At 29.8% G+C, this 57,671-nt stretch carries 52 protein-coding genes, 1 tRNA gene and 1 pseudogene (2 of these 54 cut by a window edge); 36 read left to right on the top strand and 18 right to left on the bottom strand.

What is annotated here, in order from left to right; translation table 11 throughout:
- Together H0I29_RS02550 and H0I29_RS02555 are read right to left on the bottom strand one after the other, a co-directional pair.
- Window positions 1-287: the beginning of a universal stress protein gene (locus H0I29_RS02550; protein WP_218754308.1), read on the bottom strand. 547 nt of this gene lie to the left of the window's left edge; the window shows 287 of its 834 coding nt (coding positions 1-287); the start codon lies at window positions 285-287; the stop codon falls past the left edge of the window.
- 81 nt (window positions 288-368) lie between these two features.
- A complete protein-coding gene (locus tag H0I29_RS02555) occupies window positions 369-1,373 on the bottom strand; it encodes a glycoside hydrolase (protein WP_218754309.1) in 1,005 nt (334 codons plus the stop codon).
- Between the two features lie 408 nt (window positions 1,374-1,781).
- Here H0I29_RS02555 and H0I29_RS02560 point away from each other — a divergent pair, with 408 nt between their 5' ends.
- Together H0I29_RS02560 and H0I29_RS02565 are read left to right on the top strand one after the other, a co-directional pair.
- A complete protein-coding gene (locus H0I29_RS02560) occupies window positions 1,782-3,131 on the top strand; it encodes an NAD(P)/FAD-dependent oxidoreductase (protein ID WP_218731268.1) in 1,350 nt (449 codons plus the stop codon).
- A 52-nt stretch (window positions 3,132-3,183) separates the two neighbouring features.
- Window positions 3,184-4,806 (top strand): 4Fe-4S dicluster domain-containing protein, encoded by a 1,623-nt coding sequence (locus H0I29_RS02565; RefSeq protein ID WP_218754310.1) that lies wholly within the window; start codon window positions 3,184-3,186, stop codon window positions 4,804-4,806.
- 645 nt (window positions 4,807-5,451) lie between these two features.
- On the opposite strand, the gene H0I29_RS02570 is transcribed toward H0I29_RS02565, so the two are convergent.
- Together H0I29_RS02570 and H0I29_RS02575 are read right to left on the bottom strand one after the other, a co-directional pair.
- Window positions 5,452-6,453: a fasciclin domain-containing protein gene (locus tag H0I29_RS02570; protein WP_218731270.1), complete on the bottom strand. Its 1,002-nt coding sequence runs from the start codon at window positions 6,451-6,453 to the stop codon at window positions 5,452-5,454.
- A 26-nt stretch (window positions 6,454-6,479) separates the two neighbouring features.
- The gene (locus tag H0I29_RS02575) at window positions 6,480-7,373 is read right to left on the bottom strand and encodes a hypothetical protein (protein ID WP_254712685.1); all 894 of its coding nucleotides are present in this window, start codon (window positions 7,371-7,373) and stop codon (window positions 6,480-6,482) included.
- Between the two features lie 231 nt (window positions 7,374-7,604).
- On the opposite strand from H0I29_RS02575, the gene H0I29_RS02580 reads away from it, so the two are divergent.
- From H0I29_RS02580 to H0I29_RS02605, 6 genes are all read left to right on the top strand, one after another.
- Window positions 7,605-8,072 carry a toxin-antitoxin system YwqK family antitoxin gene (locus tag H0I29_RS02580; protein WP_218731271.1) on the top strand — a complete coding sequence of 156 codons (468 nt, stop codon included), beginning with the start codon at window positions 7,605-7,607 and terminating at the stop codon, window positions 8,070-8,072.
- The gene (locus H0I29_RS02585) at window positions 8,072-8,764 is read left to right on the top strand and encodes a glycosyltransferase family 2 protein (RefSeq protein WP_218754311.1); all 693 of its coding nucleotides are present in this window, start codon (window positions 8,072-8,074) and stop codon (window positions 8,762-8,764) included. Before H0I29_RS02580 ends, H0I29_RS02585 begins: the two co-directional genes overlap by 1 nt.
- The gene (locus tag H0I29_RS02590; protein ID WP_218754312.1) at window positions 8,764-10,254 is read left to right on the top strand and encodes a cellulose synthase family protein; all 1,491 of its coding nucleotides are present in this window, start codon (window positions 8,764-8,766) and stop codon (window positions 10,252-10,254) included. Before H0I29_RS02585 ends, H0I29_RS02590 begins: the two co-directional genes overlap by 1 nt.
- The gene (locus H0I29_RS02595) at window positions 10,254-11,663 is read left to right on the top strand and encodes a mannosyltransferase (RefSeq protein WP_218754313.1); all 1,410 of its coding nucleotides are present in this window, start codon (window positions 10,254-10,256) and stop codon (window positions 11,661-11,663) included. The genes H0I29_RS02590 and H0I29_RS02595 overlap by 1 nt, the downstream gene beginning before the upstream one ends.
- Window positions 11,664-11,725: 62 nt before the next feature.
- Window positions 11,726-12,754, top strand: a complete 1,029-nt coding sequence (locus tag H0I29_RS02600; RefSeq protein ID WP_218731275.1) for a LacI family DNA-binding transcriptional regulator — start codon at window positions 11,726-11,728, stop codon at window positions 12,752-12,754.
- A gap of 22 nt (window positions 12,755-12,776) precedes the next feature.
- Window positions 12,777-13,583: an HAD family hydrolase gene (locus tag H0I29_RS02605; RefSeq protein ID WP_218754314.1), complete on the top strand. Its 807-nt coding sequence runs from the start codon at window positions 12,777-12,779 to the stop codon at window positions 13,581-13,583.
- 11 nt (window positions 13,584-13,594) lie between these two features.
- Here H0I29_RS02605 and H0I29_RS02610 read toward each other — a convergent pair whose 3' ends face one another.
- Window positions 13,595-14,428: a glucosaminidase domain-containing protein gene (locus H0I29_RS02610; protein ID WP_218754315.1), complete on the bottom strand. Its 834-nt coding sequence runs from the start codon at window positions 14,426-14,428 to the stop codon at window positions 13,595-13,597.
- The gene (locus H0I29_RS02615; RefSeq protein ID WP_218755181.1) at window positions 14,425-15,345 is read right to left on the bottom strand and encodes a 1-aminocyclopropane-1-carboxylate deaminase/D-cysteine desulfhydrase; all 921 of its coding nucleotides are present in this window, start codon (window positions 15,343-15,345) and stop codon (window positions 14,425-14,427) included. The genes H0I29_RS02610 and H0I29_RS02615 overlap by 4 nt, the downstream gene beginning before the upstream one ends.
- A gap of 651 nt (window positions 15,346-15,996) precedes the next feature.
- Between H0I29_RS02615 and H0I29_RS02620 the strand changes: the two genes are divergently transcribed.
- From H0I29_RS02620 to H0I29_RS02635, 4 genes are all read left to right on the top strand, one after another.
- Entirely contained in the window at window positions 15,997-17,442 is a 1,446-nt protein-coding gene (locus H0I29_RS02620) for a RimK family protein (RefSeq protein WP_218754316.1), read from the top strand.
- A 1-nt stretch (window position 17,443) separates the two neighbouring features.
- Window positions 17,444-18,676, top strand: coding sequence for a glutamate-cysteine ligase family protein (locus H0I29_RS02625; RefSeq protein WP_218754317.1), 1,233 nt, complete (start codon window positions 17,444-17,446; stop codon window positions 18,674-18,676).
- 2 nt (window positions 18,677-18,678) lie between these two features.
- Window positions 18,679-19,359 carry an N-formylglutamate amidohydrolase gene (locus H0I29_RS02630; RefSeq protein ID WP_218754318.1) on the top strand — a complete coding sequence of 227 codons (681 nt, stop codon included), beginning with the start codon at window positions 18,679-18,681 and terminating at the stop codon, window positions 19,357-19,359.
- A gap of 133 nt (window positions 19,360-19,492) precedes the next feature.
- Complete coding sequence (locus H0I29_RS02635; protein WP_218754319.1) at window positions 19,493-20,719, top strand: DUF1566 domain-containing protein; 1,227 nt, start codon at window positions 19,493-19,495, stop codon at window positions 20,717-20,719.
- A gap of 160 nt (window positions 20,720-20,879) precedes the next feature.
- Here the strand turns inward: H0I29_RS02635 and H0I29_RS02640 are convergent, their stop codons facing one another.
- Window positions 20,880-23,423, bottom strand: coding sequence for an adenosylcobalamin-dependent ribonucleoside-diphosphate reductase (locus tag H0I29_RS02640; RefSeq protein ID WP_218754320.1), 2,544 nt, complete (start codon window positions 23,421-23,423; stop codon window positions 20,880-20,882).
- Between the two features lie 500 nt (window positions 23,424-23,923).
- On the opposite strand from H0I29_RS02640, the gene H0I29_RS02645 reads away from it, so the two are divergent.
- The 5 genes from H0I29_RS02645 to H0I29_RS02665 all read left to right on the top strand — a co-directional run bounded on the left by H0I29_RS02645 (window position 23,924) and on the right by H0I29_RS02665 (window position 27,891).
- Entirely contained in the window at window positions 23,924-24,487 is a 564-nt protein-coding gene (locus H0I29_RS02645; RefSeq protein ID WP_218754321.1) for a TetR/AcrR family transcriptional regulator, read from the top strand.
- Between the two features lie 53 nt (window positions 24,488-24,540).
- Window positions 24,541-24,984 carry a cupin domain-containing protein gene (locus H0I29_RS02650; RefSeq protein WP_218754322.1) on the top strand — a complete coding sequence of 148 codons (444 nt, stop codon included), beginning with the start codon at window positions 24,541-24,543 and terminating at the stop codon, window positions 24,982-24,984.
- 23 nt (window positions 24,985-25,007) lie between these two features.
- Entirely contained in the window at window positions 25,008-25,754 is a 747-nt protein-coding gene (locus H0I29_RS02655) for an SDR family NAD(P)-dependent oxidoreductase (protein ID WP_218754323.1), read from the top strand.
- Between the two features lie 187 nt (window positions 25,755-25,941).
- The gene (locus H0I29_RS02660) at window positions 25,942-26,913 is read left to right on the top strand and encodes an alpha/beta fold hydrolase (protein WP_218754324.1); all 972 of its coding nucleotides are present in this window, start codon (window positions 25,942-25,944) and stop codon (window positions 26,911-26,913) included.
- 9 nt (window positions 26,914-26,922) lie between these two features.
- Window positions 26,923-27,891, top strand: a complete 969-nt coding sequence (locus tag H0I29_RS02665; RefSeq protein ID WP_218754325.1) for an alpha/beta fold hydrolase — start codon at window positions 26,923-26,925, stop codon at window positions 27,889-27,891.
- 98 nt (window positions 27,892-27,989) lie between these two features.
- Here the strand turns inward: H0I29_RS02665 and H0I29_RS02670 are convergent, their stop codons facing one another.
- The 8 genes from H0I29_RS02670 to H0I29_RS02705 form a co-directional block, all read right to left on the bottom strand.
- A complete protein-coding gene (locus H0I29_RS02670; protein WP_218755182.1) occupies window positions 27,990-29,168 on the bottom strand; it encodes an AIR synthase related protein in 1,179 nt (392 codons plus the stop codon).
- 109 nt (window positions 29,169-29,277) lie between these two features.
- Entirely contained in the window at window positions 29,278-30,780 is a 1,503-nt protein-coding gene (locus H0I29_RS02675) for a carboxypeptidase regulatory-like domain-containing protein (RefSeq protein ID WP_218754326.1), read from the bottom strand.
- 18 nt (window positions 30,781-30,798) lie between these two features.
- Window positions 30,799-32,151 (bottom strand): CsgG/HfaB family protein, encoded by a 1,353-nt coding sequence (locus tag H0I29_RS02680; protein ID WP_218754327.1) that lies wholly within the window; start codon window positions 32,149-32,151, stop codon window positions 30,799-30,801.
- Window positions 32,152-32,167: 16 nt separating this feature from the next.
- Window positions 32,168-32,566: a curli production assembly/transport component CsgF gene (locus tag H0I29_RS02685; RefSeq protein WP_218731290.1), complete on the bottom strand. Its 399-nt coding sequence runs from the start codon at window positions 32,564-32,566 to the stop codon at window positions 32,168-32,170.
- Between the two features lie 6 nt (window positions 32,567-32,572).
- A complete protein-coding gene (locus H0I29_RS02690) occupies window positions 32,573-33,763 on the bottom strand; it encodes a CsgE family curli-type amyloid fiber assembly protein (RefSeq protein WP_218754328.1) in 1,191 nt (396 codons plus the stop codon).
- Window positions 33,764-33,776: 13 nt separating this feature from the next.
- Window positions 33,777-34,298: a hypothetical protein gene (locus H0I29_RS02695; RefSeq protein WP_218754329.1), complete on the bottom strand. Its 522-nt coding sequence runs from the start codon at window positions 34,296-34,298 to the stop codon at window positions 33,777-33,779.
- A gap of 136 nt (window positions 34,299-34,434) precedes the next feature.
- A complete protein-coding gene (locus tag H0I29_RS02700; RefSeq protein ID WP_218754330.1) occupies window positions 34,435-35,910 on the bottom strand; it encodes a hypothetical protein in 1,476 nt (491 codons plus the stop codon).
- A gap of 431 nt (window positions 35,911-36,341) precedes the next feature.
- Window positions 36,342-38,525 (bottom strand): glutamine synthetase III, encoded by a 2,184-nt coding sequence (locus H0I29_RS02705; protein WP_218754331.1) that lies wholly within the window; start codon window positions 38,523-38,525, stop codon window positions 36,342-36,344.
- Between the two features lie 166 nt (window positions 38,526-38,691).
- Here H0I29_RS02705 and H0I29_RS02710 point away from each other — a divergent pair, with 166 nt between their 5' ends.
- Window positions 38,692-39,708 carry a glutamine synthetase beta-grasp domain-containing protein gene (locus tag H0I29_RS02710; RefSeq protein ID WP_218731295.1) on the top strand — a complete coding sequence of 339 codons (1,017 nt, stop codon included), beginning with the start codon at window positions 38,692-38,694 and terminating at the stop codon, window positions 39,706-39,708.
- 233 nt (window positions 39,709-39,941) lie between these two features.
- Window positions 39,942-40,232: a SelT/SelW/SelH family protein gene (locus H0I29_RS02715; RefSeq protein WP_218754332.1), complete on the top strand. Its 291-nt coding sequence runs from the start codon at window positions 39,942-39,944 to the stop codon at window positions 40,230-40,232.
- 40 nt (window positions 40,233-40,272) lie between these two features.
- On the opposite strand, the gene H0I29_RS02720 is transcribed toward H0I29_RS02715, so the two are convergent.
- Window positions 40,273-41,211: a calcium/sodium antiporter gene (locus H0I29_RS02720; RefSeq protein WP_218754333.1), complete on the bottom strand. Its 939-nt coding sequence runs from the start codon at window positions 41,209-41,211 to the stop codon at window positions 40,273-40,275.
- 539 nt (window positions 41,212-41,750) lie between these two features.
- Between H0I29_RS02720 and H0I29_RS02725 the strand changes: the two genes are divergently transcribed.
- From H0I29_RS02725 to H0I29_RS02755, 7 genes are all read left to right on the top strand, one after another.
- Complete coding sequence (locus H0I29_RS02725) at window positions 41,751-41,903, top strand: SsrA-binding protein (protein WP_068451056.1); 153 nt, start codon at window positions 41,751-41,753, stop codon at window positions 41,901-41,903.
- A 12-nt stretch (window positions 41,904-41,915) separates the two neighbouring features.
- Entirely contained in the window at window positions 41,916-42,146 is a 231-nt protein-coding gene (locus tag H0I29_RS02730; RefSeq protein ID WP_218731298.1) for a DUF2007 domain-containing protein, read from the top strand.
- 59 nt (window positions 42,147-42,205) lie between these two features.
- Window positions 42,206-42,279: transfer RNA gene (locus H0I29_RS02735), tRNA-Arg, on the top strand.
- A 392-nt stretch (window positions 42,280-42,671) separates the two neighbouring features.
- Window positions 42,672-42,944, top strand: coding sequence for a DUF4468 domain-containing protein (locus H0I29_RS02740; RefSeq protein WP_218754334.1), 273 nt, complete (start codon window positions 42,672-42,674; stop codon window positions 42,942-42,944).
- Between the two features lie 477 nt (window positions 42,945-43,421).
- Window positions 43,422-44,339: a hypothetical protein gene (locus H0I29_RS02745; RefSeq protein ID WP_218754335.1), complete on the top strand. Its 918-nt coding sequence runs from the start codon at window positions 43,422-43,424 to the stop codon at window positions 44,337-44,339.
- A gap of 163 nt (window positions 44,340-44,502) precedes the next feature.
- On the top strand, window positions 44,503-45,006 hold the full coding sequence (locus H0I29_RS02750) for an energy transducer TonB (protein ID WP_218754336.1): 504 nt from the start codon (window positions 44,503-44,505) through the stop codon (window positions 45,004-45,006).
- A gap of 42 nt (window positions 45,007-45,048) precedes the next feature.
- A complete protein-coding gene (locus tag H0I29_RS02755; RefSeq protein WP_091893955.1) occupies window positions 45,049-45,525 on the top strand; it encodes a hypothetical protein in 477 nt (158 codons plus the stop codon).
- 49 nt (window positions 45,526-45,574) lie between these two features.
- Here the strand turns inward: H0I29_RS02755 and H0I29_RS02760 are convergent, their stop codons facing one another.
- The gene (locus tag H0I29_RS02760) at window positions 45,575-46,546 is read right to left on the bottom strand and encodes an IS110 family transposase (RefSeq protein WP_218754337.1); all 972 of its coding nucleotides are present in this window, start codon (window positions 46,544-46,546) and stop codon (window positions 45,575-45,577) included.
- Between the two features lie 374 nt (window positions 46,547-46,920).
- On the opposite strand from H0I29_RS02760, the gene H0I29_RS02765 reads away from it, so the two are divergent.
- The 10 genes from H0I29_RS02765 (at window position 46,921) to H0I29_RS02805 (ending at window position 56,906) form a co-directional block, all read left to right on the top strand.
- The gene (locus H0I29_RS02765; protein WP_218754338.1) at window positions 46,921-47,877 is read left to right on the top strand and encodes a hypothetical protein; all 957 of its coding nucleotides are present in this window, start codon (window positions 46,921-46,923) and stop codon (window positions 47,875-47,877) included.
- Window positions 47,878-48,046: 169 nt separating this feature from the next.
- On the top strand, window positions 48,047-48,751 hold the full coding sequence (locus H0I29_RS02770; RefSeq protein ID WP_218754339.1) for a hypothetical protein: 705 nt from the start codon (window positions 48,047-48,049) through the stop codon (window positions 48,749-48,751).
- A gap of 261 nt (window positions 48,752-49,012) precedes the next feature.
- Window positions 49,013-49,144, top strand: coding sequence for a hypothetical protein (locus tag H0I29_RS18405; protein ID WP_261972844.1), 132 nt, complete (start codon window positions 49,013-49,015; stop codon window positions 49,142-49,144).
- A 522-nt stretch (window positions 49,145-49,666) separates the two neighbouring features.
- Complete coding sequence (locus H0I29_RS02775; protein WP_218754340.1) at window positions 49,667-51,175, top strand: AAA family ATPase; 1,509 nt, start codon at window positions 49,667-49,669, stop codon at window positions 51,173-51,175.
- Window positions 51,172-52,011, top strand: a complete 840-nt coding sequence (locus H0I29_RS02780) for an HNH endonuclease (RefSeq protein WP_218754341.1) — start codon at window positions 51,172-51,174, stop codon at window positions 52,009-52,011. The genes H0I29_RS02775 and H0I29_RS02780 overlap by 4 nt, the downstream gene beginning before the upstream one ends.
- 164 nt (window positions 52,012-52,175) lie before the next feature.
- Window positions 52,176-53,507, top strand: coding sequence for a HEPN domain-containing protein (locus tag H0I29_RS02785; protein WP_218754342.1), 1,332 nt, complete (start codon window positions 52,176-52,178; stop codon window positions 53,505-53,507).
- A 127-nt stretch (window positions 53,508-53,634) separates the two neighbouring features.
- The gene (locus tag H0I29_RS02790; protein WP_218754343.1) at window positions 53,635-54,474 is read left to right on the top strand and encodes a hypothetical protein; all 840 of its coding nucleotides are present in this window, start codon (window positions 53,635-53,637) and stop codon (window positions 54,472-54,474) included.
- 211 nt (window positions 54,475-54,685) lie between these two features.
- Complete coding sequence (locus H0I29_RS02795) at window positions 54,686-55,690, top strand: IS30 family transposase (RefSeq protein ID WP_218754344.1); 1,005 nt, start codon at window positions 54,686-54,688, stop codon at window positions 55,688-55,690.
- A 52-nt stretch (window positions 55,691-55,742) separates the two neighbouring features.
- Complete coding sequence (locus tag H0I29_RS02800) at window positions 55,743-56,264, top strand: hypothetical protein (protein WP_218754345.1); 522 nt, start codon at window positions 55,743-55,745, stop codon at window positions 56,262-56,264.
- Between the two features lie 162 nt (window positions 56,265-56,426).
- Window positions 56,427-56,906 (top strand): hypothetical protein, encoded by a 480-nt coding sequence (locus H0I29_RS02805; protein ID WP_218754346.1) that lies wholly within the window; start codon window positions 56,427-56,429, stop codon window positions 56,904-56,906.
- A 51-nt stretch (window positions 56,907-56,957) separates the two neighbouring features.
- Here the strand turns inward: H0I29_RS02805 and H0I29_RS02810 are convergent.
- Window positions 56,958-57,671 (bottom strand): annotated as a pseudogene (locus H0I29_RS02810) (IS110 family transposase) (it continues 257 nt past the right edge of the window).

Genomic DNA, 57,671 nt, shown 5'->3' on the forward strand with positions numbered 1-57,671 from the left:
TCATTTATCTCACTAAAAACTTTAAACTGTTTTATAACTGGAATAAGTTTTACCCCCTCTAAAAAATCTTTTACCAGAAAATCTTTAAACTTTTTTTCTGCTAATTTTAAGAAAAAAATTGCTTTTTCATGCTGATTATCTTCACTCTCCGTTAAAGAAATTTCTTGTAAATCTAACATGTGCAACGCGTAAACAGTTGCTTTGTATTTTTTTGCTAACAAAGCAGCCGTTTTTAAGGCATGCTCAGAATGTACAGAAAAGTCTATGGGTACAATTATTTTTTTCATGGTAGTAGTAGTTTTTTGTTAATATGCTAATTTAAGCGCTAATTACCTAAATATATAGGATATTCGTCATATTTTAGATTGCTAATTTTCTTGATATAATTTTCTAATTGTTGCTTCTGCTGGTTTATTTTGTGGTGTAAATCTATTATCATTATTTCCACCAACTTTATCGTGTTTATGAAACCACTTCCAGATAAAACCACCTGCAAACCATTCTTCTTTCCAAAACTGATTATGGATTGCTTGTAAACCATTTACCTGAGCTTGCAAATTTACACTACCTTCTACCCTATTTGCGTCCCAAGGTTCTTTACCTGTATAATCTACACTTCGGTAACCGAACTCTGTAAATAAAATGGGTTTATTAAACTTCTGTTGAACTTGTATAATTTCTTTTTTGTGAGGCTGCCAACTTAATTCGAACTCCTTCACAGAAGGTGTTTTTTTATCGCTTAAAGGAAAGTAAGCATCTACACCAATAAAGTCTAATTCATTCCAAAACATAACACGTTTATATTCATCCCAATTTGCAGCGTAGGTTAATTTCCCTTTGTAAACTTTTTTGATTTCTATAATTAATTGATGCCAATATTCTGGCCTATTCATTACAAAATCTTCTAATTCTGTACCAATACAAAATATGTCTGCATTAATTTCTTGTGCTGCTTTTGCATAGGTTAAGATAAAATCTGAGTAAGAAACTTCTAATGTTTTCCAGTTCTCTTCAGAATCCATTTTTATATCACCTGTAAAAAAACCATGACCAACCCAAATTTGAGGTTTCACCATAATTTTTACATTCTTTTTCTGAAATTCTTCTGCATACTGCAATAAACCTCCTCTAGTTTCTCCAAACCACTGTCTGCTAGAATTAAAACCAACTTTAGGAAAAGAAAGGTCTCTGATAAATCCAAATGGCATTAATGCAACATAATTACTTTGCGCTTCTAAGACCGAATTTATATGTGTTTTATTTATTGTATCTCTTGATGCAACAAAACTTAATCCGTTTATTTTTTTCTGTTGACTATTGCATGATAACTGAATGAATATCAACAATAAAAAAAGTAGTTTATAGGTTTTCATATCGCCCGAAAATAGCTATTTAATAAAACAATGCTCTTAAACCAATGTTAAAACTTTGTACTAATAGTATAAATATTCCTCTTACTTATTTACTCTCTAAATTTTATTTAATAATCGGCATCTGTATGGATCTTAAATATTTCTTTAGAAAACTATCAAAAACATTATTAGTTCTTTTATCCATTCCTAGAATTATGCTAATCATTTAGTTAAGCATCTAAAAACAAGTAGTACTAACCACAATTAATAGATACTTTCATCCATAAAAAAATTACTCAAAAAATAAAACATTCTCCTTAATCACATTCAACAAAGACCTATTTCTTTATTTAAATCCATTCTAAATTAATCTATGCGATTAAGTTCTTAACTTTAGCTTCGACTTAACCCTCAAGAATCAATCACCCTATGAAGCATATTGTAATAATCGGTAACGGAATTTCTGGAGTTACCACTGCGAGACATATCAGAAAAAATTCTGATCATAAAATAACAATCGTTTCTGCAGAAACTAAATATTTCTTTTCTAGAACTGCCCTTATGTATGTCTACATGGGACACATGAAGTTTGAACATACACAACCTTACGAGAATTGGTTTTGGAAAAAAAACCGCATAGAACTACGAGAAGGATTTGTTAGTAATGTAAATACAGACAAAAAAGAATTAGAGTTTAAAGATGCATCTACTCTTTCTTACGATCAATTAATTATAGCAACAGGATCTAAACCCAATAAATTTGGCTGGCCAGGGCAAGATTTAGATGGAGTTATGGGTATGTATCATAAACAAGATTTAGAAAAATTAGAAAAGTTTGCACCAGACAACAAGGCTTGTAAACGCGCAGTAATTGTTGGTGGTGGGTTAATCGGTATTGAATTAGCAGAAATGTTAAGAAGCAGAAAAATACCTGTTACTTTTTTAGTGCGTGAAGATAGTTTCTGGAACGGGGTTTTACCTACACAAGAGTCGGAAATGATTAACAATCATATAAAAGAACATCATATAGATTTACGTTTAAGCACCAATTTAAAAGAGATTAAATCTGATGAAAACGGACGTGTAAAATCGATTATTATTGAAGAAACTGGTGAAGAAATTCCTTGTAATGTGGTTGGATTAACTGCTGGTGTAACTCCAAATATAGATTTCTTAAAAGAATCTGGTATCGCCTTAGGTCGTGGTGTAAAAGTAAATCGATTTTTAGAAACAAATATAAAAGATGTTTTTGCAATTGGAGATTGTGCAGAACAACACGAAGCTATTGGGCAACGTAGAAATATTGAAGCTGTTTGGTACACTGGTAGAATGATGGGCGAAACTTTAGCGCAAACAATTTGTGGCAATAAAACAGCTTACAAACCTGGACATTGGTTTAACTCTGCAAAGTTTTTAGATATAGAATATCAAACCTATGGTTGGGTCTTTAGCGAAAAAGGTAAGCAAGAAAATGAAACCTATTTTCAATGGCAACATCCAACAGAGCATAAATGTATTACGATTTCTTTTGATAAAAATACACATCTATTTTTAGGGATAAATACCTTCGGAATTAGAATGCGCCATGAAATTTTTGACAAATGGTTAACCGAAAACCAATCTATTGAACATGTTTTAGAGTATTTAGCCGACGCTAATTTCGATCCTGAATTCTTTAAATTACATGAAGCTGAAATTTTAGCAAAATTCAATACAGAAAACAACACCAATATTCAATCCAAAAAGAAAAGTTGGAAACGTATTTTTTCTCTTAATTAAAGAAATACGTTTAAAGAAATCCAATTTTAACTCATAACACCCCATAATTATTTTGAAACTCATAAAACAATCAGGTTTAATCATCTTCTTAGCAGGATTAACCTTCTTTATAGCTACCGTTTTCACAGGTTCGTTTAACTTAAAACAAGCGGAATTAGATACTTTTATAAAAGAAAAAGGCTATAAAAGTGAAATTATAAAAGAAGAATTATCAAAGGCAATTGTAACAGAAGAAAACTTAAATATTTTTCAATTCTCTAGCCGAGTAATCAATGCTTACGAAACCTCTAATAATCATTACGATGCATTAATTGCTAAATATGATTCAGAGAAAAATTGGGACGCAAAAGGAAAACAATTTCAATATAAGATCTCAGGAAAACCACATAGTATCAGTTTTGAACTTGCAAAAAAATCTGGTAAAGGTTTTGCTGCAGACAATACAGGTTTGGCTTGGTTTTTAACCTTTGGTTTAGGTATTATTGGGGCACTTATTTTTATTGTGCCTGATGTAATTTTACTTGGTAAACCCGGAATTAAAAACGATGGTATTTTCTTAAGCGCAGTTACCAACCGTGGTTGGATTGGTTGGTTTACTTTTATATTCTTGGTTACTTTTTATATTTTACTTTACTTTTATCCAGATTTCATTGTAAACTGGGTGTATTTAGTAGATCCAATTAGTAAATCTCTTAGCGGAAATCCTGCCGGTCAATGGTTTTTATATGGTTTTTTATACTGTACAGTAATGACAGTTATGGCAGTGAGAATGTATATAAAATACCGTCATAATAAATACCAAATATTAAGAACTACTTCTGTTTTATTCTTTCAAATTGTATTTGCTTTTTTAATTCCAGAAATTTTAGTTCGTTTTCAAATGCCTTGGTATGATTTTAAAAATGCTTTTCCTTTAGATTACGACTTTTTCTTTAGATGGAATTTAGAAGAACTGCTTGCTAGTGGTGCTTTTGGCTTATTTATTTTAGTTTGGGGAGTTGTTTTAACTATTGTAGTTGTACCTGTAATGGTTTATTTCTTCGGAAAAAGATGGTATTGTTCTTGGGTTTGTGGTTGTGGTGGTTTGGCAGAAACATTAGGAGATCCTTACAGACAAAACTCTAGTAAAACCCTACTTTCTTGGAGAGTAGAACGTATTGTAATTCATACTGTATTAATTTTTGTTTTGGTAATGACTGGGTTTGCTTTGTACACTTTCTTTACGCAAGAAAGTCAAGTTTTAGGTATTAAGACACAAACGATTCAAGATATTTATGGCTTTTTAATAGGTGCTATTTTTGCGGGAGTGATTGGTACCGGTTTCTACCCAATTTTTGGGAATAGAGTTTGGTGTCGTTTTGGTTGTCCGTTGGCTGCATATTTAGGTTTTGTACAACGTTTTAAATCTAGGTTTAGAATTACCACAAATGGTGGACAATGTATTTCTTGTGGAAACTGTTCTACATATTGTGAGCAAGGAATTGACGTAAGAGCTTATGCACAAAAAGGAGAAAACATTATACGTTCTAGTTGTGTTGGTTGTGGTATCTGTTCTGCAGTTTGCCCAAGAGGAGTTTTAAAATTAGAAAACGGACCAGAAGAGGGTAGAATTAATCCTACAGAAATCTTATTAGGAAACGATGTTGACTTAATGGATTTGATGAATAAGAAGTAAGAGTAAACTTTACGACTTATTTTAAAGCTATTCAAAAATATCCTGAAAAGCATTTCTTTAAGTTCGTAAGAAAACGAAACATATATTACTGAATGTAAAAAGATAAAGCCACAAAATAATTTTTGTGGCTTTATAAATTAAACTAAACTAACACTCAATTTTATTATAGATTTAATAATAAAAATCGATCTATTACATGAACAATACCATTGGTAATTATCATAAATAGAGGACAATGTATTTCTTATAGAAACTTGTTCTACGAATTATGAGCTAGAAATTGATATTAGAGCTTATGCACAACAAAAAGGAGGAAACATCATACGTTCTAGTTGTGTTGGTTGTGGTATCTGTTCTGCAGTTTGTCTAAAGGAAGTTTTAAATTAGAAAAACAAACCAGAAGAAGGTAGCAGCATTAATGCTTCATAAATTTTATTAGTAAACGATGTTGACTTAATCGTTTTAATGAATAAGAAGTAGAAGTAAACTTTACGACTTATTTTTATGCTATTTAAAAAGCATTTCTTTATGTTAGTAAAAACTAAACATATATTCCTGAATATAAAAATCAATTTTTTGTAAAAAATAAAGCCACAAAATAAATTTGTGGCTTTAAAAATCAAACTAAACTAACACTCTATTTTATTATAGATTTGGTAATAATACTCTATCTATTACGTGAACGATACCATTTGTTGTTTGTACATCTGGTATTACCATATTTGCAACTTCACCACCATTTCCTAAACCAGTAACCGTAAGTGTACCATTAGTAAAAGCACCTAAAGTTAAATCATCTCCCCCTAATGGAGATAATGCTCCTTCACTTAACTCTGAAGTAAATTTACCATCGTTTGCTATTACATGATTTAAAAGTACAGATGTTACTACCTCTACTGGTAATTGACGAATATCTTCTGGTTTTGTAAAAGTTAATCCTAATGCAGCACCTAAATCAATAAATGCCTGGTCTGTAGGTGCAAATACTGTAAATGAAGGGCTACCTTCCGAAGCAGAAAGTGCTCCTGCTAAATCTGCATAAAGTACAGCTTCCACTAAATAAGTTAATTCTGGTGATGTAAAAACCTGAGCCGTTTGAAGCGCTATTGCTGTTTGTACAATATCAGCTCCAGAAGCAATCATAACTTTATCAATTACATGCACAGTACCATTACTAGCCATAACATCGGTTGCCAATATTTTAGAACCATTAATATATGTATCCCCATCACGAGTTATAAAACGTCTGTCAATTCCAAGAGCAGATGTTGAAGAAACATCAGCAGAAATTGCTGAATTAAGTAAATTCCCATTAGAAACATGATATAATAATGTATTCGTCAAAAATGATTTTTGAAGTGCTCCCAAAGTATTTTCATTTAATCCCAATCTTGCAAAAGCATCATTAGTTGGTGCAAAAACGGTATAATCTCCAGAAGCATCTCCTGGATTAGGGTTACTTAAAACAACAGCAACACCTCCAGCTACCGCTGCAGCTTCTAACGTACTAAAATCTTGATTTGTAACAGCAATATTAGCAACAGAAGGTAATTCTTCTTCGTAATTAGATGTTGTTTCACATGAACTTAATGTACTAATAGCCATCGCTGACATTAATATATATTTTGATATAGATAAATTTTTCATAATTGTATATATTTTTTATTGATTGATTAAAATGAGTAAACAACACCACCGTAAACCCCTGTAGATTTACCAACGTTTCTACCACTAACATAACTACTAACTCCTGCTGTTATACCTACAGATGCATCTAATGGCACAAAACCATTAACACCTATTCTTGTATAGTTTACACGTGTTGCAGGAAAAAAGCCTTCAAAACCTTCGCCTAAAATGTCTATACCATCTTTATCTGATAATTGGTTAGCAACAAATGCATCTACGTAAAATTTAGAGGATGCATACCCTAACTTTAATTCTGTGATAAAAGCATTTGGAACATCGTTACCTCTTAAACTGTAACCAGCCTGACCTGTTGCAAACATTCCTGAATCGTTTTTAAAAGTAGCAATACCAAAAGCACTAAACTTAGTCGACTCATTTCCAATAGCAATAATAGATTGCAAACCTTCATCTGCTCTGTAACTACCTAAAGGTGTTTCTAAACCAGCAGCTCCAATTAAGGATAAAGAGTTTTTATCAAAATCAAAAGTGTGAATTTTATACTTCGCATAAATTTTTAAATCTTGAAATCCTTTTCTTTCATTTTGAAAGCCATTATTTGCTAATACTTCACTACTTGCATTTCCTTCAGATTTAATATAAGGTACATTTAATACAATATTAAAATTATCGGTAACACCAATTTCTCCGTATAAAGAAATACTTGTTGTAGTTACATCATTAAATACAGGTACTCCGTCTACTTCATTAGGTACTAAAAATACCTTACTATAAGATTCTTGAGAATAAGATAAGACCAAAGCGCCTTCTCCTGTTTTTTTCATAAATCCACTTACTGGGCTCTGAGCCATACAAATAGTGGTAAACATCATGCATAATCCTGCAAGAGTTCCAATGTTATTCATTTTTTTAATTGTCATAATTGTTTTGTTTTAAATGTTAGTGACACCATACTTACGTAAAAAAACAAGTAGCGGTTTTAAAATTTTAAAAAAAACCTTAAACTAAATAATTTCGTATGTATTAAACACAAGAAATAACCGACTAAACAAGAAATTGACATGTTTAGGTATTTTATTAATTAACCTATAAATAGTAACTAACTAATTTCAATTCACTAAAGAACAAGAAACTATAAACAAAAAAACAATATGATTCTTAAATATGCATTATGTCTCTTTTTTATTTCAACCTATGCTCAAAATGAAAAAGAATTTGTTCAAATTTTTAATACACAAGGAAATTTACAATCTAAAGGATGGATTCAAAATAATGAAAAGGTAGATTTCTGGACTTTTTATCATTCAAATGGTAACATTTCAAAAAAAGGTCATTTTAATCACGATAAAAAAAATGGATATTGGTACTTTTACACCGAAAATAATATATTATTAAAAGAAGGCACTTATACGAATGATTCTGCTAATAATTGGTGGACCTTCTACAGTAATAAAGAGAAGAAAAAAATTCAGTTTAAAAATGGTGTTAAAGATGGTTATGCATTGATTTATAAAAATAATCGTCTAAAAAAAGCAGAACATTATAGTGCAAACGAAAAAACGGGAGAGTGGACATCTTATTTTATATTTAAGAAAGATAATCCAAATGTAAATTTTTAATGGATCAACTAATAAAAGTAATTATACCTGCTTATAACGAGCAAGATTCTATAGCAAATGTTATTAACGACATTCCTAAAATAGTAAACGAAGTTATTGTAATTAGCAACAACTCTACAGATAATACAGAAGTTAATGCAAAAAACGCAGGGGCAACTGTTTTAACAGAAACTAGAAAAGGATATGGTTTTGCTTGTTTAAAAGGGATGGAATACATTAGTAAGCAAGAAACAAAACCAACTATTATTGTATTTCTAGATGGAGATTATTCTGATTACCCAGAACAGTTAACAGAATTAATTCACCCAATATTGCATGATAATATCGATTTTGTAATTGGTTCTCGTGTAAAAGATACGAGAGAAAGTGGTTCTATGACGCCGCAACAAGTCTTTGGGAATTGGCTAGCTACCTTTTTAATGAAGTTATTTTTTGGCGCAAAATATACAGATCTAGGGCCTTTTAGAGCTATAAAACACGATAAACTACTAGCCCTAAACATGGTAGATAAGACTTATGGTTGGACGGTAGAAATGCAATTAAAAGCATTAAAACAAAAATTAAGTTACGTAGAAATTCCTGTAAAATATAGAAACAGAATAGGCGTTTCTAAGGTATCAGGTACTGTAAAAGGAAGTATCTTTGCAGGAATTAAAATATTAGGTTGGATTTTTAAATACAGTTTTAAATAGTGGTTATAGAATACATTATCATAATTATTTACTCGTTATCGTTATTGCTCATTTTTATGTATGCATTAGCGCAATTAAATTTACTTTTAAACTATTTAAAAGCAAGAAAGAAAGTAGATAACTCAGAAAAATTTAATTTCTCAAATACAAATGAGATTCCGTTTATTACCATACAATTACCCGTTTATAATGAGTTGTATGTAATGGAGCGCTTGTTAAAAAACATTGCGTTATTAGAATACCCAAGAGAAAAGTTAGAAATTCAGGTTTTAGATGATTCTACCGACGAATCTGTAGAAATAACTGCGAAACTTATCAAAGAAATTCAAGCGCTTGGTATAGACATTCAGCATACTAGAAGAAGCAATAGACAAGGCTTTAAAGCAGGTGCGTTAAAAGAAGGTTTAAAAACAGCCAAAGGAGAATTCATCGCTATTTTTGATGCAGATTTTTTACCAGAACCAGATTGGTTATACAAAACTGTTCCTTATTTTAAAGCCCCAGAAATTGGTGTTATTCAAACACGCTGGGGGCATATTAACAGAGATTATTCTACGCTTACTAAAATTCAGGCTTTTGCTTTAGACGCACACTTTACGTTAGAACAAGTAGGTAGAAATAGTCAAGGACATTTTATCAACTTTAATGGTACTGCTGGTCTTTGGAGAAAAGAGTGTATTTATGATGCTGGTAACTGGGAAGGAGACACGCTTACTGAAGATTTAGATTTAAGCTATAGAGCACAATTAAAAAATTGGAAATTTAAATACCTAGAAAACGTAGTTACACCGGCAGAATTACCGGTAGTTATTAGCGCTGCTAGATCTCAACAATTTAGATGGAATAAAGGTGGTGCAGAGAATTTTCAGAAGATGATGAAACGTGTTATTAAAAGTAAAAACGTTCCTTTTAAAACTAAAATTCATAGTTTATTACACCTGTTAAACAGTTCTATGTTTACATGTATTTTCTTGGTAGCAGTTTTAAGTGTACCTATGTTGTACATTAAAAATGAATATGCGCATCTAAAAATATACTTTTATGTAATGAGCTTTTTTGTAATAAGCTCACTAATATTTTTTGTTTGCTATTGGTTTATGTTTAAAGCAATTTATGGTGGCGGATTTGTAAAATTCATAAAATATATTGGATCTTTTTTCACCTTTTTCTCCATTGCAATGGGGTTTTCTTTACACAATACAATTGCTGTTTTAGAAGGTCATTTAGGTAAAAAAAGTGAATTTATAAGAACTCCAAAATTCAATATTAATGGATTAAAAGGAGAATGGAAAAGCAACAAATACATAAAGAAAAAGCCATCTTTTCATGTTATTTTGGAAGGTTTATTGGCTCTATATTTCGTTTTTGGTATGTACAGTGCATTTGTTGTAGGAGACCAAGGTGGAGATTTTGGTTTATTTCCTTTTCACTTAATGCTTTTTATTGGGTATAGTTATGTATTCGTTAAATCAATATTCTCGAAAGTTTAATGTCGTCTTTTACCAAATACAAAGACGTATTCCTAATTTTAATTAGCACACTTTTATATGTAATTTTTGCCTATTATTTAGAAAGAACAGAATTCTATAAACTTTTATTTTTATGGTTTTCACTTTTTACTTGTTTCTTTTTTTTGATAAAAAGCAAATCTATAAACATCTCAACTTTAATTGGATTAGTGATTCTTTTTAGGTTGATTTTTCTCTTCGCTATCCCAAATTTATCTCAAGATTTCTACAGATTTATTTGGGATGGACGTATGATTCTTGAAGGATTAAATCCGTATTTATCGTTACCAAAAACCTACATTCAACAAGGTCTTCACCCAATAGCAGAAACATCTAATTTGTATGCTGGTATGGGAGAAATGAACGGAAGCCACTACACCAATTACCCTCCTATAAACCAACTCTGTTTTTTAATAGCTGCGTTGTTTGCTAGTAAAAGTATATTTGGTTCTATTGTAGTTTTAAGACTGATTATTATTCTTGCTGATATTGGAATTCTGTACTTCGGAAAGAAACTACTAGAAAGATTAAACTTGCCTGTAAAAAACATTTTTTTGTATGCGTTAAATCCGTTTATAGTTATAGAAATGACAGGTAACTTGCATTTTGAGCCAGTTATGTTATTTTTCTTAATTTGGAGTTTTTACAAATTACATCAACAAAAATGGATATGGGCCGCAGTTCTTTTAGCCTGCTCTGTTTCTGTGAAGCTAATTCCGCTATTATTTTTACCTTTGTTTTTTCAATGGTTTGTAAACAATAAGATCAATGCCACAAGCATAAAAAAATCTTATAGTGATAAAAAATTAAAATGGATTACTACCTTCTCGGGAATCAAAAAATTGATAGGTTTTTATGCAATAACATTATCAACCATCATCATTCTATTTCTTCCTTTTTACTCATCTGAATTCGTTAATAATTATGCTAATTCTGTAGGCTTATGGTTTCGTAATTTTGAATTTAATGCAAGTTTCTATTATATTTTTAGAGAAATTGGTTACCTATTTAGAGGTTATAATGAGATTGCAATTATTGGGAAAATCACTCCCATTTTAACGATATTATTTTTAGTCATAATCACTTTTTTTAGAAAAAACAACGCTTTAATTCCATTAATCACAGCAATGTTATTTGGATTGTGTTTTTATTATTTCACGGCAACAACCGTACATCCTTGGTATTTGGCAACACCTTTAATTTTATCCATTTTTACGAAGTATCGCTTTCCAATAATCTGGACAATTGTAATTATTTTTAGTTATCAAGCCTATGCAAACAATCCTTGGGAAGAAAACCTGTGGTTCGTTGGTATAGAATACGTTATCCTCTATGGGTTTCTTATTTTTGAACTTCTAAAGAACCGTAAATATTATAAAATTGTAAAATAATTATTTTATATCATAACTATGATTGGAATTTTGTATTTTAGTCTTTAATTTTTGAATCTAATATGAAAAGACTTACCATAAAAGACATTGCTAAAGAATTTAATGTTTCTATTTCTACTGTTTCTAAAGCACTTAACGACAGTTATGAAATTAGCGTAAGTACAAAAGATAAAATTCAAAAATACGCGAAAGAGAAAAACTACAAACCTAACTTTAATGCACTAAGTTTAAAGAATAGACAGACCAAAACTATCGGAATTATCATTCCGAATATGTTAAACTATTTTTTTGCGCAGGTATTTAACGGTATCGAAAAAGTTGCCAACGACAGAGGTTATAAAATAATTTCATGTATTTCTAATGAGTCTTTTAAGAAAGAAGTAGAAACTATTGAAATGCTTTCTAACGGAAGTATCGATGGTTTTATATTATCGCTTGCAGAAGAAACCGTTTCTAAAGGAGATTATAAACACTTTCAAGAAGTTTTAGACAATGCGACTCCTATTGTTATGTTTGATAGAGTTGCTGAAAAATTAAAATGTGACAAGGTGGTTACAGATAATTTTGACAGTGCTAGAAGTACCGTTTCTTATTTAGTAAAATCTGGTCATAAAAACATTGCCTTTATTTCTACAATGAATAATTTAGATATTGGAAGAAGAAGACAATTAGGTTATTTAAAAGGTTTAGAAGATTACAATCTTAAAGCCGAAAAAAACCTCATCATAAATATTGATGACAACTATAAAAACTACGAGAATATTTTAACTCCTATTTTTAAAGACAACACCATAGATAGTGTTATTGCTACAGACGAATCTTCTGCTATTGCAGCAATGAAAGTAGCTATAAAACAAGGACATAAAATTCCAGAAAACTTTTCTGTTATTTCCTTTTCTAACGGAATCTTAGCAAGACACTCTAGCCCAAGAATGACTACTGTTAGCCAACACGGAGAAATTATGGGAGCTACAGCTGCAGAAATGCTAATAAACAGACTAGAAGACAAGTCTAAGGTGAAGAAAAAGCATGAAACTGTTATTGTTAAGACAGATTTAGTTGAAAGAAATTCTACTAAAAACATATTATAAGTCCACATCTATTTACAGCACAATGAATTTATCTAAAGTAAAATTAGTAGTTTCTGATATGGATGGAACATTACTAAACTCAAAAGGTGAAGTAAGTACCTTATTCTTTGACTTATTTAAACAACTGAAAGAAAAAAAAATTACTTTTTGCGCTGCAAGCGGAAGACAATATAATAGTATCGTTTCTAAACTAGATGCCATTAAAAATGATATTTATGTAATTGCAGAAAATGGTGGAATTGCAAAAAAAAATGATGACTTATTAGTCATAAATTTACTTTCTGCAGAAAAAATTAAAAAAATTCTTCCGATTTTAAATAGTATAGAAAACTCTCATGTAGTTTTGTGTGGAAAAAATGGGGCATTTATAGATTCTAAAGATGAAGATTTTATTGATTTGTTTCAAGAATATTATACCAAATACCAAATTGTAGATGATTTATATAGCGTTATAGACAAAGAGGATTTCTTAAAAGTAGCAATTTATCATTTTACATCTTCAGAACAATACGTATACCCACTTATAAAAGATTTTGATGAAGACTTATTAATTAAAATCTCAGGAAAAAACTGGTTAGATATTTCTGATAAAAAATCAAATAAAGGAAATGCTTTAAGAAAGGTTCAACAAATCTTAAATATTACCAAAGAAGAAACGATGGTTTTTGGTGATTACCATAATGATATAGAAATGTTAAGAGAAGCCGATTTTAGTTTTTCTATGAAAAATGCTCATAAAGACATTACCAAAATTGCTAATTACTCTACCGAAAGTAATGATAATTATGGTGTAGAAAAGGTATTAACACAATTAATAGAAGCTAAGTAACAAACTTGCTTTTATCTAGTAAGCAAGTGTTGTCCAATAGATATTGTATTATCTTTTAATCCGTTAATTTCTTTAATTGTCTCAACAGTTGTATTAAATTTTCTAGCAATAGAGTACAATGTATCTCCTTTTTTAACCTCATAATACTTACCAATAGTTTTCTTGGTTCTAGCATCATCCGTCACAACATCTATATTTTTATTGCCTCCTCTATTTTTTATTTTATCAAATTCATGTAATCTATAGTCTTCAATAATTTTGATAAGTTTATTTGGATATTTTTTATCCGTGGCATATCCTGCTCTTCTTAACCCTTTAGCCCAACCTTTATAATCATCACTATCATAATCAAACAAAAAAGCATACCTTCTTCTTTGTGTTAAAAATGCAGAATGATCATCATAAGAAGATTCTACATATTGGTATTTTCTAAAGCATTCTCCTTTATGATCATCGTCATGATAAACGCGTTGTCCTTGCCATTCACTATGACATTTTATACCAAAGTGATTGTTAGATTTTAAAGCCAATTCGCTCCTTCCTCTACCCGATTCTAAAATACCTTGGGCTAACGTAATACTAGCAGGAATTCTATGCAAATGCATTTCTTTAACAGAAACTGCTGCATATTTTCTAATATAATCTAAAGTTTGTTTATTTAAATTTGAGTTTTTAGTTATTAAATCTTTAGTTCGTTCTACTTCACTTGATGTAGCTATTTTTACAGGCTTCGGTTCATTTAAAACAACACCAGCATCCCTTTTAGTTCTACTAGCTTTTTTGCTAGACCCACAACTTGATAAAATTAATAAACTAACACAAAATAATACAACTCTTAACTTCATATACTTTTAATTATTGGCTCATTTTTCTTTTCTAACATCTGGTTAAATCCAGCAATTCCCTGAATTCCTCCTGTATGAATTGCCAAAATCTTAGTTCCTTCAGCAAAAAAATCTTTTTTAATTAAATCTACAATACCAAACACCATTTTCCCCGTATAAATAGGGTCTAATAGAATGCCTGTTTTATCTGTAAAATCATTAATAAACGTAATTAATTCTTCACTATGCTTGGCATAACCTCCAAAATGATATCCTTTTTGTAATTTCCAATTATCATTTTTAATGGTATATTTTTTTATCTCTTCGGATAAAAAATTTCCTTTCAACGCAGGGAAACCTAATACCTTTTGTTTTCTTTTTAACGTTTTTATCAAACCAGCTAACGTACCTCCAGTACCAACTGCAGCACACACGTAATTAAACTGAGCATCTTCTTTTGTTAAAATTTCCTCACAGCCATTCACTGCTAAAAAATTTGTTCCTCCTTCTGGAATTAAATAAAAATCGCCCCATTTATTTTTCATTTTCTCTATAAAACCAAAAGACGTTTTTTGTCTATATAATTCTCTGGATACAAAATGAAATTTCATACCATGCTCATGCGCAACCTTTAATGTTGGGTTTTCCTCTAAAGTTTGTTCTAAGTTCTTTCCCAATTCCTCACCTCTAATAATACCAAAGGTTTTTAAGCCTTCCATATTACCAGCAACAGCAGTTGCAACAATATGATTTGAATACGCACCACCAAATGTAAGTACCGCCTTTTTTTTAAGTTTTTTAGCTTCTTCTAAATTGTATTTTAATTTTCTAAATTTATTCCCCGAAACAAAAGGGTGAATTAAATCTTCTCTTTTTATAAAAAGTTCTATATTTTTTTCTTCTAAAATAGGAAGAAAAACTTGTTGGTTTTGAGCGATAAATTCACTCTCGAAAAAGGTTTGGTTTGTATTACTCAATGTTAAGAATTTGTTACCGCAAAAATAACAGATATTATTTTGATACCTACATAATCTTCACTTTTTAAAGTTAAAACTGCAACTTAACATACTTTTTAGAAGAAACATACCCAAAACACCTTTAAATTAAACCCTTACCTAAAAACCTGCCATTAAAAAAGCTTACAAATAGTGGCTAAAGAAAGAAACAATTCTATTTAGATTTTAAAAATAGCTTATAAAAACAGAAATAAGCTCTTAATTTTTTAAGAATCTCATATAAAACCGTCAAATATTACTACACAAAAGGAATAAATCATTGCTTTTCCTACAAGGTAAAGTAAGCTTGTTTATACTTAGAAATAACTAATTATCACTCATTAAAAAATAAATCAAAATAGTTGATTGTTTTTTTAGCAATAATAAAACTAAAAGAAAAGAAGATTTTCATCAACAGAAACCACAAAAAACATTAAAACAAACGAGTAATAAACTAATTAACACCTGTTATCACGATAGTTAACAATAAAAAATTAATTGCAAAATAATTGTATTTATTTTTTAACTCATGTATTTTCAATCAAAAAAAAGTATAATTTTACTTAAAATATATATCGCGATTATGCTTCTTAAATGAACAAATACATTGTTGCCAATCAACCAGAAAAATGGCTTTTTTCTATTGATAATATTACCGTAATTTCCTCACAAGAATACCTTACCAATCCAAAATATTCTACCATAAAAAAAGCGAGGATATTTAACCTTTGTAAAAACTACAGCTACCAATCTAAAGGCTACTATGTTTCTCTATTATCAGAAGCGAGAGGTCATTTAGCCATACCTACTGTAAAAAATATTGTAGATTTAAAAACACTGAAACTCGTAAAAATAGTTTCAGAAGAGTTTGATGATGAGATTCAGCAAAGTTTAAAAAACATAAAATCTAGATCCTTTACTTTAAGTATTTATTTTGGTCAAAATGTTGCACAAAAATACAAAGGACTCAGTAGCTTATTTTACAAACATTTTCAAGTACCGTTTTTACGTGTAAATTTCGATTTTAACAACAAATGGAACATACAAAGTATCAAAGCTATTTCTGAATCTGAAATACCAAACGAACACCTAGAATGTGTCTATGAATTTGCGAATCAATATTTTTCTAAAAAACGATATGACACACCTAAGTTAGCTACGTCAGATTTTGATTTGGCCATATTAGTAGATCCAAATGATCCTGCGCCTCCAAGCAATACCAAAGCCTTAAAAAAGTTTGTGGATATTGCTGAAAAGATGAATATCTATGCAGAAATTATTGAACCAAAAGACCTCAGCAGATTGTCTTCTTTTGATGCTTTATTTATTCGCCAAAGTACAGAAGTAAATAACGAAGCCTACGCATTTGCACGCAAGGCCCAACAAGAAGGAATTGCTATTATCGATTACCCAGATGCAATTTTAAAATGTTGCAATAAAGTGTTTATGGCAGAGGCTTTAAATAATGCCAATATTGCAACGCCAAAAACAATTATTGTACATAAAGACAACATGAATACTGTTATTGATAAAGTAGGTTTGCCTTGTGTATTAAAAGCACCCGATTCTACCTTTTCTTTTGGTGTAAAAAAAGCAAAAACAGAAAGCGAGTATGCTAATTTAGTCAATGAAATGTTGAAAGAATCTGACCTTATCATTGCGCAAGAATTTTGCCCTTCTGATTACGATTGGAGAATTGGTATTATTGATGATAAACCCTTTTTTGCTTGTAAATATTACATGGCAAAAGGACATTGGCAAATATACAATTGGAATGCAAAAAAGAAGAAAGAGCAAGATGGTGATGCAGATTGTTTACCGATAGAAAAAGTGCCTAAAAAAGTTTTAGACATGGCTTTAAAATCGGCAAGAATTATGGGAAAAGGTTTGTACGGAATAGACATTAAAGTTGTAAACAACAAACCGATGGTTATTGAAATTAACGACAATCCAAATGTAGATTTTGGTGTAGAAGATGCCTTTTATGGTGATGTAGTGTACACAGAAATTTTATCAGCATTAAAAAAACGATTAGAATAAAATGGGAACAAAATATAAATTGTTTGAGGTTTTTGGTATCGAATTAGAATACATGTTAATTAATAACTCCTCTTTTAAAGTTGCACCAATTGTAGATGTTTTATTGACAAAAAAGAATGGAGAACTTACTTCTGATATTGATAATGGAACCATTGCCTGGAGCAACGAATTGGTTGCACATGTTGTGGAAATAAAAACAAACGGACCTACAGCAGATCTTACCAACTTATCGGAAGAATTTCATAAAAACCTTCTAGAAATTAATGCTATTTTAAAACCGTTGAACACAAAATTATTACCAACGGCTTGCCATCCTTTAATGAATCCTTTGCAAGACACACAACTATGGAAACATAGTTATAGTGAGGTGTACGAGTTATATAACCGAATTTTCAACTGTAAAGGTCACGGTTGGTCTAATGTACAAAGTACGCATATTAATTTACCTTTTTATGATGATGTTGAGTTTGAAAAACTACATGCTGCAATTCGTGTTATTTTACCTTTAATTCCGGGCTTATGTGCTAGTTCTCCTATTTTAGAAGGCAAACTTACAGGTTTTAAAGACACCCGATTAGAGTACTACAAAACCAACCAAAAAGAGATTCCGGAAATGACTGGTAAGGTTATTCCTGAGCAAGTTTTTTCTAAATCGGATTATCATAAAGCTATTTTTGATCCTATTAAGACAAAAATAAAAAAACACGACACCAACAATATTTTAGATCATCATTTTCTAAATTCTAGAGGAGCCATTGCTCGTTTTGATAGAAATGCCATCGAAATTAGATTGGTAGACATACAAGAATGCCCAAAGGCAGATATAGCTATTTGCGCGTTCATTATTGAAGTTTTAAAACAATTGGTCAACGGAAAATTAGCGAGTTTAGAAATTCAAAAAAGCTGGAACGAGCAAGATTTATTCAATATTTTAAACCCAATTATTAAGGTCGGGGAAAATTGTAAAATCAGCAATAAAGAATACTTAGCTCTTTTTAATCTTTCTGATGATTACACCGTTAAAGAAGTTTGGAAACATCTTTTTGAATTGGTAAAAGAAAATATTTCTGAAAACTATAAAGAAGCATTGCAAATTATCTTTAAACACGGAACATTGGCAACAAGAATAGAAAATGCTCTTAGCAATGATTTTTCTGAAGAAAACATTATAAATACCTACAACAAATTAGCAGATTGTTTAGAAACCAACACGCTTTTTATTCCAAATAATTAGGAATGAAACTAGTAATCACCTGCGAACATGGTGGAAATGAAATTCCAGAAAAGTTCCAGATTCTTTTTAATAATAAAGAAATTTTAAATACACACAAAGGATTTGATTTAGGTGCTTTAGATGTTTTTAACGCGCTAAAGCACTTAGCAATTTATACTAATTATAGCACAACGAGTAGATTATTAATAGAGCTAAACAGATCGCTTTGGCATAAAAACTTGTTTTCAGAATACACAAAACACCTATCGAATTTAGAGAAAAAAGACCTCATTAAAACATATTATAACAGCTATAGAAATAACGTAGAGAATGAAATTGAAACACTTATTACCAACCAAAATACTGTTGTACACCTTTCTATACATTCGTTTACACCTATTTTAAATGATCGTATTAGAAATTGTGATATTGGTCTTTTATACGATTCATCAAACCAACAAGAAAAAAAGACAGCTTTACAACTTAAAGAAGCTTTGCATACTATAAATCCGAATTGGCATCTACGCTTTAATTATCCCTATCTCGGAAAAGCAGATGGATTTACAACGCATTTAAGAAAGCGTTTTAAAGAAAACTATATCGGAATTGAGATTGAACTCAATCAAAAATTTTCTAAAAACAACATTATGAATTATCAACTTAAAGAAGATTTACAGAAAGCGATTTCTAACATATTAAAATAAAAAAATACCGAGAGACAACACTATAAAAAAACGTACAAATAAAACTTAAATTTATTTGTTATTTTTCTTACTTTCTAATTAAACGTTGCCAAATAAAAAGAGTCATATTAAAAAGTAAAATTTATTCGGCATCATGAAAAAAAACAGACTCCTTATTTTTTGTTTACTAACTACAATGGCATGTAGCAACAACAATGACTATTTAACAGACACAACGGACACAGCAGAAACAACTCCTAATTTAGCTTATCCTTACCCTATCGTTGACACTGAAGAAACCACATTTTACACAGATGTAAACACCATTTCATCCGTAAGCATACACGAAGATTTCTACGGACAAGATGCTAACTATACAGGAAACCACCCCTCTTACACAAATAACGGAGACGGTACTATTACAGACAATGTAACAGGTTTAATGTGGGAAAAAGATATGGGAGAAAAAATTAGCTACGAAACTGCTTTTACGAAAGCTGAACAAGCTACATTAGGTGAATATAATGATTGGAGAGTTCCTACTTTAAAAGAACTGTATTCCTTAATTTTATTTACAGGTCAAGTAGAAGGTCAAAAAGCTGTTGCATTCTTTATAGATACCAATTATTTTAATCAACCACTAGGAAATATAAACATCGGAGAACGAGAAATTGATGCTCAAACATGGTCTTCTACAACCTACGTGGGTCTCACTATGAATGGAGATGAAACTGTATTTGGAGTTAATTTTGTAGATGGCCGTATTAAAGGATATCCTAAATATAAAGCAGGTACCGAAACCCCAAATACTATGTATTTTAGAATGGTAAGAGGAAACATGGACTATGGTAAAAATAATTTTATTGACAATGGAGATGGTACCATAAGCGATACCGCTACCGGCTTAATGTGGCAAAAATCTGACAATGGTATTGGAATGGATTGGAAAACATCTTTAAGCTATTCTGAGAATTTAGAATTGGCCAATTATTCTGATTGGAGATTGCCTAATGCTAAAGAATTACAAAGTATTGTAGATTACTCTAGATCTCCGCAAACTACTAACTCACCAGCAATAGACCCTATATTTGAAACAACAGCAATTATTGACCCCAATAATAATAGCGGTCAATATCCTTATTTTTGGACAGGAACTACGCACTTAGACGGTGTTACTCCATATTCTGGCGCTGTATATATTGCTTTTGGAGAAGGACAAGGAAAAATGGAAGGTGTTTTAATGGATGTACATGGCGCAGGATGCCAAAGAAGCGATCCTAAGAGTGGTAATGCAGACAATTATCCCGATTATTTTGGTCCACAAGGAGATGTAAGATATGTTTATAATTATGTAAGAAGTGTAAGAAATATAGACAATTAAGTGATTATAAAATCTAAAGAACTCACTTTAAATTTTGATACCTCTTTAATGACAAACGTTAAAATGAGGCATAGAAATCATAAAAACTAAAATTTCAATCAAAAAAAACTCCAAATACATTAAATGTATTTGGAGTTTTTTTTTGAATAGCTCTAAATTTCTATCCACATTTAGAAGAACCACAATCTTTACAGGTTAAACACCCTTCTTGATAAATTAAATTTGTAGAATTACAATTACCACAAGTATGTCCTTTTACTTCCGTACCATCTTCTACATAACGTTTTAAAGCACGTTGTACTCCGTTTTTCCAAGTACTGATAGATTCAGAATCGAATTGTAAACTTTGTATCAATTCTACAATTTTATCAATTGGCATTCCATGACGAATAGTTCCCGAAATTAGTTTTGCATAGTTCCAAAATTCTGGATTAAACTTATGAGACAACCCTTCTATCGTTGTTTTATAACCTCTTTTATTTTGATATTGAAAATCGTATCTAGTAAGTCCTTCTTCGTTTTTATTTTTAATGATCAAGCCTTTGTCTACCCAACGCGGAATTAAAATTCCGTCTTCATCATCTGTTAATCCTGTAAAAATTTCATAAGGTCTGTTATCAACTAAACCTACAAAAGCAATCCATTTTTCTTTCTGATTTTGAAAACGAACCACATCTGCTTCTAAAATTTGAGGACGTTTCTTAGAAAAATTTGTAGTTGTAACTTCTTTCTTATCATCTGCCGAAATTAAAACACCAGAACGAGAACCATCTCTATAAACGGTTACCCCTTTACAACCAACTTCCCACGCTTTTAAATACAATTCACCAACCAATTCTTCTGTTGCATCATTTGGTAAATTAACAGTAACACTAATAGAATGATCTACCCATTTTTGGATAGCTCCTTGCATTTCTACTTTGCTATTCCAATCAATATCATTGGAAGTTGCTTTGTAATATGGAGATTTTTTAACCAATTCATCAATTTCTTCTTGCGTAAAATTCTTAGAAGAATCGATATTATTTACTTCCATCCATTGTTTAAAACGATGATGAAAAACAACATATTCTTCCCAAGAATCGCCAACCTCATCCACAAAATCTACTCTAATCCCTTTATCATTTGGGTTCACCTTTTTTCTACGCTTATATACAGGCATAAAAACAGGCTCTATACCAGACGATGTTTGTGTCATTAAACTAGTAGTTCCTGTTGGAGCAATCGTTAACAAGGCTATATTTCTACGACCATGTTCTAACATTTCATAATACAGTTTACTATCTGCTTCTTTTAATCTTAAAATAAAAGGATTCTCTTTTTCTCTGTCTGCATCAAAAATAGCAAACGCACCTCTTTCTTTTGCTAAATTTACAGAAGCTCTATAGGTTTCAACTCCTAATACTTTGTGCACTTCAGTAGAAAAAGTATTTCCTTCTTCACTTCCATAACGAATATTTAAAGCAGCCAACATATCTCCTTCAGCAGTAATCCCTATCCCTGTTCTTCTACCTTCCTCTGCTTTATGCTTGATATTCATCCACAGATTTCTTTCAGTTGCTTTTACAACTTCCTCTTCTGGATCTGCATCAATCTTTGCTAAAATTCCATCAATTTTTTCTAATTCTAAATCAATGATGTCATCCATCATTCTTTGCGCAACCACAATATGTTTTTTGAACAATTCAAAATTGAATTCAGCTTTTTTTGTAAACGGGTTTTCTACATAAGAAAACAAGTTCATCGCTAATAAACGACAAGAATCATACGGACATAAAGGAATCTCACCACAAGGATTTGTAGAAACCGTTTTATACCCTAAATCTGCATAACAATCTGGCACAGACTCATTGATAATCGTGTCCCAGAATAAAATTCCTGGTTCTGCAGATTTCCATGCATTGTGTACAATTTTCTTCCAAATTTTAGTAGCTTCAATTTCTTTGGTATACAAAGGGTTTTCACTAAACGTGGGATATTTTTGCAAGTACGTTCCATCTCCTTTTACGGCTTTCATAAACACATCGTCAATTCTTACTGAAACGTTTGCTCCAGTAACTTTGCCTTGCTCTAGTTTTGCATCAATAAAATCTTCTGCATCTGGATGATTGATAGAAACAGATAACATTAACGCTCCTCTTCTACCATCTTGCGCAACCTCTCTAGTAGAATTTGAATAACGCTCCATAAAAGGGACAATTCCTGTTGATGTTAATGCAGAATTTTTTACTGGAGATCCTTTAGGACGGATATGAGACAAATCATGTCCAACACCACCTCTACGTTTCATTAACTGTACTTGTTCTTGGTCTATCTTCATGATTCCTCCGTAGGAATCTGATTCGCCATTGTTACCAATTACAAAACAGTTAGACAAAGATGCAATTTGAAAAGGATTTCCAATTCCTGCCATCGGACTTCCTTGAGGAACAATATATTTAAAGTTTTTTATCACCTCAAAAATGTCTGATTCCGTTAACGGATTGATATATTTTTGCTCTACTCTTGCAATTTCCGAAGCAATTCTTTGATGCATTTCATCAGGTGTGCTTTCGTAAATGTTATCAGCAGAATCTTTTAAAGCATATTTATTTAACCACACACTTGCAGCTAATTCATCGCCTTTAAAATAGTTAAGAGCAGCTTTTAAAGCTTCCTCTCTAGAATATGTTTTTGTTGGAGTAAGTATTGTAGAAGATTTCATTGTATTATACAGCAATTAGATTATTTTTTGTCGGATAAATATCCCACAAATGTACAACCTAAAAGATGACAATTATCATAAAGTTTACAAGAAATAAAATTAAACAACTAAAAATCAACTAAATAAAACTTATCAACACAAAAAAGTTAACAAATAAATTTATTTTTACTAAATTATTATTACGTAAAATGACATCACTAAAAATCAGCATTTTAAAATTTATTTAGACCATTTGTATAAAAAATAAAGGACTTTTAATCATAAAAAAAGACTTAAATAACACCCTTTTTCGACTTTTCAGTAAGCAATATTTTAAACTCCGGAAAACTATAAAGTTTTATGTTTTTATAATGATTCTAAACAAGTATTATCTTTTAGAATACTTAAACGTAACTTCAAAAGCAATCTATTTATTTATAAATAGTAGTAATCAATTAAGTTATTCAATAAAAAAATAGACAGACTTGTCTGTTTTAAGTATTTTATTATATATTTGCAGTATGAAACATAGTGAAGTAAAAAATAGAATTACTGAAACAGCCTCATTTTTATTTTATAAGAATGGGTATAATTCTACAGGTATAAACCAAATTATTGCAGAAACTGGTATTGCTAAGGCCACGCTTTACAATCATTTTAAATCTAAAGAAGAGATTTGTTTGGCCTATCTTCAATTTAAGAATATTAATTTTATTGAAGATTTTGAAAAGTTCACCACATCAAAACCAAAAGGAACAGATCAAATCTTAGCGATATTCGATTTCCTTCGATTATTTTATCAAGATAAAGATTTTAATGGATGTTGGTGTATTAAAACGGTTTCAGAAATACCAAAAGATAATGAGATTATTAGGAATGAAATTCAATCTCAAAAAAACGAGTTTATTGCACTTATAACAAAACTAATTACTAACAATTTAGAGCAAGTTAAAAGAGAACAAGTAAGTTCACTAGCAAGACAAATTTACTTACTTTACGAAAGTGCGGTAGGAGAAAGCCACTTACATCAAAAGGATTGGCCTATTATAGAGGCTAAAAATTTATGTGAAAAAATAATAACTTAAAAAATTTTAACCCATAAAAGACAGACTTGTCTGTCTTTTTACCACAATTCATAATGAAAGAAAACAAAATATCAAGAGAGTATTCAAAGCTAGAATTAGGTGAATTCTCAAATCTCACTGAAAATGTATTTCAACCAAGTCCAGATTTTAAATTAGATGGTAAAAAGTTTGTAAAAGATGAGCTAGGATTAACCAGCTCAGAAATATCATTTAATACAATGGAACCACACACTGCAATTCCACTCCTTCATAAACACAAAGAGAACGAAGAAATATATATCGCCGTTAAAGGGAAAGGTCAATTACTTCTCAATGATAATTATGTAGATCTAAAAGAAGGGACGATTGTAAGAGTTGCAACAGATACAGAAAGGGCTATCAGAAATAATTCGGATGCACCTTTCTCTTTTATCGTAATTCAAGCCAAAGAAAACTCATTCGAAGGAAGCAATGTTTCCGACGGATACTTAATTGAGAAAAAACCAAATTGGAATTAATTAATAATAAAACAATAAATAAAATGAAAGAATTTGCAAACAAAGTAGCCTTAATAATTGGCGGAACAAGTGGTATTGGTAATGCAACAACAAATGCATTATTAGAAGGTGGTGCAACAGTACATGTTGTAGGAAGAGATACGGATAAAATTGCCGATGCAATCAACTTAATTAAACACAAGGCAAACATATCTAACACCACTGAAGTTGATGCTTTAATAGCTAAAATTGATGGTTTAGATAACTTAGATTATTTAGTAAATGCTTCAGGAATTTTTGGTCCTAAACCATTTTTAGATCATACTATGGAAGATTACAATTCTTATCAAGATTTAAACAGAGGCTTCTTTTTTATTACACAGAGCGCTGCTAAAAAAATGAAAGCTACAAATGGAGGGTCTATTGTAAATGTAGGGTCTATGTGGGCAAAACAAGCTATAAAAGCAACACCTTCTTCTGCATATTCTATGCAAAAAGCTGGTTTACATTCCTTAACTCAACATTTAGCAATGGAATTAGCTGAGGATAATATTCGTGTAAATGCGGTATCTCCAGCCCTAGTAAACACGCCTGTGTATCATGGTGTTTTTGGAGGTGAAGAAGCTGCTAAAGAAGCATTGGTTGGCTTTAATGGTTTTCACCCTATAGGTCGTTTTGGAGAATCGGAAGATATTGCTAATAGTATCATTTTCTTATTATCAGACAAAGCTGCCTGGGTAACAGGTGCTATTTGGGATACCGATGGTGGTGTTATGGCTGGTAGAAACTAAAAAAATAAGAAAGAGGCTATCTAAAAAGTAAATTTTTGTCAATCTTAATTTATTTCAGATTATTTCAAACCTGAATATCAACAAATTATGACACTGAAATAAGTTCAGCATGACAAGATTCATTTCTTTTTAGATGACCTCTTCTATTCAATTCTCTCAAAATTAATTTGAGACTTAAATTTAAATTATGAAAAACCTAGTCCTAGCCTTAAGTATCGTTTTACTCTTCAGCTCATGTAAAGAGGAGGTAACATCTGAAATGAATAATGCTTCATTAGCTATTGGTGAAAATCAAAAATCAACCTTAAAATATAAAACATTAGAAGTTAATGGAATTAACATTGCCTATAGAGAAGCAGGAAATATAAATAACCCAACCATTGTTTTACTACATGGTTTTCCTGCATCTTCATATCAATACAGAAAAGTATTAGCGCAATTATCTAACGAGTTTCATTTAATCGCTCCTGACTATCCTGGTTTTGGTAACAGTGATTTTCCAGATGCTGAAACGTTTCAATATACGTTTGATAATATTGCAGTGGTTGTAGATTCATTTTTAGAGCAAAAAAAAATCGATTCTTATGCAATCATGATTCAAGATTATGGTGCTCCTATTGGTTTTAGATTAGCAACAGCGCATCCCGAAAGAATTACAGCAATCATAAACCAAAACGGAAATGCTTATGAAAAAGGTTTAGGTGAAGCTTGGGCTGGAATAAGAGCACTTTGGAAAAATAGAACTAAAGAAACCGAAGATGCTTTATTACCTGCTTTTTCTTTAGAGGGTTTAAAATGGCAATACACACACGGTGTTAGAGATTCTGAGACTGTAGACCCTGATACTTATAATTTAGATTTCTTAAGATTGTCTAGACCAAATGCACATGCCGTAAATTTAGATTTGTTTTATGATTATCAGAATAATGTAAAACTATATCCAAAGTGGCAACAATATTTAAGAGATAATCAGCCACCACTATTAATAGTTTGGGGTAAAAATGATGCCTTTTTTCCTGAAAGTGGTGCCGTAGCATTTAAAAAAGACGTAAAAAACATAGATTACAACATTTACGATACCGGTCATTTTGCTTTAGAAGAAGATGGTGATGCTATTATTGAAAACATTAGAGTTTTCATGAGAAACCTAAATAAATAGAAATACCGTATGAAACAATTTACGTTAATTTTAGTCATCATAGCCTTTTTATTTGGGTGTAAAAATACATCAAAAGAACATGAGAAGCAGTTCTTTTTACCACCAGCTACAACGCATAATTATGCAGAAATTGATAGTATAAAACTATTTTATAGAGAAGCTGGAGATAAAAGTAATCCGACAATTGTGTTGCTACATGGTTACCCTTCTTCATCACATAGTTATAGAAACCTGATTCCTATGTTGGCGACGAATTACCATGTTATTGCTCCAGATAATTTAGGCTCGGGTTATAGCACACATTTAGATCCTGAAACTACAACGTATACGTTTGATTTGTTGGCAACTTATACAGAAAAGCTTATCGATACACTTCAAATTGAAAACTATGTGATGTACATGCAAGATTTTGGTGCTCCTGTTGGATATCGAATGATGACGAAAAATCCAAAACGAATAGAAGCTTTAATTGTTCAGAACGCCAATGCTTATTTGGAAGGTTTAACGCCTAAACGACAAGATTTTTTTAGATCAGCACAAACAGACACCTCGCAGGAAAAGCATGATTTTTTATATAGTTTAACAAGTGAAGATGCTATAATAAACAAGCAATATGTATTTGATTTAGACGCTACAAATATCAATATTCAAAGTCCGGATGCTTGGACACACGATTTAGCATTTCTAAAATCTAAAAAAGACAGAGAAATTCAGGTACAGCTATTTAAAGACTACAACACCAATTTGATTAGATACCCTAAATGGCAAAAAATGTTGAAAGAAAATCAACCAAAAACATTAATTACTTGGGGAAAAAAAGATTTAAAATTTAACGCTAATGGTGCAAAAGCTTATTTAAAAGATTTACCAAATGCTGAATTGCACTTATTGGATGCAGGTCATTTTGCTGCAGAAGAAAAAACAAGAGAAATAGCAAAACTCATTTTAGAGTTTTTGTCTAAAAACGAAATAGAATAAGTAACTACAAAAAACATATTAGTTAACTAAAAACTCCAAATACTTTTAAAAGTATTTGGAGTTTTTAGTTTTATTATAATTTAAGAATGAATTTGTATTTAATATTCAAATACACCATACTCACTTGTAATTGTTAATTTTTTAGTTTCAGAAGCTTCTACTCTACCAACTATTTTTGCATCTACATTAAAAGATTTAGAAATAGCGATGATATCTTCTGCAATTTCTGGAGTTACATAAATTTCCATTCTATGACCACTGTTAAAAACCTGATACATTTCTTTCCAATCTGTTTTAGATTGCTCTTGTATCAATTTGAATAATGGTGGAATTGGAAACATATTGTCTTTTACAATATGTAAATTATCTACAAAGTGTAATATTTTAGTTTGAGCTCCACCAGAACAATGAATCATTCCGTGTACTGTATCCGAAGAAAAATTAGATAATATTTTTTTAATAATTGGCGCATACGTTCTTGTTGGTGACAATACTAATTTACCAGCATCGATAGGAGAATTTTCTACCTTGTCTGTTAATTTTGTATTACCAGAGTACACTAACTCTTCAGGAACAGCAGCATCAAAACTTTCTGGATATTTTTCTGCTAAATATTTATGAAAAACATCGTGTCTTGCTGATGTTAATCCGTTAGACCCCATTCCTCCATTGTATTCAGTTTCGTAACTTGCTTGTCCAAAAGATTCTAAACCAACAATTACATCACCTGCTTTTATGTTTGCGTTATCTACAACATCGGTACGTTTCATTCTTGCCGTTACGGTAGAATCTACAATAATAGTACGAACTAAATCACCAACATCGGCAGTTTCTCCTCCGGTAGAATGAATGGTAACCCCAAAACCTTTTAAGTCTTGGATTAATTCTTCTGTTCCGTTTATAATTGCAGATAAAACTTCTCCAGGAATTTTACTTTTATTTCTACCGATTGTAGAAGACAACATAATATTATCTGTTGCTCCAACACACAATAAATCATCAATATTCATGATTAAAGCATCTTGAGCAATGCCTTTCCATACAGAAATGTCACCCGTTTCTTTCCAATACATGTAGGCTAAAGAAGATTTTGTACCCGCTCCATCCGCATGCATTATTAGACAATAATCATCATCGTTTGTTAAATAATCTGGAACAATTTTACAAAATGCTTTAGGAAACAAGCCTTTGTCTATATTCTTAATTGCATTGTGTACATCTTCTTTTGATGCCGAAACACCTCTTTGTGCGTATCTTTTAGAAACTTCTTGACTCATGTTGTTGTGTTGTTGTTGCTGCAAATTTAACTTTCTTTTATGTGGCATCATAAAAAAACCAAATGATTTTTGATCATTTGGTTCTTTCTTATTTATATTTCAGTTTTAATTACTCCCAATCTGGCATAATTGCTTCTGTAAAAATTTCTTCTCTACGATTATCTCCATCAATTGGAGATGTAAATATTTTCTTTTCCGAAATACCATCGTTAGATGTATTTACATAAATTATTTCAGCCTCATTAGGCGAGAATCTTGGATCTAAATCATTTGTTCCTGGCGGTTTAGAAATAATCATTTCTGTCTCGGTCATTGTAGAAAAATTATACTTAAAAACTTTATTATTCAATCTTCTATAATTTGATGATTGAAAATCACTTACATCTTTAGTATAAATTAATAAGTTACCATCTACAGACAAATTTAAGCCGCCTAAAGCACCAACATTTGCAGAGACAACTGTATTTAGTACATTCCCACTCATATCAATAGTATAAATAGCACCATCATAACCATCAGAATTATTTGTTCTTAACACTATCTTAGTACCGTCATTACTCCAATCACATTCGGTAATTAAGTGTCCATTTGTTGTTTTATATATCATTTGAAGACCACTACCATCTTTATTAATCAGATATAACTTATCAAAACTCGGATAAATAAGTTGATCACCCGTTGTTGACCAAGAGAAATCTACTTCATTCAAATCAAAAGCATTAACAGCGATATCGGAAGTTACTCTTTTTACCTCCGATCCATTTGGTTTCATGGTAAAAATATGGGCCTCATTGTTATACAATCTTAAAAAAGCTATTAAATTTACAGTATTATTTTTTCTAGGTCTCCATGAATTTGAGTTAGATTCTGTTAATTTAATAGTATTAATTTCATTAAAATCTTCATCTAAACTTGATGAATAAATTACATTATTCCCCCCTTCAACCCTAACGTAAGTATACCTATTCTTTGGATCACCCTTAACTGTAAATGAATTTGAAGCACTTAGCACTTCAGAATTTATATTATCTGTTACTGCTACTTGCCAAAAATACTTACCTCCAAATTTTAAATTAGGAACCACATAAGTTGTATCACTAAGATTTTGAACTTGAATTACATTATTATCAAAATCATTTTTAATCTCTAATCTATACGTTAATTCATCATCATCTACACTTAAAGAAGACCAAACCAACTCTACTGAACTATCAATATCTACTGCACCATCAATTGGCAATATTAACACCGGAGTTGTTGGCGGAATATTAAGTGTAGACTCTCCCTGCATTTCAAAGACTATGTTTACTGTAGCATCTACCTCTACAGAAACGGGCTCAAAACTAGTTAAAAAATCTTCTTTTGAAGCTTCAATCGAATATTCATTTACAGGCACTTCTTCATAAAAAAACTCTCCGTTAGCATCTGTAAATGTTGTATTATTTGTTGGAGATAAAGTAATTTTGGCATTCTCTATAGGCTCAAAACTATTAGCTTTTACAACCCTTCCTGTTATTTCGCCAAACTCTACAACACCAAAAGTAGTCTCTTCACCACAACTAAAAATTAAAACTAGAGTTATAAGAACTAATATTTTTTGTAAAATTTTCATACTAATATATTTTGTTTTTTAAAAATAAAAATTAATTCCAGCCCTAACATTCCAAATCTTATCGTTTTTTTCTCCCCTAACCAAAAGATCTAAGTTGTCTGTTGATATAATATTTTGCTCACCTCTTAAAATCAACCCTAATTTATCTGTAACAAAATACTCTAAACCAATACCATATTGATATTTAAAGTAATTATCACTTAAATTTTTAGTTGAAATTGAACCAACACCAATGTATGCATAAGGAGTAATTTTATCATAGGGTAATAAATAGTATTCAAAATTTACATTAGAATCATAAATTCTTTTTTCAAATATGTTTTTATTAGAAAGCGTACTAGAACCTAGTCCTATAGAAAATGCAAACCTAGATTTATTTAACATGAATTTGAGTAACATATCAGCCCCAAAACCAAACTCTGCATCAGAATAATCACCAACAATTTTAGATACTCCCCCCACAAGTCCTACACCTATTTTACCTCGCCTATGCTCTTTTTTTCTATTAAACAACTCTGTTAACTTTGCCTCCTCTTGCTCTTTCTTGTAATTCTTCTTTACAAAATCTACTACTTCTTCACCACCAGCAGGCGCCCAAAACCCATCAATAATACCTTCTATAATTAAATTTTCTACCGCTTTATCTATAGCTTCCTTAACAGCTAATTGAACAGGTTCGTTTTTGGTAAAGCCAACCTCAGATTCTAATAACCTTTGAAACTTAACATACTTAAATAAATTTAGCGCTAATGCCTGAGATAAGATTGTTTTAGATATATATACTGTTTTCAAGATCTTTCCATTAGATGTAGAAACCGCCCTTAAATACACAGTAATTCTGTCTTGCCTATATTCTGTTGAACCGCCAATACCAAGATATCTAGCTCCCGCACCACCAGTAATTATATTTGTATCATAAGATATAACACCTCCTTCTAACAGTACTCCAGCAAATAAAAGAGCAGGCAAATTAGGAGTATTCGTTTGCGCTTTATTATTCTTTGTAAACTCTGCTCTAGTAGACCTTATTATATTTCTTTCATTTAAAAGATTACTAAGGTTCTCTCTTTCTACAACTGTAAACCAATTAGAATCTTCTAAAGCCTTATTTAACATTGTGGTAGCTCCTTGTGAAACTGCAGTACTAAAAGTACTACCATTTTCTATAGCTTTGTATTGACCTGTTTGGTCTTTAAAATTATATACGGCCGCTACTATAGGTTCCTGTGGCAAAGGGAATTTTTTTAACTTCTGAGTTGGCACTGTCGTTTCTCCTAATCTTGCTCGTTCTTGTTCAAAAGGTTGATTATAAAAAGAGCCACAACTAGTAAAGAATAACAGTAGTATAATAGTATATCTATAATTTAACATATAAGTGATTAAGATATTAGTTAGGTACTATAATTTGTGTTTGCTCTCCAGTGTCTGTGTCTAAAATATTAACAACCAAACCTTCTGCAGAGTCATAAATTTCTAAAGCCAAGCTACCAAAAGAGAAATTACCTTCTTTTAAATCTTCCCCTAATTGCGTATTAAACAAAGACCTAGACAACTGACTTAGTATTTGCCTATTTAACGATTCTGAAAACTCAGCTAACGAACCTTCTTCTCCTCCTAGAGCAATACTAGGGTCTTTAAAAGAATTTTGTGCGTTTGCAGAATTTAATAACCATTGATAATTAAACGTTTCACCACCAAAAGCAGGATTTATAGGCTTATAAGAAAGCTGCTGACCTACACATACATATCCGGTTAAGAATAATATAATTAATAAATTTCTTTTCATATCTTTTTAGTAGTATTTAATTGTTTTAGATTCTTTTTCTGAATTTTTAAAGTGCCTATATACTTTAATAATGGCATAATCATTTATTTTTGTTAAATAATCTATACTAGGTCTTACAAAAAACGAAAACACCACATCATCTCCTACAATAACTTCAATTTTGGTATTTCTTCCAATAGCTAAAACTTCTTTAATTTTTACCACCTCATTACCATCAATATTGTTTCTCGTATATAATGAAGAAAATAACTTATAGAAGTCTCTACCTGGTTTTGTTTTAGTATCCTCTACAACAATACCTCTTAACTCTACGCCATCTATAGCTTTTACACTGAGATCTTTTGAAGCTTCTTGCTCTTGCTTTAACTTTTTATCTAATTCTTTTTGCCTATCAACTTCATCTTCAAAACCTTCATTAAACACTATTTTATCTTCTGCGACTAAAATATCATCTAAATTATATATAGAAAGAACAGCTATTTTTTTTTCATTTTCATTTATTTTAATAATCATTGACGATAAAATAACTTTCTCATTTGCAGATAATATAAACCGACTATCTTTTTCTTCTTCTATGTTATTTTCACTTTCGATTGTATTAAAAATGGTAAACTTATATTTTAAACTACTTGTTATTTCTGTTTTATTAAAAACGGTACCGTTAATTATTAATACTCCATTTTTATTCTCTGTGCCAATTTTAGCTTCAAAATCTTCGTTTATTATTGGTGCAGACAATTTTGTTGCCGTATTATTAACCTTATTAGCAATCTCTTGTATCACCCCTATATTATTTTCGTTATCATCATTTAACACAACCCTATCCTTTCCTACAATATCTTGATTGGCATCATAGATTAAAAGAAGAAGAATAACTTTTGTTGATTTATTAAAATTTAATGAAGTTGAGGATAAATCTTTTTCTTGATTTGGACCTACAGTAAATAAACCAGATTGTTTATTATTAGATTTATTTTTATTAGAATCTGTTTTAAATACCGATAATTTATAACTTAATTTTTTTGTTATCGATGTTTTATTAAGTGCAATTCCAGTTACTTTTAGATTACCACTTTCTTCTTTAATTAACAGCTTTGCTTCCACCTCTGTATTATAAGTCTGAGAATAAGCTCCAATAATTGTTAAAAGAAATACAATAATTGTTGCTATTATTATTTTTATTCTAAATAAAAACATAACATTTTTGTTTTTAAAAATTTCTTATAATAATACTTTGATTTTGACCCTGCATTGATACTTTCATTTTTTCTGATAAAGAATTAGATCCATGCATTGTTAAGTTTTGATTATCCCCTGTTTGATTAATTTCTGTATTCCTTACGTCTGATTTTAGTAAGTTATAATCTAAAAATGTATTATTATCCCCTATTTGTACTACCGTTTCCGTTAATTTAACACTATTTAATTCTAAAAAAGCGTTGTTTTGATCACCTTTTTGCACAATAACGATATTACTCTCTAATGTTTTTACATTACTTCTTAAATTATTATTATCACCTACTTGTAATACATAAACAGAATTACTATCTGTAGTTAAGTTTTCACTTCCAACATTACGTTGATTTAGTAAAAAATTTTCTTGAGAAGTTTGTGTGTTAAAACTAGAAATTCTAAGTGAAGTATCATCTTTAGCTTTAAAAGTTTGAGCAAAAATTATATTGCCTAAAAACAGCGTTGTAAAAACTATTAAAATTTTAAAAATTGCTTTCATAACTTATATTTTATTATATTTTCAAGTATACCTAAATTACAAAGTAAATTTGTTTTTAAAAAGTATAAGAGCACACGCTATGCTATGCTATGCTATGCTCTTATACCTTATAATATCAAATTATAACAGTTTTATATTAGTCATTTTGTGACACAATAGATATATTACCATTACCAATTTGGTCTACATCACTTACATGAGTACTTCCTCCTTGTCCAACAAAGCTATAATTACTGTTTCCTTGCTGTAAAACATCACTCATATTACCTGTTCCTAATTGAAGTACATCACTCATATTACCCATTCCATCTTGAGTTACTTTAGAGTCATTTGAATTCCCCCATTGCCACACAAAACTTGAATTATTGTCTCCATCTTGATCTACATTAGATACATTATCATCTCCCCATTGGTAAACACTAGAAGAATTAGTATCACCAAATTGATCAACCGTACTACTATTTCTATCACCCATTTGGTCAACTGTAGTCATATTAGTTAAACCTATTTGAACACCCCAAGAATAGTTATTGTCTCCTGTCTGGTCCACATCACTGGTGTTAGCTGTACCATCTTGCCCAACAAAAGTATAGTTGCTATCTCCTACTTGATCAATCGTACTTACATGATCGTTTCCTCCAGCAAAATAACCTTGTAAAGTAATAGTTTGATTACCATTACCTGTAGAGTTTACATCACTAGAATTATTCATTCCATTTTGCTCAGCATAGGCAAAATTACCATCTCCAATTTGAAAAACATTAGATGTGTTATCATCTCCAATTTGTCCTACATAAGAGTAATTAATATTCCCTTGCTGATCTACTTCAGAAAAATTACCATCTCCATCTTGATCTACATCAGAAGTATTTAAAGTTCCTTGTTGTGCAGTATCCGCAAAGTTTCCATTTCCATCTGAAGTTATATCACTATTATTTCCATTCCCCCCCTGGTAAGTACGAGCAATATTAGAATCACCCATTTGATCTACATCAGAATCATTAGAATCTCCTATTTGATTCACAGACGAATCATTCATGTTACCTTGCTGGTTAGTATCTGCCATATTGAAGTCTCCATCTTGACTTATACCACTTACGTTGTCATCACCAACTTGGTTTACAAAAGCATCATTATCGTTACTCTGTTGACCTGATGTTGCACTTCGTTGATTAACAACAGAACCATTATCAGTACCATCTTGATTTACTGTAGCTTCATTTCTATTTCCTATACGAGAAATAGTACCTCCACTATTTACCAAACCTTGGTTTACTCTAGATGTATTCCAATTTCCATTCTGATCAACATCTGCATCATTTCCATCTCCTGCTTGATTTACCTGAGATCCGTTTCCACGTCCAAGAGAATTTACATCAGATGCATTTGAATCTCCATGTTGTATAACATTAGACCTATTTAAATCACCAATTTGATTAACAATAGAACCATTAAAATCACCTAAAGACACAACTTTAGAGTCGTTTGTCAGTCCAATCTGTGTTACTGTAGAGTTATTTGTATTTCCTGTTTGATTAACAGAACTTGTATTAGATTGAGCATAGAATGCTCCTGTAGCTAAACACATAGCCATTATTACTAATTTTTTCATGATAAATAATTTAAAATACGTTAGTTAAAAATTAAGCATATCAAAATCTATTCGATATAAATTGAATATGATATACTACAATAAATTTTTAGGGGTAATTAAAATTATTAGGGATAAAATGTTAAGTTATTAAGGATAACTTTTCATTTTCAGTCAACTCTTAAAAGTAAAGAATTGTTGTAAACTATATAGCTTGATCGATTCTGTGTTTAAACAAGTCAAATATAGAAAATTATTTATCTAATTCCAAAATAAAATAAAAAACACAAACAAAACAAAACAACAAACACCTGTAAATCAATTACTTACATGTGTTGAATGTAAAAAAAATAAACAAAAACAGGGGAAAACACCTATAAAAAAAAGGTTAAAAATGAATAATTATCATTTTTAACCCTTTCTTTTTAAGATATAACTAATTTACCTATCGTTTAATTAGTAAATAACAACTCTCTATACTTTGTAAGTGGCCATAAATTATCATCTACCAAGGTTTCTAGTTGGTCACAATGATATCTTATATCTACAAAAAAAGGTTTTATTTTGTTACTGTATTGTTCCGCTAATTTAAAACCTAAATGTTTATTAGCTTTCACTTTTTCTGCTTCCAATTTTACTACCAAAGCATTAATTTTAGTAATATGTTTAGAAATTAACATAACTAGCTCAATTTGCTCTTTTGCTATATTTTTATACTCATCACCAAAAATTTCTTTTAAGTTCTTAGTATTCTCCAATAAAGTATTCTGATAAATTATTGCAGTAGGCACTACTTGATTTCTTGCAATATCAGCCAAAACACGTCCTTCTATTTGCACCTTTTTAGCGTACGATTCTAAATCAATTTCATAACGAGCTTCTAATTCTACTTTACTCATTACCTCCATTTCTTCAAACAAAGAAATTGTTTTCTCAGAAACTTTTACTTTTAAAGCTTCTGGAGTTGTTTTATAATTAGTTAAGCCTCTTTTCTTAGCTTCCTTTTCCCAAGCTTCACCATAGCTATCTCCATCAAAACGAATTGCCTTAGAGTCTTTTATATATTCTCTTAGTATATTAAAAACAGCTTCATCTTTTTTAAGATCCTTTTCCTCTATTAGAGCATCTACCTCAACTTTAAACTCTTTTAATTGTTTTGCAACAATAGTATTTAAAACAGTCATTGGTATTGCACAATTTGCTAAAGAACCAACAGCTCTAAACTCAAATTTATTTCCTGTGAATGCAAACGGAGAAGTTCTATTCCTATCCGTATTATCTAATAAAATTTCGGGAATTTTACCAATAATATTTAGTTTTAAATCGGTTTTTTCTTGCGGTGAAAGCTTTCCTTTAGTTACATTTTCTAATTCATCTAAAACTGCTGATAGTTGACTACCAATAAACACAGAAATAATTGCAGGTGGTGCTTCATTAGCGCCTAATCTATATTCATTACTTGCAGACGCAATAGAAGCTCTCAGTAACTCTTCGTATTGATACACTGCTTTAATGGTATTGATAAAAAAGGTAAGAAATTGTAAGTTCTTCATTGGAGTTTTACCCGGACTTAGCAAATTAGTTCCGTTACCGGTAGACAAAGACCAATTGTTGTGCTTACCAGACCCGTTTATACCTGCAAATGGTTTTTCATGCAACAACACTTTAAAATGATGTCTTCTTGATATTTTTTGCATCACATCCATTATTAATGAATTATGATCCACCGCTAAATTAGCTTCTTCATAAATTGGTGCAATCTCAAACTGATTTGGAGCAACCTCATTATGTCTGGTTTTTACAGGAATCCCTAACAACATACATTCTTGTTCTAAATCTTGCATAAAACTCATAGCCCTTGCAGGAATGGTTCCAAAATAATGATCATCAAGTTGTTGTCCTTTAGCAGGCGAATGCCCTAATAAAGTTCTACCCGTAAATTGTATATCCTGTCTTGCGAGTACTAAAGCCTCGTCAATTAGAAAAAATTCTTGTTCCCAACCAAGTGTTGCACTTACTTTATTTGCATTCTTATCAAAATATTTACAAACAGCAGTAGCATGTGTATCTATAGCTTGTAGCGCTCTTAACAAAGGCGTCTTATTATCTAAAGCCTCCCCAGTATAAGCTACAAAAATAGTTGGAATACAAAGTGTTGTTTCATAAATAAAAGCAGGAGAAGTTGGGTCCCAAGCCGTATAACCACGAGCTTCAAACATATTTCTAATTCCTCCATTAGGAAAACTAGATGCATCTGGCTCTTGCTGAACCAATTGTTCTCCATCAAATTTTTCCATTGCAAGACTGCCATTTATAGACTCAAAAAAGGCATCATGTTTTTCTGCTGTAGCACCTGTAAGTGGCTGAAACCAATGTGTATAATGAGTAGCCCCTTTAGACATTGCCCAATCTTTCATACTTACCGCAACTTGATCTGCAATTTTTCTATCTATTTTAGTTCCATGATCAATTGCATTCATCACACTTTCGTATGCAGCACGTGTAAGATACTGTTGCATAGCATATTTATTAAATACATTCCGACCAAAAAGAGCTGATCTTTTTTCATTCTGAACTACTTTTATAGGACTTCTACGTAGTGTTTCTTGCAATGCATTAAATCTAATCCTTGACATATTAGTAATATTTTCTACTTATTTTTAACTTTATACAAATATACCCTTTCAAATTTAGGGATAAAATTATTTTTTAGCTATTTTAAATATTTTACCCCTAATTTTTTTGATATCTAATGAAAATATTTGATTTTTGTAGGACGAACATCACATAAACACATATATTATGGCAAAAATTAAATTAGAATACATTTGGTTAGATGGTTATTATCCAACTCAGAACATGAGAAGTAAAACCAAAGTTGAGGAGCATGAAGATTTTAAAGGAACAGTTGAAGAATTGGGACTTTGGTCTTTTGACGGTTCTTCTACAAAACAAGCTTCTGGAGGAGCATCTGACTGTATTTTAAAACCTGTTGCTATTTATCCAGATCCAAATCGTATTAACGGTTGGTTGGTAATGAATGAAGTAATGAATGCAGACGGAACTCCACACGAATCTAATGCACGTGCTACTATTGAAGATGATGATAACGATTTCTGGTTCGGTTTTGAACAAGAATACTTTATTATGAATACAAGTACAGGATTGCCTTTAGGATTTCCAAGAGGTGGTTACCCTGCTCCACAAGGACAATACTACTGTTCTGTAGGAGGTTTATATACACATGGTCGTGATTTAGTGGAAGAGCATGCAGATTTATGTATAGATGCAGGCTTAAACTTTGAAGGAATTAACCAAGAGGTTGCTTCTGGACAATGGGAATACCAATTATTTGCAAAAGGCGCAAAGAAAGCAGGAGATGAAATCTGGATATCTAGATATTTATTAGATCGTTTAACTGAAGGAAAAGGAATGTACATTGAGTACCACCCAAAACCATTAGGAGACACTGATTGGAATGGTTCTGGAATGCACGCTAACTTCTCTAACTCTATTTTAAGAGAATGTGGCTCTAAAGATAAGTATATCGAAATTTGTGAAGCTTTCCGCCCAGTAGTAAAAGAACATATTGAAATTTATGGTGAGTTTAACGACCAACGTTTAACTGGTAAGCATGAAACTGCTGCAATTACAGACTTCTCTTGGGGAGTTTCAGATAGAGGTGCATCAATTCGTATTCCAATTATCGTTGTAGAAAAAGGATACAAAGGATGGTTAGAAGACCGTCGTCCATCTTCAAACGCAGATCCATATAAAGTAGCTGCTAGAATTATTAAAACTGTTAAACCAGTTAAATAATTACGAATAGTATAAAATATTAAAAAGCACTTACAGCAATGTAGGTGCTTTTTTTATATAATTATTTTGGGCGTTACCAAAGGTCGGGCTATCCGTTATATCTTTTTAAATTTTTCAGCTATCGCAAAATTAAAAAAGGATACCACTTCTATCCCTAACGCAAAAAAAAAGTAACTTTAAAAACAAAAAGTTCAGTACTTTTAAATACTATTTTAAACAATTACATTTAAATTATGAAAAACAATATAAAAATAGAATACTGCACACAATGCGGCTGGTTATTACGCGCCTCTTGGATGAGTCAAGAACTATTAACCACTTTTACAGAAGAAATTACAGAACTTACCTTAAAACCCTGTACCGGAGGTATTTTTAATATTACCGCAAACAACCAATTGGTTTGGTCTAGAAAAGAAGAAAATGGTTTTCCAGAGATTACAGAGTTAAAACGACGTATTAGAGATGTTATCGCTCCAGAAAAGAACTTAGGACATATCGACAGAAAAAAAACGCCAACAAATTAATGTTAGCTTTTTTTTATATCTAATTTTAGATACCTTCTATTTAAAGAACTAAATAAATAAACAATACATACCCTAAAAATAAAAAAACTCCTTTAAACCTATTTAAAATAAACTTCTTAGGTAAAAATACTAACAATAATAAAGCAGCAGCAAACCCTAACATCCAAAAAATATCTCTAGATAAAATCTGGGCTTCCGTAACAGGTATTTCTTTAATAATAGCTGTTAACCCCAATACAGAAGCTATATTAAAAATATTAGAACCAATTAGGTTTCCCAAAGAAATTGCTTTCTCACCCTTCATAGCAGCAATAACAGAAGCAGCCAACTCAGGTACACTAGTTCCAATAGCAATCATTGTAATAGAAATAACACCTTCACTAATTCCCATATTCTGGGCAATATCTTTTGCACCGTTCACTAAAAATTCCGATCCAAAATAAAGAGAAACACCTCCTATTAATAACCATCCAAATATTTTACCATAACCTATAGAAGCCAAAGCATCATCTACCTCTTCTACATCCACATCTTCTTTTCTCGCACTTCTTATCAATACAAATAGAAAAGCAGCCAACCCTACTAAGAGAATAACACCTTCTAACTGTGTTAAAACACTGTCGTTCCATAAAAAGTAATACAAAACTAAAGAGAAAAGCATCATTACAGGCCAATTAAGCTTATAAAAGTCTTTACTAACCGCAATAGGTCCAATTAAAGCTGTAATACCTAAAACCAACCCAATATTAGCAATATTAGAACCTATAACATTGTTTAAAGCAATAGCTGGTGAACCATCTAAAGCAGCTTGTAAACTAACTAATAATTCTGGCGCAGAAGTGGCAAAAGAAACCACCGTCATACCAATTACCATTTTAGATATACTTAACTTAAAAGATAAACCGATAGACGATCTTACCAAGAACTCACCACCAACAACTAATAAGATTAATCCAATAATAACATAAAAAATACTCATCAATTTTATTTTTTGCGAAGATACATTTTTATCACTTTAAGAAGAGAATAAAAAATGAAAAGCCAAAAAGTATTCATTTTAAAAATATATTCCCCTTTACTTTAAAAAAAAGCACAAATCTCCCCCTTTAAAACCTAACATATTTTTATAAAAACAACATATTATAATTGCAATAAACAACAAAAATAAAGCAAACCTAATTACACATTAATACACATAACACAATTTTAGTTATAAATAAAAAATCAATTTGATTAATAAGTAATAGTTCTCTTGGAAACAAGCCTACAGTGGTTATATATTGATAAAACAATTTCGAAATTGACCTAAATTACTAACCTTAAAACCCAAACTATTATGATTCTTATTATAACTAAATTTATTAAAGACCTGTCTGATATTATATTTCTAATTTTATTATAACAAAAAAATAACAGAACTATAAATGAAGAGAGAAAAAAGTAGCTTATCTTTAAACAACTCAATCTTTAAACGCTGAGTTGTTTATTTTAGTAAATTTGAAAGCTAATTTACAACTCATGAAAAAACAAGTTTTTAAAACACTTGCAAAGATTAATAAATTAATTTTACCTTCCTTTACAAAAAAAGGATTGGATATCTCTAAAGCATCTAAAATTCAATTAGCTATTATTGGATGGAGAGCTTTTATAACTAAAAATTCATTAACCTAAAAAAACAATATTATGTCAGAAGATTATACAAAAGTATTTACTGATAACTCTATATTAGTAAACAGATTAAAATACTTATTAGACGAAGCAAACATCGAATCTAAAATCATTGATCGTGTGGAGTCTGGAAGATTGGCTGGTTTTGGAGTACCTACAAATTCTGTAGAATTATTTGTACTAAATAACAACCTAGAAAAAGCGCAATCTATTGTCGATTTATTTAAAACTGAAATAAATTCATAAAAAAACTAGAATTATCTTTCTAATTTAAAAAAAGGACACTATATTTGCACCCGCTTAACGGCCATGTGGCGCAACTGAATAGCGCACTTGATTACGGCTCAAGAGGTTGCAGGTTTGAATCCTGCCATGGTCACTTAAAAACCAGCACTTTACAACGTTTTTGTAAAGGCTGGTTTTTTTATTTGCCCACAATTTGCCCACAAAACAAGAATTAAATTCCCTTTATATTTCTTTAAAAAAGTACTTCTAAACCTTTTTGCTTATTAATAATGGACTAAAGACATTATTATAGCTTATTAAAACTAACTCTTTTTTGATAAAATTACTTTATCCAATCCCAATAACTCACAAAATCATAACTTAATTTTCATCAATAATAAGGAAGAAGAAAAACGAGTTCAGAACATTTAATTAATATCAATTAGAAAATAAGATTTTAACACAGTAACTTTATTAATTACAATCTTTATATCCTACGGAACCGCAAGAACCGACATAGCATCTCCCGAACCAGAAACAAAGAACGTGGAAACAAAATCTGATAAAAACTATAACTTTATCAAAGCCAATGAATGGATGGTTCAAACATTTAATAATGCAAAAAGCGTTATTCAGTTTAAAGATAAAGAAGCTGGAATTGTAAAAGGTAAATACGTAATGAAAGAAGGAATTATCAGCACAGGCCCTTATACTCAAAGTACACCAACCTTTTTCTCTGTTATAACAATTAGAGTAAAAAATAAAGCTTCAAGAATAGAGTTTGACAAAAACTTTATAAACCATGCTATTTTGATCTAATTTATATAAAATCGTGTACGTTTTCGTGTACTTTGATTAATAATTAATTTAAATAACAAACAAATTTGAGTGACCCAAGAATAAAAGCTAAAGAATTTTTTAAAATTATATTATAATAATACTACTCATTTTAATAAATATGAAAATAAATTCAAATAGCAACAATTTTAAAATCTTAAACAAAAAACTACAACAAGAAAAAACAAAAAAAAGCACCAAAAATGAAATAGTATATGAACAATAAAAAATAATCTAAGTCATTAATTCCTAACATTTTTTTCATTAAATTTAAATTCTAAAATAAAGAATGAATATCTTTCTTAAGAAAGTCCTGTTTTCTATAAAACTTCAGAATCATTTTTTTTAAATATTAATTCTAAACAAGCGTGATAATAAAAAGTAAAAACTTTTATTATCCGGAATATTTAAACGGATAATCAATATATTTGATTGTATATAACCAGTTGGCATTAATTTATGAGCTACAGTAAGAAACGAATAGAGTACAATAATAAATGGCCAAATGAAGTCATAATTTTTTCTGCACAAAAAGCATTTTTAGAATTATTAAATGACAAAGGAATTATAAATATTTTACGTCCAATTAAGCTTCCTTTAATTGAAAATTATGAATTCCAAAGACTTTTATCTTTTAAAATTGATATATACGAACAACTTCCTAACAGACCAGACATTGGATTTGATTTAGCTTGGAGAACTTTTGAGGCATACTCAACTTACATTGCTAAAAAATCAAATTGGTCAGTTTCCAAAACTTGGAAAATAACTAACAAAATTTCAGAAGATTTTTTTATAAACCAATACAATAATAATTCAGAATTAAATAGTGCTTTTAAGGAATTGACAAAAGCTGTTCCTTTACAAGCAACTGAATACTTGATTAAAAAGTTATTTGAAGAAGAATCTTCTGCTATAAAATCGCAACAAAGGCAGATAACCGACAGAGTTAAAGATTGTATAGGAAATGAATTATTTGATGCAATTGAAAAGAAATACGGAGATTTAAATGCGGATACACAAAGAAGAGCTGGTATGTTATTGCAAATTCTTCTTTCTGGGAGAGAAATTGAGTTAAAAGAAAAAAAATATCAATTATCTCAATTACAGATTATAAAATTACTCATAAACGGAATTTTATATACTTATAGGAATGAACGTTTCCACGGAGATGCTTTTTCACCTTTTAAAAGTAGTATGACAAAAATAAAGACTTATGCTCATTCATATTATTTACTTATATCTACATACTTTTTTATCAGTCAATTGATTTACAAGGACTATCCTAACTTAATTGAATTAAGTGAAATTGCTAAATCTCTGAATGAAAACACAGTAAGATATAATTTAGTATTTGAAAAACATATAAAAAAATAAAAACTAATGCCAACACCGTATATAATTTATTGCTGGCTTATTGCTTACTTACGAAAGTCCTCGCGGACTTTCTTTGTCCGTAATTATTTACTAAATTAATTGCTTGAAACACGCAACAAATCATATACAACAACGTTGGGCATAATTTAAGAAAAATCCGAAATTGAATAGAATAATAGGAATTATATTGACTTTTTTACTTCTAAGTTCCTGTATGAATTTGGAAAAAAAAGTGACGAAAAAAAATACTGCAAGTAAAAATGAACTAACTCAAGCGAAATTTAAAAAAGTGGAATCTAAAAACTCTCTAAACTTGGAATATCAGCTTTTGGGAGAAAATAATGAACAAATAAAATTTTCGAGCTTAACAAAAATGGCTGAATTTCCAGGCGGTTTTGACTCGCTTACTGTTTTTATCCAGAGAAATTTAGAACTTCCAAAAGGAGATTATAAGGAAATAGAAGGAAAAGTAAAATCAACTTTTATTATTGACACTCTTGGAAAAGTAGTTGACATAAATATTGTTGAAAAATTGGAAAAAAATTATGATTATGCTTCGTATGAAGTAATATCTAAAATTCCAGATTGGAAACCAGCAGAAATTGAAAACGGAAAAAAAGTTAGAATAAAAATTCTAATCCCATTCAAATTTATTTTAGAAAAGTAAAAACAACGCCTAAAAATATTTGGCAATAATTATCGAAATTAAATGGAACAAATAAGAAATTATAATCTAGAAGAATTTAAAAAACTTCTTCTAAATCATTTCAAGGAAATTTATGATTTAGAATTATTAATCCTTAAAGGACATATAATTACTGAATTTACAATTAACTGTTACCTAGAAAATTTATCAAATAGTTTAGACGCAAATTTTTTCAAAGAAAGATATAATCATAGTCTAAAAATAGGAATGATTGAACATTTTGGAAAATTTGGTGGTAGAACTTTAGAAATAGTAAAATCTCTTCGATTATTAAATAAAATAAGAAACGGAATTGCACATACATTGACCGTTAACGAACAACTAATTCAAGAATATGTCAATTCTGTTAGTCAAATTGCAAGTGAGGATTTTATTAATCCTGATTATGAGATAAGATTAAAATTTTCAATGGCAACTGGTTATTTATGTGGTGAAATATTTGGAGAATATTATGAACAAAGGGAAAAAAAAGAGGAATAAAAAAACTATGCCCAACAAAGTACTGTGGTAAAAAACAAGTAAAAACTCATTAATTTTTCACTAAAACACTTCTATAATTATTATCATAAGTTAGTCCGGATTTAGCAATAGCAAAAGCCTGTTTTAGTAGCTTATTACAAACCGCTATTAAGGCTAGTTTTTTGCTCTTTCCTTTAGCGACTATTCTATCATAAATTGCTTTGCAAGCATGGTTATATTTACAGGCATTAAAACTGCACATAAATAGTAAATTCCGAAGTTTTTGATTTCCTATTTTACTAATTCGAGGACGTCCTTTTACACTACTTCCACTTTGTCGTATTAAGGGAGTTAAACCTGCATAACTACAAAGTTCACTTCCACTTGTAAAGCGATCAAAACCATCCGTTAGAACAACTAGCATTAGAGAGGTTTTAGGACCTATTCCTGGAATGCTTTTTAAATCTGTTAAAAGTTTCTGGTGGACTTCTTTTACTAAAAACAACAATTTATCTTCTATCGTTTTCATATCTTTCTGGAGTTCTTTTAAAATTCGTTTTAAAGAACTCACAACAGATTTACTAGGAATCCCTAAAACAGTTTCTCCATGTATTTTATTCTTAAGCATAGTGCTTTGTTTTGTATACGTAGAAAGGAGTCTAATCATTTGAAGGCATTCTAATTGATGTTTTGAATTACCTTTCCATAACTTTAACTCAACTTGTTTAGCATACTCACAAATTAACTTAGAATCGCTTTTATCTGTCTTTATTTTAGACAGTTTCATCTGAATAAACCGCTTTACAGATAAAGGATTCTCTACGGAAACTTTAACACCTTGTTCTTGCAAATAATAGGCTAACTGGTAGTGATAATAGCCCGTAGCTTCCATCACACAATGACTATTTACATCTAGTAGTTTTACGAACTTTTTAAAGCCTGAAATGCTATTTTTAAATTGGTAATAATTACCTAAAGAATCGGTAACATCAAAAACTAAATGACTGATGTCAAGTCCAAAATATTTTATATCTTTATTCATAGGAAAATGTTTTTTGAAAGGACATACTACGCGAGTTTCAACGACTTAAAATCGAGGTCTAAAAGCCTCATAGAACTGTACGAAATCTGTGTAGAAAAGAGAGGGGATTTTCAATGTTGACGAGATCTGTAGTCTCTCCGTATATAATAACCTTACTCCTCTCTTTTGTGCTTTCTGATTTATATGCTTAAATTTAGTCTTTTATTATAAAATGCTAACTTAAGCCGTATAAAAAAAATTGCTAAATTGGTGCTTAATCAAAGGCAGTTGCATTTTTGCCAACTTCTGAATTTCCGTTGGAAATTCCTCGCTGTCAAAACCGCAACTTTCCTTATACAACAACGTTAGCTGTAATAAAATTGAACCGATAAAAAATGACAATAAAAGAAGCTATTTTACAAAGTTTGAGTGATATAAAAAGTTTGACAATTTCAAATCAAGTTTGTAAACATATAATTAAGAATAATTACTATGATTTTGGAGATGCAAAAACACCTCCAGCAACAGTTTCAGCTTTATTAGGAGATTTTATTAGAAATGGAGATTCAAGAGTAAAAAGAATAAAAGGAAAAAACGGAACATTTTCTTATTATTTGACAAAAAATGAACCTGAAATTGGAATTGAAGTCCTTACACAAACAGAACCAACAGTAAAACGAATCGACAAACAAAATTCATACGCTGAAAGAGATTTACATTTGCTATTAAGTACTTATTTGAAAAGTAATAATATTTATTCTAAAACAATATTTCACGAACAATCGAAAAATAGTAAGGATAATCACCAAAAATGGATTCATCCAGATTTAGTTGGAATAAGTTTTTTAAATCTTCAATCAAAAGCAAGTCAAACACTTTTAAAAGCAGTCAACAGAGCTGATATTTTTAAAATTACATCTTACGAAGTTAAAAAAGAAATAAACACAGATTACGAACTGAAAAAAACGTTCTTTCAAGCAGTTTCGAATTCAAGTTGGGCGAATTATGGTTATTTAGTTGCTTTTGAAATTGCAGACAGTTTAAATGAGGAAATGGAAAGATTAAACCAATCTTTTGGAATTGGAATAATAGAATTGAAACACAATCCATATGAAAGTAAAGTTCTATTTCCCTCAAAGTATAAAGAATTAGATTTTAAAACAATTGACAAACTTTGCAAAATAAATTCAGATTTTGAAAAATTTATAATACAAACAGAAAAACTTTTAACTGCAAATGAAAAATACAGTGAATCCACGGAAAAAGAACTCGATGGATTTTGTGACAATTATTTTAAAAACGATTCTGAAATAGAAAAATATTGTAAAGAAAAGAACATTCCGAATGAATAAATTACTACAGCTAACACCGTGTAAAAAAAATTACTTATTTTTAGCTTAATCAAAGTTAGTTGCATTTTTGTAAACTCCTATTTTCCTGCGGAAAATAGCCGTTCACTTTAAACGTAACTTTCCTTAACACAACAACGTTACCTACCATTAAAAAACAACGTGTTAAATAATGAATATTGATAGACCTTTTAATATTGACTTGAAAATCAATGAAAACATAGGGATTTTTTCTTTCCCAAAAAATGTTATGAAAAAAGATGAGTTGGTAGATATTTGGATAGCGCCAACTATAGTCAAAATGGAAATTAATAAAGACACAAAAAAACCAATATTACCAATTGATGTCGAAATGATTAATGAGGAACTTTATAGAAAATATAATCAATTTACTTACAGTACAGGAAAACTTAATCGATTAGCCGAATTGATTTTAGACAAATTAAAAAGGACTGTTGAGCTTTATTTAAATCTGAATGACAGTGATGAGCTTGTTGAAAGGAATAAAAAATGTAGAAAGTCAAAAGATATAATTTCAAAAAAAGACAAATCATTTGAGCAACTAAGAAGTATATTTAGTTGTATTATAAAAACCGATAAAGAGTTTCGTCAGTTTCCAGAGTTAGATAATCAAGAAAAATGTTCGGAATTCAGTACAATATTTGCTAATTATATAATTGATAGAAATTGTTATGTTCACGGAATTTTATATTTTTTGTATCCGACCTTCGAACCAATTATGAAGGTTAAAATACCAAATGAAGAGGAGAAATATGTTGGAATAACAGAAAAAGTGTTAAGAGATAATTTACTTACATACCAAAAAATAAATACTTTATTAAGTGAAATTAATGAAGTATGGCAAGAAAAACGGTAGGTAACAATGTGTATAATTAATGCGGGGTTTAGTGTTTAATTCAAAGTTTTGTGTATTTTTATAAAGTCCGTCAAATCATTTTGATTTGACTTTTGATTAAAACAAGATAAAAGCAAACAAAATGTTTTAACTAAGTGCTAAATTGAAAGTCTCTGACTTTCTATTCCCGCACTAACCATACACGCAACGTTGGCTTTAATGCTCGAGAAATCGTAGTTTAAAACTAAAATTAAGAATTGAAAATATAAAAAACAATAAAATATGAATTTTTTAGAAATTACATTATCAAACAGAACAATGTTAATACTTGGAGCATTATCAGGAATAGCAATTATTTTTATAACTTTTCTAATTGCAAAACGTTACAATAAAAAAACGAATGCAATAAAATAACAACAATTCCAAATTCTGAGAATCATCCGAAATAACAATTCATCCAATTGTTTAAGTTGTTTTCGGAATTAAATTCTGAATTCAATATATAAATTAAATTGAAAATTGAATTTACAATCCTCAAAATTTCTCACTCAAAATCTGAATTAAGAAATATCCAAATATGAAAAATATAACAAAGAAAAAATTCTTTCTATTTGTAATCTTGATACTTGTCGTTACAGAAGTTGGTTCATCATTCATATCAGGAATATTATTTCCTTTTACAAATAATTAAAAAAGGAAAATAATTTAGAATATTAATCATAATTTCTGAATTAATAATTGAACAAAAAAGAAAAATGAAACAAACAAAAAAGCACTAAAAGCCAACACCGTGTATTAAAAATTGCTAAATTAGTGCTTTACCAAAATCAGTTGCATTTTTATTCACTTCAATTTTCCTTCGGAAAATAGCCGTTCATTCAAAACGCAACTTTCCATAACACAACAACGTTGTATGCAATTTGAGAAAAACTAAGAATGAATTTTTACCTTAACAATCAAAATAACTCAGAAATAGAAAAAGTTAATGTTGTTTTTTTATTTCATTCAAATTGGGATGACTGGTTCACTTATTCTACTTTATATACGTTATATTATTACGATAATGAAGGAATTCGCCACAATATAGGACCCTTAAAGATTGGGGAGTTCAATATTGGTTCACAAAAAAGAACACCAGATTTACCAGACTCTTTTGAAACATTAGATGAATCTTTCTTTTCATTAGGACAAGATGTTAGCTATTATGAAAGATTAAATTTAATGAGTGTAGACTTTAGAGATGAAATTTTAAATGCTCTTAATGATATAGCTTTAAAAACTGAACTCTATAAAAAATCATTAAAAGAAAATGTTACAAAAATATCTTTACTGAGAGATGTTAGTACTACATCTGTTGAAGGACAATTTAGAAGACTTGCAACTGGTAATGCTGAACTAACGCCCTATAATTTTAAGTTTCATTTACCAAAACATTCTAGAAGTCGAGTAGATGATATGGTTTTAGATTTTAATGTTGTTCCTAAATCAAATCCGCCTTCAAACATAAATGTTATTATTGGTCGAAATGGAGTTGGTAAAACTCATTTATTCAACAGTATGATTACATCTCTTCTTGGAGGTAATAGGAAAAACGGAAAAAATGGTTTCTTTACAAATTCACTGGAAGAATCTAAAAATCCTTTTGCTAATCTTATTTCTGTTTCATTTAGCGCATTTGATGAAACGAATCCTATTGTTGAAAAAAGAGATAAAACAAAACACTTAAATTATTCTTACATAGGCTTAAAAAGAGCAGAAAAAAGCAATGACAGACCTAAAAGTCCTACAATATTAAAAAATGAATTTACAAGAAGTATTGAAAAATGTAAATTACAAGGTAAAAAAACTAGATGGGTTAATGCTGTTAAAGTTCTTGAAGCAGACCCAGTATTTAATGAATCTGAAATTTCTTATATTTTGGAATTAGAAAATAATTCTGAGATGAAAGAAAAAGCATCAGATATTTTCAATAAATTAAGTTCAGGTCATAAAATTGTATTATTAACAATTACACAAATCGTTGAAACAATAGAAGAAAGAAGTCTTGTTTTGTTAGATGAGCCTGAAGGATATTTACATCCTCCTCTACTCTCGGCTTTCATTAGAGCTTTATCAGATATTTTAATTCAAAGAAATGCAGTAGCGATTATTGGAACTCATTCACCTGTCGTTTTGCAAGAAGTACCAAAAAGTTGTGTTTGGAAACTAAGACGTCACGGAGCAGATGCAGTTGCAGAACGATTAGAAATAGAATCTTTTGGAGAAAATGTGGGATTGTTAACTCAAGAAATATTTGGTCTAGAAGTAACTGAATCTGGCTTTCATAACATTCTAAAAGACATTGTAAATAACTCGAATAGTTTTGATGAGGCTATTAATATTTTAAACAACAAAATTGGTCAAGAAGGTAAAGCCATATTAAGAACTTTAATGCATAATAAATGAAAAAAATAGTAAAGCCCAATTTTTCAGTAGCAGATGTTCTTATTGAATGTATAGATAATTTACAAAACGAAAACTTAAAGCAAGAATTAATAGATTCTACCAATCAATTTACATCAGCAGAGTCAGATTTTGAAAGTAAAGTAATTACAAATACTTTACACCAAATACAACAAAACATTGAGATTAGCAACACAATTAATTCTTCTGTCTTAAAAGGAATATACACAGATAGAATGGTAAACAAAACGAATAAGGGTCGGGTATTTTATAATTCAATATTCATTTCTGCTCCTTATGGAAAATGCCCTTTCTGTAGTGTTAAACAAGTTAGAACATTAGACCATTATTTGCCTAAATCCAAATACCCTATTTTATCAATCACTCCTAACAATTTAGTCCCTTCTTGCAGTGATTGTAATAAAGATAAACTAGTTGATTCTCCAACAAGTAGTGAAGAAGAGACTCTTCATCCTTATTTTGATGATATTGAAAATTTTGATTGGTTAAAAGCTAAAATTTTAACACTAAACCCTATCAAATTTGAATATTATGTTTCACCACCAAATGAATGGTCTGATTTATTGAAAACACGATTAACAAATCATTTTTCAGCATATTTACTGAATGATTTATATTCTATTCACGCAATAGAAGAATTTGAAAATATAAAATTACAATTAACAAAATTGTACCAAAACTTGGGAGTAAACCAATTAAAAGAACATATTTTAGACTGTTATATTAGTAGATATTCAGTTAATAAAAATTCTTGGCAAACAGCTTTTTATAATTGTTTATATGAGAACGAAGATTTTTGCAATGGAAGCTTCATATAAAACTGCATACAACACCGTATATAATTTATTGCTAGCTTCTTGCTTACTTACGAAAGTCCTCGCGGACTTTCTTTGTCCGTAATTATTTACTAAATTAGTTGCTTGAAACACGCAACAAACCATATACAACAACGTTAGGTGTAATTAAAACGAAAATCAGTAATTTGAAAGAACAAGAGCTAAATTTAGAATCATATAAATTCGTTGAAAAAATTACAGTTATTGAAAAAAATGAACCTGAAAAATTTAATTCAATAAATACGCTAAAAGGATCTCTTGCAAATCTTCAAGTTACAAATTTATCTGAATTCATATCTGATTCACCTGTTATTAGAAAAACATTTATGGCAGATAAATTGGAATCTAAAATTGAAATATTAATAGATAATTATTGGTATGGATTTGGTGAAAATAACATCTATATAGAATATTATAAATTCGTAAATAAATTACAATCATTTAGTTCTTTTGAAAAAAAATTATCCATTGATTATCTAAATGAAAAAATACTTCTTTGGATAGTTAAAGTACATATAAATAAAAAATCTGAATTTGATTTAATACAACATTTATATAATCTTATTCATAAAGATGTTAAAGAAACTACATTTTATTTTCCAATATTAAATCTACAAATTGAACAACCATTTAAAGTTGGAAATGTTCTAATTACATATTTTGAAAAAGAATATTTTGATGATTTAATAAAAAAAATACACGGAGAAAACCCTACAGAAGAGAAAAGAGAAACCTTTAATAAAATTTATAGAAAATATCAAGGAAAAGTATTTGTTGCCGTAACAGTTAAAGCTGAAAATAAGAAGGGAAAGGAAATTGCATATAAACGAGCATGCTTAACTGCGGATATAATAAAACTTTTATCACCTACAATCAGCTTTCCAGATTGGGAATGTTCAACTGATTTAGACAAAAGAATGCCTTTTGAATCTGAACACTTATCAATTGACAAAGATTTAGAATATGGTTTTAATATATCTAAATCTGCAAATAACAAACATTTTGACATTTCTATTCAAATGTGGAAAAGCTTTGAACCTATGATAAATTTATTTAGTAAAATATTGTCATTTCAAGAAAAAAAAGAAATTGAAAAAACAATATTGAATTCAATTATATTTTTCTCAAAATCATTATCTGAAAATGATTTACATTTAAGAATCTCACAGTTAATCATGATTATAGAAAGTATCTTTCTTTTAGAAACTGAAAATTATAAAATGGAAAAAAAATGTAAAAGAAGAATGTCTGATTTACTTTATAAAAATGAAGGCTCAAAAAAACAAAAGTTATTTGATGTCTTAACAAATATGTATGAGATTAGACATAGTATGACTCATAAATCTATCAAAAAATATATTGAACAAAATAAACTAAGAGAATTTCAAATAAATATTATTGAAACATTTACAAGGCTAATAACTTTAAGTCCAAGAATAGACACAATGAAGATATTAATAGAAGAACTTGATAAATAACTACACCTAACACCGTTTAAAAAAAATTGCTAAATTAGTGCTTAAATAAAAGCAGTTGCATTTTTGCAAACAACAACGTTGGCTTTAATATAAAAAATCCACCCTCCATTCAGAAAAATAAATTAATATGTATATTCTCTACAAGTTATTAACTCCTAAATACTTATTAAGGAAATATAAAAAAGGAAAAAAAAGATTACCTAAAACAGATATAGAAAAATTAAATTTAAAAGGGAATGTAAAAAAATATCAAATTATTAAAAACGAAAGAATAATTTTAGAATTAGTATTTAATAAGTATGGTTACCTAATAAGTAAATTTGAAAATTCTGATACCAAAATTTATAAATATAAACTAGAAGAAAAAAAACTGTATTGTATAAAAACTTATTTTGGAGTAGAAATTTCTCATGAAAACCTTATATCTAAAGAATTATTTAATTTTAATAAAGGATCTAATAAACCTATTTCAAAAAAAACTAAAAACTATAAATTTTCAACCTCTAACATTGAAGATAAGTACAATTACGATATTAGAGGAAACTTAATATCTATTGTTACTTTTAGAGGCTCTAATTTTCAACGCAGATTTCATAAATTAACAATGAAATATTTTAATTTGGAAAATAATAAAATAGAAGAAAAAATTTATTTTAGTGGAAAAGAAAGACATTTAACCAAATATCTTCAAATTGGAGAAATTTCAATTAAAACAATTAACAAATATTTAGTTAATTTATTTTCTAATAATAGATTATGCGAAGTTAAAGCTTTAATGGATAAGAATAGAAACGTAATATCAGAAGAAATATATACATTAATTACTGGTACTTTAAAAACAACAACATCTTATGAGTTCGATATAACAGGAAATTGGATACAAAAAAAAGAAGAAACTTCAATAAGAGTAAAAAATGGTGATGGAACTAACAAAAATTTAGAAGAAGCAATAATTGAATATTGGTAAAAAATACTAAAGCCAACACCGTATAGTAAAAATTGCTAAATTAGTGCTTTACAAAACTAGTAGCATTTTTGTAAACGTCCATTTTCCTTCGGAAAATAGCCGTTCACTTTAAACGCAACTTTCAATATACAACAACGTTGTAACCAATACAAGAAATGTACCCTCCATTCAATAACTTAACGCAACAAATCTAAAATTATAGATTTGTAAAATGGAATTAAAAAAACATAGAAGATTAACTTTAAAAGAAAGAGTGATTATTCAGACACTTTTAATAGAAAAAAAGCCAAAATCATACATCGCTAAAAAACTAAAAAGAGCACCTTCAACAATTACAAGAGAAGTGAATAAATGGGTGCAAAAAAAGGAACATAACTATGATGCTGAACTTGCTCATTGGTGTGTTAAAGAAGATTATTTAAACAAAAGAAACTTAGATAAAATAAGTACATATTCTCTACTTAAATTTTTTGTCTATAGAGGTCTTTTATCAAGCTGGACACCTGAACAAATTTCTGGAAGACTCAAAGAGTTGTATCCTAATGATCCAATAATGTCTATTTCTCACGAAGCTATTTATAGACATATATATACAAGACCACAAGCTCGTTTAAATAAAAAGTTAATCAAACTATTAGTCCGTAAAAAAACAAGGCGTAGAACTTCTAAAAAAAGACGTGGTGGTGGAAGTAAAATCATAAACCAAGTCAGTATTGACAATAGACCACAACATATTGAACTAAGAAAGGAAGTTGGACATTGGGAAGGTGATTTAGTGATTGGAAAGAACAATAAAAGTGCTATTGGAACTATTGTAGAACGCAAAACTAGATTTACTTTAATCGTGAAATTAGAGTCTAAAAAAGCAGGTGAAGTAGCTAATGAATTTTCTAAAATATTAAACAAATTAAATCCTATTTATAAAAAATCAATGACATATGATAACGGAATTGAAATGGCGAGACACGAAATGATTACTAAAAAAACAGGTATGAGAATATACTTTGCACATCCATATTCTTCCTGGGAAAGAGGAACAAATGAAAATACAAATGGACTCATTAGAAGATATCTTCCAAAAGGAACAAACTTCAATGAAATTGACGTAAATAAACTCCAAAATATTCAAGAAAAATTGAACAACAGACCAAGAAAAATTATAGGATATAAAACTCCAAAAGAAATGATGGATTTAGAACTTAAATTTGTAGCTTAGTAACATCAATAAACAAAAACGGTTTGTTGCGTTACAACATTGAATCCAAGAAATGACGACAGAATTTGAAACTGAAATAGTAAAAACAAAGGAATTCAATAAAATATTTATGATTGTATTTCTAATTCTTTATGCGATTTCAGGATTTTACATTTTTATGTATGACAAAGAAAGTCAAAACGTATATTTGAAATATTTAGCTCTTACAATTTATTTATCAGGAATTTATTTCATTTTCGGACAATCTTTTATGAAACCGAAAAAACTCGGGAAATTAAAAATCTCAACTGACAGAATTGAATTTAACGTGGGTAATAACAATAAAATTATTCCACTGAATGAACTTGAAAATATTTATTTGAAATATATGGATTATGGAAGTTGGTCAACTCACTCAATTTTCGGAAATAAAAACTATTTGAGAATAACAGAAAAGTCAGGAAAAAAATATGATTTTGAAATACTTATAAGAAATAAAAATTCAAAAAATCACCTAAAAATAATTTTCAATAGTCCAGAGTTTTATGAAAAATTCGATTATATGAAAAATGGAAACTCTCGCACTGAATTTTAAAAAAAACTATGGCTAACACCTTGTATAAAAAATTGCTATATTTAGCTTAATTTAAAACTAGTCGCTTTTTTGCAAACTTCTGAATTTCCGCTGGAAATTCCTCATTCACAAAATCGCAACTCTCCATACAAAACAACGTTAGCTGTAATTGAATCCAAGCTTATGAATGAAACTGAATTTAGAATATGGAAGTCTAAAGTAATTGATATTTCCATTGAAAACAATTTGGCTAAAAAGGAAATACGTAGAATACAATCGTGTAAGAAATCCGAATCTATTAAAAGATATATATTTTTCTGTTTAGGAGAACACCACTCAATCTTCATTCAGAATAAAATTGAATTTACAGACAATGCATATTTCAATCTATCAAATTATAGAAGTAAGTTAATAAATTACTTAATTTCAATGAAAGTTGAAGAAAAGCACATAAAAGCTATCGGACAATTTCAATGGTATAGTAAAATAAAAAAGTATTTAAACAAAGAATTGCCAAATTTCAAAAATGAATTAACTGAAAATGGAATCACGTATAAACCATTTTATTTGACAAATGAAACTACAAAAGAACCGATAGAATTCTTTGATAAAACAGAAAACTCAATAAGAACAATTTTAACCCCAATGGGAAATAAGAAATAATTAAAAACTACAGCTAACAAAGTACTGTGGTAAAAAACAAGTAAAAACTCATTAATTTTTCACTAAAACACTTCTATAATTATTATCATAAGTTAGTCCGGATTTAGCAATAGCAAAAGCCTGTTTTAATAGCTTATTACAAACCGATATTAAGGCTAGTTTTTTGCTCTTTCCTTTAGCCACTATTCTATCATAAATTGCTTTGCAAGCATGGTTATATTTACAGGCATTAAAACTGCACATAAATAGTAAATTCCGAAGCTTTTGATTTCCTATTTTACTAATTCGAGGACGTCCTTTTACACTACTTCCACTTTGTCGTATTAAGGGAGTTAAACCTGCATAACTACAAAGTTCACTTCCACTTGTAAAGCGATCAAAACCATCCGTTAAAACAACTAGCATTAGAGAGGTTTTAGGACCTATTCCTGGAATGCCTTTTAAATCTGTTAAAAGTTTCTGATGGACTTCTTTTACTAAAAACAACAATTTATCTTCTATCGTTTTCATATCTTTCTGGAGTTCTTTTAAAATTCGTTTTAAAGAACTAACAACAGATTTACTAGGAATCCCTAAAACAGTTTCTCCATGTATTTTATTCTTAATCATAGTGCTTTGTTTTGTATATGTAGAAAGGAGTCTAATCATTTGAAGGCATTCTAATTGATGTTTTGAATTACCTTTCCATAACTTTAATTCAACTTGTTTAGCATACTCACAAATTAACTTCGAATCGCTTTTATCTGTCTTTATTTTAGACAGTTT

Source organism: Polaribacter sp. R2A056_3_33, from assembly GCF_019278485.1.
GTDB lineage: Bacteria > Bacteroidota > Bacteroidia > Flavobacteriales > Flavobacteriaceae > Polaribacter.

Excerpts from the sequence above, each read along its gene's own strand:
- H0I29_RS02625 (WP_218754317.1), top strand. The coding sequence starts at position 17,444 with ATGGGAACAAAATATAAATTGTTTGAGGTTTTTGGTATCGAATTAGAA.
- H0I29_RS02790 (WP_218754343.1), top strand. The coding sequence starts at position 53,635 with ATGTATATTCTCTACAAGTTATTAACTCCTAAATACTTATTAAGGAAA.
- H0I29_RS02585 (WP_218754311.1), top strand. The coding sequence starts at position 8,072 with ATGGATCAACTAATAAAAGTAATTATACCTGCTTATAACGAGCAAGAT.
- H0I29_RS02650 (WP_218754322.1), top strand. The coding sequence starts at position 24,541 with ATGAAAGAAAACAAAATATCAAGAGAGTATTCAAAGCTAGAATTAGGT.
- H0I29_RS02710 (WP_218731295.1), top strand. The coding sequence starts at position 38,692 with ATGGCAAAAATTAAATTAGAATACATTTGGTTAGATGGTTATTATCCA.
- H0I29_RS02675 (WP_218754326.1), bottom strand. The coding sequence starts at position 30,780 with ATGAAAATTTTACAAAAAATATTAGTTCTTATAACTCTAGTTTTAATT.
- H0I29_RS18405 (WP_261972844.1), top strand. The coding sequence starts at position 49,013 with ATGAATTTTTTAGAAATTACATTATCAAACAGAACAATGTTAATACTT.
- H0I29_RS02605 (WP_218754314.1), top strand. The coding sequence starts at position 12,777 with ATGAATTTATCTAAAGTAAAATTAGTAGTTTCTGATATGGATGGAACA.
- H0I29_RS02575 (WP_254712685.1), bottom strand. The coding sequence starts at position 7,373 with ATGACAATTAAAAAAATGAATAACATTGGAACTCTTGCAGGATTATGC.
- H0I29_RS02555 (WP_218754309.1), bottom strand. The coding sequence starts at position 1,373 with ATGAAAACCTATAAACTACTTTTTTTATTGTTGATATTCATTCAGTTA.
- H0I29_RS02600 (WP_218731275.1), top strand. The coding sequence starts at position 11,726 with ATGAAAAGACTTACCATAAAAGACATTGCTAAAGAATTTAATGTTTCT.
- H0I29_RS02645 (WP_218754321.1), top strand. The coding sequence starts at position 23,924 with ATGAAACATAGTGAAGTAAAAAATAGAATTACTGAAACAGCCTCATTT.
- H0I29_RS02800 (WP_218754345.1), top strand. The coding sequence starts at position 55,743 with ATGACGACAGAATTTGAAACTGAAATAGTAAAAACAAAGGAATTCAAT.
- H0I29_RS02720 (WP_218754333.1), bottom strand. The coding sequence starts at position 41,211 with ATGAGTATTTTTTATGTTATTATTGGATTAATCTTATTAGTTGTTGGT.
- H0I29_RS02780 (WP_218754341.1), top strand. The coding sequence starts at position 51,172 with ATGAAAAAAATAGTAAAGCCCAATTTTTCAGTAGCAGATGTTCTTATT.
- H0I29_RS02805 (WP_218754346.1), top strand. The coding sequence starts at position 56,427 with ATGAATGAAACTGAATTTAGAATATGGAAGTCTAAAGTAATTGATATT.
- H0I29_RS02770 (WP_218754339.1), top strand. The coding sequence starts at position 48,047 with ATGAATATTGATAGACCTTTTAATATTGACTTGAAAATCAATGAAAAC.
- H0I29_RS02655 (WP_218754323.1), top strand. The coding sequence starts at position 25,008 with ATGAAAGAATTTGCAAACAAAGTAGCCTTAATAATTGGCGGAACAAGT.
- H0I29_RS02670 (WP_218755182.1), bottom strand. The coding sequence starts at position 29,168 with ATGAGTCAAGAAGTTTCTAAAAGATACGCACAAAGAGGTGTTTCGGCA.
- H0I29_RS02690 (WP_218754328.1), bottom strand. The coding sequence starts at position 33,763 with ATGTTTTTATTTAGAATAAAAATAATAATAGCAACAATTATTGTATTT.
- H0I29_RS02730 (WP_218731298.1), top strand. The coding sequence starts at position 41,916 with ATGTCAGAAGATTATACAAAAGTATTTACTGATAACTCTATATTAGTA.
- H0I29_RS02700 (WP_218754330.1), bottom strand. The coding sequence starts at position 35,910 with ATGAAAAAATTAGTAATAATGGCTATGTGTTTAGCTACAGGAGCATTC.
- H0I29_RS02775 (WP_218754340.1), top strand. The coding sequence starts at position 49,667 with ATGAATTTTTACCTTAACAATCAAAATAACTCAGAAATAGAAAAAGTT.
- H0I29_RS02765 (WP_218754338.1), top strand. The coding sequence starts at position 46,921 with ATGACAATAAAAGAAGCTATTTTACAAAGTTTGAGTGATATAAAAAGT.
- H0I29_RS02745 (WP_218754335.1), top strand. The coding sequence starts at position 43,422 with ATGAGCTACAGTAAGAAACGAATAGAGTACAATAATAAATGGCCAAAT.
- H0I29_RS02630 (WP_218754318.1), top strand. The coding sequence starts at position 18,679 with ATGAAACTAGTAATCACCTGCGAACATGGTGGAAATGAAATTCCAGAA.
- H0I29_RS02685 (WP_218731290.1), bottom strand. The coding sequence starts at position 32,566 with ATGAAAAGAAATTTATTAATTATATTATTCTTAACCGGATATGTATGT.
- H0I29_RS02695 (WP_218754329.1), bottom strand. The coding sequence starts at position 34,298 with ATGAAAGCAATTTTTAAAATTTTAATAGTTTTTACAACGCTGTTTTTA.
- H0I29_RS02635 (WP_218754319.1), top strand. The coding sequence starts at position 19,493 with ATGAAAAAAAACAGACTCCTTATTTTTTGTTTACTAACTACAATGGCA.
- H0I29_RS02640 (WP_218754320.1), bottom strand. The coding sequence starts at position 23,423 with ATGAAATCTTCTACAATACTTACTCCAACAAAAACATATTCTAGAGAG.
- H0I29_RS02760 (WP_218754337.1), bottom strand. The coding sequence starts at position 46,546 with ATGAATAAAGATATAAAATATTTTGGACTTGACATCAGTCATTTAGTT.
- H0I29_RS02680 (WP_218754327.1), bottom strand. The coding sequence starts at position 32,151 with ATGTTAAATTATAGATATACTATTATACTACTGTTATTCTTTACTAGT.
- H0I29_RS02715 (WP_218754332.1), top strand. The coding sequence starts at position 39,942 with ATGAAAAACAATATAAAAATAGAATACTGCACACAATGCGGCTGGTTA.
- H0I29_RS02660 (WP_218754324.1), top strand. The coding sequence starts at position 25,942 with ATGAAAAACCTAGTCCTAGCCTTAAGTATCGTTTTACTCTTCAGCTCA.
- H0I29_RS02570 (WP_218731270.1), bottom strand. The coding sequence starts at position 6,453 with ATGAAAAATTTATCTATATCAAAATATATATTAATGTCAGCGATGGCT.
- H0I29_RS02560 (WP_218731268.1), top strand. The coding sequence starts at position 1,782 with ATGAAGCATATTGTAATAATCGGTAACGGAATTTCTGGAGTTACCACT.
- H0I29_RS02795 (WP_218754344.1), top strand. The coding sequence starts at position 54,686 with ATGGAATTAAAAAAACATAGAAGATTAACTTTAAAAGAAAGAGTGATT.
- H0I29_RS02580 (WP_218731271.1), top strand. The coding sequence starts at position 7,605 with ATGATTCTTAAATATGCATTATGTCTCTTTTTTATTTCAACCTATGCT.
- H0I29_RS02595 (WP_218754313.1), top strand. The coding sequence starts at position 10,254 with ATGTCGTCTTTTACCAAATACAAAGACGTATTCCTAATTTTAATTAGC.
- H0I29_RS02665 (WP_218754325.1), top strand. The coding sequence starts at position 26,923 with ATGAAACAATTTACGTTAATTTTAGTCATCATAGCCTTTTTATTTGGG.
- H0I29_RS02755 (WP_091893955.1), top strand. The coding sequence starts at position 45,049 with ATGGAACAAATAAGAAATTATAATCTAGAAGAATTTAAAAAACTTCTT.
- H0I29_RS02725 (WP_068451056.1), top strand. The coding sequence starts at position 41,751 with ATGAAAAAACAAGTTTTTAAAACACTTGCAAAGATTAATAAATTAATT.
- H0I29_RS02610 (WP_218754315.1), bottom strand. The coding sequence starts at position 14,428 with ATGAAGTTAAGAGTTGTATTATTTTGTGTTAGTTTATTAATTTTATCA.
- H0I29_RS02620 (WP_218754316.1), top strand. The coding sequence starts at position 15,997 with ATGAACAAATACATTGTTGCCAATCAACCAGAAAAATGGCTTTTTTCT.
- H0I29_RS02705 (WP_218754331.1), bottom strand. The coding sequence starts at position 38,525 with ATGTCAAGGATTAGATTTAATGCATTGCAAGAAACACTACGTAGAAGT.